General features: G+C 36.5%; 31 protein-coding genes, 4 tRNA genes and 3 rRNA genes (2 of these 38 running past the window's edge). 14 read left to right on the forward strand and 24 right to left on the reverse strand.

Annotation, left to right across the window (positions count from 1 at the left end; genetic code table 11):
- The 3 genes from L0669_RS19690 to L0669_RS19700 form a co-directional block, all read right to left on the reverse strand.
- A protein-coding gene (locus tag L0669_RS19690) for a PRC-barrel domain-containing protein (protein ID WP_263759585.1) crosses the window boundary here: on the reverse strand, positions 1-303 show its 5' portion. Its footprint begins 210 nt before the window's first position; 303 of the gene's 513 nt are visible here — the first part of the coding sequence; it begins with the start codon at positions 301-303; its stop codon lies beyond the left edge, outside the window.
- A 135-nt stretch (positions 304-438) separates the two neighbouring features.
- Entirely contained in the window at positions 439-606 is a 168-nt protein-coding gene (locus tag L0669_RS19695) for a hypothetical protein (protein WP_173972819.1), read from the reverse strand.
- A 213-nt stretch (positions 607-819) separates the two neighbouring features.
- Positions 820-1,278, reverse strand: a complete 459-nt coding sequence (locus L0669_RS19700; protein ID WP_263759586.1) for a PepSY-like domain-containing protein — start codon at positions 1,276-1,278, stop codon at positions 820-822.
- Positions 1,279-1,712: 434 nt separating this feature from the next.
- Between L0669_RS19700 and L0669_RS19705 the strand changes: the two genes are divergently transcribed.
- The 6 genes from L0669_RS19705 (at position 1,713) to L0669_RS19730 (ending at position 9,572) form a co-directional block, all read left to right on the forward strand.
- Complete coding sequence (locus tag L0669_RS19705) at positions 1,713-3,407, forward strand: hypothetical protein (RefSeq protein WP_263759588.1); 1,695 nt, start codon at positions 1,713-1,715, stop codon at positions 3,405-3,407.
- Between the two features lie 259 nt (positions 3,408-3,666).
- Complete coding sequence (locus L0669_RS19710; RefSeq protein WP_263759589.1) at positions 3,667-5,655, forward strand: GAF domain-containing hybrid sensor histidine kinase/response regulator; 1,989 nt, start codon at positions 3,667-3,669, stop codon at positions 5,653-5,655.
- 76 nt (positions 5,656-5,731) lie between these two features.
- The gene (locus tag L0669_RS19715; RefSeq protein WP_173969938.1) at positions 5,732-6,097 is read left to right on the forward strand and encodes a response regulator transcription factor; all 366 of its coding nucleotides are present in this window, start codon (positions 5,732-5,734) and stop codon (positions 6,095-6,097) included.
- Positions 6,097-7,311 carry a YaiO family outer membrane beta-barrel protein gene (locus tag L0669_RS19720; protein ID WP_263759590.1) on the forward strand — a complete coding sequence of 405 codons (1,215 nt, stop codon included), beginning with the start codon at positions 6,097-6,099 and terminating at the stop codon, positions 7,309-7,311. Before L0669_RS19715 ends, L0669_RS19720 begins: the two co-directional genes overlap by 1 nt.
- Before the next feature lies 1 nt (position 7,312).
- On the forward strand, positions 7,313-8,134 hold the full coding sequence (locus L0669_RS19725) for a hypothetical protein (protein ID WP_263759591.1): 822 nt from the start codon (positions 7,313-7,315) through the stop codon (positions 8,132-8,134).
- A 4-nt stretch (positions 8,135-8,138) separates the two neighbouring features.
- Complete coding sequence (locus L0669_RS19730) at positions 8,139-9,572, forward strand: glycosyltransferase family 2 protein (protein ID WP_263759592.1); 1,434 nt, start codon at positions 8,139-8,141, stop codon at positions 9,570-9,572.
- Between the two features lie 152 nt (positions 9,573-9,724).
- Here the strand turns inward: L0669_RS19730 and L0669_RS19735 are convergent, their stop codons facing one another.
- Positions 9,725-11,893 (reverse strand): hypothetical protein, encoded by a 2,169-nt coding sequence (locus L0669_RS19735; RefSeq protein ID WP_263759593.1) that lies wholly within the window; start codon positions 11,891-11,893, stop codon positions 9,725-9,727.
- A gap of 770 nt (positions 11,894-12,663) precedes the next feature.
- On the opposite strand from L0669_RS19735, the gene L0669_RS19740 reads away from it, so the two are divergent.
- Both L0669_RS19740 and L0669_RS19745 read left to right on the forward strand, forming a co-directional pair.
- The gene (locus L0669_RS19740; RefSeq protein ID WP_263759594.1) at positions 12,664-15,975 is read left to right on the forward strand and encodes a SusC/RagA family TonB-linked outer membrane protein; all 3,312 of its coding nucleotides are present in this window, start codon (positions 12,664-12,666) and stop codon (positions 15,973-15,975) included.
- 13 nt (positions 15,976-15,988) lie between these two features.
- Positions 15,989-17,986 carry a RagB/SusD family nutrient uptake outer membrane protein gene (locus tag L0669_RS19745; RefSeq protein ID WP_263759596.1) on the forward strand — a complete coding sequence of 666 codons (1,998 nt, stop codon included), beginning with the start codon at positions 15,989-15,991 and terminating at the stop codon, positions 17,984-17,986.
- 743 nt (positions 17,987-18,729) lie between these two features.
- On the opposite strand, the gene L0669_RS19750 is transcribed toward L0669_RS19745, so the two are convergent.
- From L0669_RS19750 to L0669_RS19780, 7 genes are all read right to left on the reverse strand, one after another.
- Positions 18,730-18,815 (reverse strand) — tRNA-Leu (locus L0669_RS19750).
- A gap of 6 nt (positions 18,816-18,821) precedes the next feature.
- Positions 18,822-18,894, reverse strand: a tRNA-Phe gene (locus L0669_RS19755).
- Positions 18,895-18,966: 72 nt separating this feature from the next.
- Positions 18,967-19,076, reverse strand: a 5S ribosomal RNA gene (rrf, locus tag L0669_RS19760).
- Positions 19,077-19,232: 156 nt separating this feature from the next.
- Positions 19,233-22,116 (reverse strand): 23S ribosomal RNA (locus tag L0669_RS19765).
- Between the two features lie 140 nt (positions 22,117-22,256).
- Positions 22,257-22,330: transfer RNA gene (locus L0669_RS19770), tRNA-Ala, on the reverse strand.
- Between the two features lie 159 nt (positions 22,331-22,489).
- Positions 22,490-22,563 (reverse strand) — tRNA-Ile (locus L0669_RS19775).
- Between the two features lie 124 nt (positions 22,564-22,687).
- Positions 22,688-24,201 (reverse strand): 16S ribosomal RNA (locus tag L0669_RS19780).
- The 16S, 23S and 5S rRNA genes sit together here with 4 tRNA genes alongside, the layout of an rRNA operon.
- A gap of 1,200 nt (positions 24,202-25,401) precedes the next feature.
- On the opposite strand from L0669_RS19780, the gene L0669_RS19785 reads away from it, so the two are divergent.
- Positions 25,402-26,151, forward strand: a complete 750-nt coding sequence (locus L0669_RS19785; protein WP_263759598.1) for a DeoR/GlpR family DNA-binding transcription regulator — start codon at positions 25,402-25,404, stop codon at positions 26,149-26,151.
- A 188-nt stretch (positions 26,152-26,339) separates the two neighbouring features.
- Here L0669_RS19785 and L0669_RS19790 read toward each other — a convergent pair whose 3' ends face one another.
- From L0669_RS19790 to L0669_RS19810, 5 genes are all read right to left on the reverse strand, one after another.
- Positions 26,340-27,521: an MFS transporter gene (locus L0669_RS19790; RefSeq protein WP_263759600.1), complete on the reverse strand. Its 1,182-nt coding sequence runs from the start codon at positions 27,519-27,521 to the stop codon at positions 26,340-26,342.
- A 124-nt stretch (positions 27,522-27,645) separates the two neighbouring features.
- Complete coding sequence (locus L0669_RS19795; protein ID WP_263759601.1) at positions 27,646-28,776, reverse strand: acyltransferase family protein; 1,131 nt, start codon at positions 28,774-28,776, stop codon at positions 27,646-27,648.
- Between the two features lie 31 nt (positions 28,777-28,807).
- The gene (locus L0669_RS19800) at positions 28,808-31,018 is read right to left on the reverse strand and encodes a glycoside hydrolase family 3 C-terminal domain-containing protein (protein WP_263759602.1); all 2,211 of its coding nucleotides are present in this window, start codon (positions 31,016-31,018) and stop codon (positions 28,808-28,810) included.
- 6 nt (positions 31,019-31,024) lie between these two features.
- The gene (gene bglX, locus L0669_RS19805; protein ID WP_263759604.1) at positions 31,025-33,307 is read right to left on the reverse strand and encodes a beta-glucosidase BglX; all 2,283 of its coding nucleotides are present in this window, start codon (positions 33,305-33,307) and stop codon (positions 31,025-31,027) included.
- Between the two features lie 312 nt (positions 33,308-33,619).
- Complete coding sequence (locus L0669_RS19810; RefSeq protein WP_263759605.1) at positions 33,620-35,260, reverse strand: DUF6377 domain-containing protein; 1,641 nt, start codon at positions 35,258-35,260, stop codon at positions 33,620-33,622.
- 379 nt (positions 35,261-35,639) lie between these two features.
- Between L0669_RS19810 and aspT the strand changes: the two genes are divergently transcribed.
- The 5 genes from aspT to L0669_RS19835 are packed head-to-tail and all read left to right on the forward strand — an operon-like array spanning position 35,640 to position 41,627.
- Positions 35,640-37,334, forward strand: coding sequence for an aspartate-alanine antiporter (gene aspT, locus L0669_RS19815; RefSeq protein ID WP_263759606.1), 1,695 nt, complete (start codon positions 35,640-35,642; stop codon positions 37,332-37,334).
- Between the two features lie 33 nt (positions 37,335-37,367).
- Positions 37,368-37,679, forward strand: a complete 312-nt coding sequence (locus tag L0669_RS19820) for a hypothetical protein (protein ID WP_263759607.1) — start codon at positions 37,368-37,370, stop codon at positions 37,677-37,679.
- A gap of 11 nt (positions 37,680-37,690) precedes the next feature.
- On the forward strand, positions 37,691-39,337 hold the full coding sequence (gene aspD, locus L0669_RS19825; RefSeq protein WP_263759608.1) for an aspartate 4-decarboxylase: 1,647 nt from the start codon (positions 37,691-37,693) through the stop codon (positions 39,335-39,337).
- 27 nt (positions 39,338-39,364) lie between these two features.
- Positions 39,365-40,414, forward strand: a complete 1,050-nt coding sequence (locus tag L0669_RS19830; protein ID WP_263759609.1) for a type II asparaginase — start codon at positions 39,365-39,367, stop codon at positions 40,412-40,414.
- A gap of 19 nt (positions 40,415-40,433) precedes the next feature.
- Positions 40,434-41,627 (forward strand): OprO/OprP family phosphate-selective porin, encoded by a 1,194-nt coding sequence (locus L0669_RS19835; protein ID WP_263759610.1) that lies wholly within the window; start codon positions 40,434-40,436, stop codon positions 41,625-41,627.
- A 38-nt stretch (positions 41,628-41,665) separates the two neighbouring features.
- On the opposite strand, the gene rclC is transcribed toward L0669_RS19835, so the two are convergent.
- From rclC to L0669_RS19875, 8 genes are all read right to left on the reverse strand, one after another.
- Positions 41,666-42,238: a reactive chlorine resistance membrane protein RclC gene (gene rclC, locus L0669_RS19840; protein WP_263759612.1), complete on the reverse strand. Its 573-nt coding sequence runs from the start codon at positions 42,236-42,238 to the stop codon at positions 41,666-41,668.
- Between the two features lie 66 nt (positions 42,239-42,304).
- On the reverse strand, positions 42,305-43,150 hold the full coding sequence (locus tag L0669_RS19845) for a helix-turn-helix domain-containing protein (protein WP_263759614.1): 846 nt from the start codon (positions 43,148-43,150) through the stop codon (positions 42,305-42,307).
- Positions 43,151-43,511: 361 nt separating this feature from the next.
- Positions 43,512-44,759, reverse strand: a complete 1,248-nt coding sequence (locus L0669_RS19850; RefSeq protein WP_263759615.1) for a T9SS type B sorting domain-containing protein — start codon at positions 44,757-44,759, stop codon at positions 43,512-43,514.
- Between the two features lie 71 nt (positions 44,760-44,830).
- Positions 44,831-47,236, reverse strand: a complete 2,406-nt coding sequence (locus L0669_RS19855) for a hypothetical protein (RefSeq protein ID WP_263759616.1) — start codon at positions 47,234-47,236, stop codon at positions 44,831-44,833.
- 77 nt (positions 47,237-47,313) lie between these two features.
- Positions 47,314-52,533 (reverse strand): beta strand repeat-containing protein, encoded by a 5,220-nt coding sequence (locus tag L0669_RS19860; protein WP_263759617.1) that lies wholly within the window; start codon positions 52,531-52,533, stop codon positions 47,314-47,316.
- A 553-nt stretch (positions 52,534-53,086) separates the two neighbouring features.
- Positions 53,087-54,310 (reverse strand): T9SS type B sorting domain-containing protein, encoded by a 1,224-nt coding sequence (locus L0669_RS19865; RefSeq protein WP_263759618.1) that lies wholly within the window; start codon positions 54,308-54,310, stop codon positions 53,087-53,089.
- A 116-nt stretch (positions 54,311-54,426) separates the two neighbouring features.
- Complete coding sequence (locus L0669_RS19870; RefSeq protein WP_263759619.1) at positions 54,427-56,823, reverse strand: hypothetical protein; 2,397 nt, start codon at positions 56,821-56,823, stop codon at positions 54,427-54,429.
- Between the two features lie 101 nt (positions 56,824-56,924).
- A protein-coding gene (locus L0669_RS19875) for a hypothetical protein (protein WP_263759620.1) crosses the window boundary here: on the reverse strand, positions 56,925-57,671 show its 3' portion. The gene runs 4,860 nt beyond the window's last position; 747 of the gene's 5,607 nt are visible here — the last part of the coding sequence; its start codon lies off the right edge, out of view — the gene reads right to left on this strand; its stop codon occupies positions 56,925-56,927.

Raw genomic sequence — 57,671 nt, forward strand, 5'->3', positions numbered from 1 at the left:
AACTGCTCCAATGGGAATTATAACATGACTGTCTCCGTCTTTATAAATAAACTCCTTTCTGTTCTCTTTTGCTATAACGTCATGGATTTCATTACGACTGTCTTCAATTAATACTTTATCTGCTTTAACATCCAGATAAACAACACGCTTCATATCTTTATTGACCCAAAGATTATCAATGGTACCTATAGTACGGTTCTCAGCATCTACTATTTTCCATCCTCGTACGTCAGAATAGTTTGAAGCAACTTTATAATCAGAAAGTTCATCTAATCTATATAAATTTCTATCTTTATTTTCCATATGTTTTTTTTAATATTATAAATTCTTTTCCGTTAGCGTGGCTTTAGGAAAATTTTAAATTTAAGTCTGCCTTTACTTCTGTAACAAATTTTATCAGGTATTCAAAAGCTATTTTGTTTCCTGTTGATTGCTTAATTAATTTGTTGTGTTGTCAGTGCTGGTAGTATTTTCAATTTGCGTACTATTATCAGTTTGCGTTTCATTATCTCTCAAAAAGATATAATATACAATTGCTGAGATTAATAGAACAACTACAATCCATGGCCATACAGGCTTTTTTTTCTCAATTTTAATTTCTGCCATAACTTATTTTTTTTTGATTGTAAATTAGTTTTTATTCACTAATAAAGGTACAAATGAGATATCTCTAAAAAGTATGTAATTTCATCTGGATATTACACAATTCCCAGTATATGAGCTTTTTGAAAATGAGAGGAGATTTATAAATATATGCAGATTCTAAATAAAAAAAGCCCTAATTTTCATTAGGGCTTTTTCTTAGTTTTTATGTTTTTCTTAATAATCAATTCTTATAAAGTTCCCTTGACGATCAAAAACTAGTTCCAGGTTGTTAGAAATTTCTACTTCGACAGTTGTTCTTTCATTATCAATAGAAGTTACAAATTGATTTGGATAATTTGTTGCTACATAGGTTTGTATTTTTTCCGGAATTAATTCAACAGGAATGGCTTGATGATTTCCTTCAATATCAATCCAGTTGCCATCGGCATCAAAATCAATTTCGAAATAATTGCTTAGTTTAACATCATAAATAGATCCGTCGATAGAAACAACCTTTTCCTTTGTTACAAGTACATAATTTGCATCAGGAAAATATTTTTTTACAAATGCATCGGCAGCTTTTGGTAAATCAGTAGCATTAATTAAAGTTTCGTTGTCGTTGTCACTATCACACGATGTTGCGGCTAATAAAAGTGATACAGCTATAAAGCTGCTTAAAATTGTTTTTTTCATAATTGTTTTTAATGAAGATTTTTAAATTTTTGATTCTCTTTTTACTAATTACTTTAAGAAAATCTATCTGATTATTTCTTTGCAAACTTATCAACAAAACAAAAAAGCAAAAGACCAATGTTTTTTTTATTTACAGCAGGATAAGTCTTTTTGTCACAACATTCAAAAACGCAAAAAACTGTTTATTAAACAATTTTAACTTTTGTGTTTTTAAACAATTATCTAAGAAGGAAATACCCAGTTCAACAAAAATGACATATAAACATCCTACTCTTTTTATCAAAATAAAACTAACTTATTAATCTGCTTTAAGATTTATTTTTCCAACCTACCTTAAAATGAAATCTAAACTTATTTAGCCTTTTTCATATTGTTCTGTGGTAGTTTGCTTCTTCCTTTATCAAATATTTTTGTTCGAAACTTTAAAAAAAAATATGAACAAAACATTCTACTTATTTATTGCCAGCCTTATTACATTCACATCATGTTCGAATGATAATGACCTAAGCAAAGACCTGCCAAATAATGCAATCGAGCCTGTTAAGGTGATAAATAAATCCGGATCGGCAGATGGAGTAACCTATAATATTCGAGATCTGGCGATTAATCCTGACTTAACTAAAATTTCTTCTGAAAATGCTACTATAATTAGCTCTGAAACAGAGATGCAAAATGGTAACTTCAAAATTCAGACTTCATCTTCTGCCGTAGCAGAAAAACTTATTGTAGGAAACTTAATTTACTTAACATCAAATAATGATAAAGTATATTTTAGAACAATAACCAGTATTTCAAAAAACAACAATAATTACTTATTGTCAACAACTGATGCTAACATAGGAGATTTGTTTCAAGGTGGTTCTATTGAAATATCGATGAACGTACAGGAAAATGAAAGAGCGCTGAGGTCTAAAAACACTTCTTTGCTAACTGCAAAAGGAAACTATAATAACAGTTTTACTTATGACATTTTCAATCATATCAATGAATATAAAGCAAATGGTTTCACATTAAATCCCAATACATCTATAAATTCAGTTCTTAATATGAAAATAGGATTTGGAAAATCAAAAATACTTCCAAACGAAATAGAAGTCTATTATCAAATCAGTAGCGCAGTAAACCCAAATTTTACATTTTCGGGGGCTGTAAACAAAAAATACTCTTATAATTTAATTGACAATGTTCCTGCAAATCTTTTAGACTTACTAAAGAAAGTTGAAATCGATCTTACGATTCCGGCTGGTGATCTTTTGGGAGATATTCCTGCAAAAATAAGCATTGACGAAATCGCTTTTCCAATTGACGTTGAGGCAACTATATCACAAAACTCACATTTTGCAATCAATTCAAGCGGAATATTCAAAATTGGGTTTGCTTATTATAATAATGTACCAGGGAAAAAAAGCCATTTTATCTATGAAAATACCATTACCAATTCAAAAATTACCGAAGGAGATTTAACAGGAGAAGTAATTTCGGATATGAAAATATCAATCAAACCAAAAATTCAATTGTTAGATTCTAATGTATTGGATGTAAAAGGAAATATTGAATTTGGAATTAACAGCTTCACTCTTGGAAATGGAAGTTTATCTCAACCAGCTGCTTTTACTTCGACTGGAAATTTCTATTCATCAGGAACTTTCTCTTTTGGAGCTTTAGGCTTAACTGTGTATACTACAGAATTATTTAGAGAAAATAAAGAATTGTGGAATATGGGAAATCTTGCTAAAACAATTACTGTCTCTAATTTTAAATCTGTAAAAACTTCTTCATTACCTTGCAGTGGTCTTTATTCTTATGGTTTTGATATTACTTTAGATTATAAATATCTAATTAATGGTAAAGTTCTTTCTGGTGATTTAGAAGTTACTTATGATGTTTATTCAGACATTGGAACTGTATTAGAAACAGCTAAAAAAGTAAAGGTTTCTCCAAAAGACATTACAACAAATAGCTTTAAAATTAACCTTTGTATTCCGTTTAGAAAAATTAATATTTTTAGTATCGCGAAAACAAGTAATATAAAAAACATTACAATTAAGGATGCAAATGGCTATATAGCTACAGGAGTTATTAACCCTGCAACTAATATTGCGTACCCACAAATGACGGTTACAAAATAATACTTTCTAAAAGGTAATTTAAAAAGATTGGCTTAAAAGCCAATCTTTTTTATTTATAAACAAGACACTAAATAAATTATAATGTTTGTCCCGGAAAGAATCATCCTTTTTTTGTTAAATCGACATATCTATTACCAATTAGACTAATTTACTACTCTAATAGAAGAAAGAACAAATCTTTAGGTACATTTGCAGGATTTATTTTTTCATCAAGTTTTACTCGAAAATATTTTATTTTTGCATTTTACGCTCCTATATAATGAATACTCCAGAACAACCTATACCACACAACGAACTACAACGTCTTGCCGCATTAAAACGCTATAATATTCTTGACACTTTGCCAGATACTGCTTTTGATGATGCTACAAAACTCGTTTCTTATATATGTGGTGCGCCCATCGCACATATTTCATTCATCGACGAGAACAGACAATGGTTTAAATCGGAAATTGGAATTGGAGTTTCAGAGGTACCAAGAGAAATTAGCTTTTGCCGATATACTATCATGGAATCGAAGATGGTTGAAATACCGGATACGCATTCGAACGAGCGATTTAAAAATGATCCTAATGTTACAGGAGGTTTTAAGGTGAGATTCTATGCCGGAGTTCCGCTTACGACACCTGACGGATATAACATTGGAACCATTTGCGCTATCGATCATGTTTCAAAAGAACTTAATGACGATCAGCGTAATGCACTTACGATAATAGGTAAACACGTTATCAATCAATTAGAATTAATAACAAAAAATATTGAGCTGGCTGCTCAGAAAAAAATCGCCGATCGTGCCGTATTTGCAAAAGACAGTTTTCTAGCGAATATGAGTCATGAAATTAGAACTCCGCTAAACGCGATTATTGGTTTTACAGATCTTTTGGCACAAACGAGACTTGATACAATTCAGCGTGATTATATAGAAAGTGTTCAAATTGCCGAAGAAAATCTGCTTTTAATTGTAAATGATATTCTGGACCTTTCTAAATTAGAATCGGGACATTTAACAATTGAATCGCAACCTTTCAATTTAAAAAATTCCCTTAAACATATTTATGATTTACTAAAAATTAAGGTGCCTAAAGATGTTGAATTTAATCTTTTTCTGGATGCCGAAATGCCTGAAAACGTAATTGGAGATCAGGGCAGATTAAATCAAATATTAGTAAACCTTACCGGTAATGCCCTTAAATTTACTGAAGATGGTGAAGTAACTATTTCTGTAAAAAAAGTAACTGAAACTGCTGATAATTATTCACTTAAATTCTCGGTTAAAGATACCGGAATTGGTATACCGGCAGAAAAACTTAAAACTATTTTTGAACGATTTACCCAGGCAGAAGAAAGCACTACCAGAAGATTTGGCGGTACAGGACTTGGACTTAATATTGTAAAACAATTAGTCAATCTTCAAAATTCTGAAATTCATGTAAAAAGTAAAGAGGGTCGTGGCTCAGAATTTTTCTTTATTTTAAATTATAAAAAAACAGAACAAATTGAAGCCGAAGAAGAACAGTTGTCAGGCTATAATTTAGGAAAACTAAATATTCTTCTTTGCGAAGATAATGTCCTGAATCAAAAACTGGTACGAAGCGTGATTCATAATTTTGGTTTTGAGCTGGATATTGCTGAAAATGGAGAGGTTGGAATTGATCTTTTATCCAAAAATAAATACGACCTGATATTGATGGATCTTCAAATGCCGGTAAAAGATGGTTATCAGACTACAGAGTACATCAGAAATGAAATGAATTTAAACATTCCGATAATAGCCATGACGGCACATTCTCTTGTGGGCGAACAGGAACTTTGTTTTAATATGGGAATGAATGCTTATGTACCAAAACCTTTTAAGCAGACGGCACTTTTAGAAACTATAAAAACGGTTTTAACCATAGAAAGTAAACCGGTTCAGAAAAGAAAAGTAGATTTGTCTTTCTTAGAAGAAATGTCTTATGGAGATACCGGTTTCAGACAAGAGATGATCAATCTTTTTGTAGAGAAAATTCCAAATGAAGCCGATCAGTTACAAAAAGCATTTCATGACAATGATACCAATACGGTGAGAGATCTTGCGCACAATATGAAATCAAGTATTGACATTTTTATGCTAAAAGATCTTAGTAACTATTTAACTATTATCGAAGAAGAAGCCAAATTGGGACAATTTAATGCTGAAACCGCAGATAAAATAAATATTTTTCATTGTGAAATCACAGAAGTCGTTAAAATCTTAAAGGAAGTATGATAAAAGAGAAGTATGCCTTAATTTTGTAATAATAGCAGTTGCTAAAAGTAGTTACCCCAAAGACAAAATTTAAGCCATGAGAATAATTTTATCCGAAGATAATGAAATCCTACGCAAATCATTATCATTTTTCTTAGAGTCTAAAGGATTTACTGTTGATCAGTTTTCTGACGGAAAAGACGCACTCGATGCCATTGAAGCAAATAGTTACGACCTGATCCTTACAGATATCAATATGCCCGGCAAAAGCGGAATGGAAATTACGCAATATGTAAGGGAAAGTCTTGGTTCTGATATTCCAATAATTATATTTACTTCGTCGGGCGTAGAACAAACCGAACTCGATTCTTTTGACATTGGTGCAAACGAATTTATGGCTAAACCTGTTAGTCCGGCTGTGCTTTTAGTGAGAATTAATAAATTACTAAAAACACGACTTTAATGAAATTTCTATACTACTCCATTTTCTTATTTTTAATTTCCTCGAGTGTTATAGCGCAGGAAATTAATCTTGACTCGGCTTTATCTGAGGTAAAACGTGAAGTCGAAAAAAACAACTACGATAAAGCATTATTGCTTCTGGAGCCTTTGCAAACCAAGTTTCCTGAGAATGAAGATATAAAAATTTATAAAGGCCGAATTTACAGCTGGAAAAAAGAGTATGCTTCGGCAATAAAAATATTGTCTCCAATGGCAGACAGAACCAGTCCTAATCCCGATGCTTTATTGGCTATTATTAATGTCTATTTTTGGTCAGAACAATTTGAAACCTGTATTGCGTATTGCGATAAATATCTTGCAATAGATTCCAATTCTTCGGATGTTGCGTTAATCAAAATTAAATCGCTCGAAAAATTAAATCGTGATAAAGAGGCATTAGAACTGGTAGAAAAATTACCTATAACCGACAATAGTACGCAGGCCATTACAGGATTGCGAACACTTATTGGCCAAAAGGCAAAAAATGCAATAGCCGCTTCTTATCTTAATATCTCAACCTCTAATCCTGGTCAGTCGCCTTTACATTATGGCTATATCGAATATTCGCATAAATTTAGCAAATCGGCTCTTGTGGGACGTGCAAATATAGGTTATGCCAACAATGATACACAAATGATGTTTGAGGCAGATTATTATCAGACCTTCAAAAAAAGAGATTATTTATATGTTAATGCTAGTTTTTCGACCGGAGAAACCATATTTCCCGTGGCAAAAGTTGGTGCCGAATATTATTTTAAACCCGGTAAAAGATTCGATTATGCTCTGGGTGCCAGATTTATGCATTTTGAAACCGATGACGTAACATTACTTACAGGACAAATTGCCTATAAAACAGGTTCGTATACGCTGGCATATCGTCCTTATTACGATACTTCAAACGAATTGCTTTCTCATGTTTTAAGTATTCAGCATACAAACGACGAAAAAGAAAGTCTTATACGATTAGAATTGCAATATGGTAACGTTCCTTATTTGTATCTTTATAATAATGCAACTGAACCTTTAAAAGCGTATAGAGTTGGTTTGCAATACCAGCATCGTTTTGGTAATTCCTTTTTTGTGCGACCGGTTTTTCTTTATGAATATGAAGAATATTTGCCAAACGAATACAGAAATAGATTTAATGTTCAGGTAATTGTAACGAAACGTTTCTAATATGCTACAAATCAGGAAATTTTTTAATAATGATGCCTGGTTAGAACATTTTCTAATTCTGTGCATTAGCCTGTTTATTATTTCGGCGGTGATCTTGTACGTCATGATTATCAGAAGCCGAAGTAATAATATCAAGAAAGAAAAGCTCAGAATAGTATACAGTTCATTAATTGAAAAATTAATGTTTTCGATTGTTTTTCAAGACCTTACTTTTTCTGCTATTAAAGAAGACAAAGATTATAAAATACTTTCCAGAAATGCTTTTTCGAGAGAAGTAACTATGGAATCTATTATCGATCTCCACAAAAATTACGATGGAGTTTATTCGCAGAAATTAGAACAGTTTTATAAAGAATCCGGCTTGATAAACGACTCGCTTAAACGTCTTAAAAGTTTAAAATGGGAGATAAAATGCAAAGGTATCACGGAGCTTGCAGAAATGAATGTTACCGAAACTTTTGACAGCATCATAACGATATCAAAATCGAGAAACAAAACTTTAAAAATTACAGCACTCAATGCCGCCATTAAACTTGGCGGGACAAAAGGTATTGTACATCTTACTGAATATCCTTTCCCAATAGATGAATGGATGCAGATTAATATTATAAATGCTTTTAAAAAACACGATGTTGGCGACACAAAAGGAGTTGAACTATTACTCGAATCGCAAAATACAACAGTAATTTCACTTGGTTTAAAACTGATTAAAGAACTTAGACTTACACAAAAAATTTCGTATGTAGCACAATTGGTAAACAATGGTACCAATACACAAGTAAAATATGAGGCGCAAAACGTATTGCAGACTTTAACAATATAAGCAAATGACTTTTTTTAATAACGAATTAACGGCGTTTTCTGAAGTATATCTCATGCTTATACTTGCTTATGCGATATTCATCATGTCGTCTTATCTTATATTAGCTCATCTTTCGACAAGAGAATTGAGAGAATATCTTAAAAAAAATAGTTTTGTAGATTATAATGTGCTTTTAACAAGTGAATTTGCGCCGAGTCTTTCCCTGATTGCTCCTGCTTATAATGAAGGTTTTACAATTAAGGAAAATGTAAAATCGTTACTTTCATTAAATTATAATAATTATCAGGTGATTGTTGTAAATGACGGAAGTAAAGATAATTCTATGGAAATCCTCATTAGTACTTATGATCTTGTACTAACTGAACGTGCGATTCATCAACAAATAGAAACAAAAAAAATAAAAGGAATTTACACTTCTAGAAATGCTGCTTTCAAAAAACTAATTGTCGTAGACAAAGAAAATGGCGGTAAAGCCGATGCTTTGAACGTGGGATTAAATATTGCTCAAAATCCGTATGTAGTTTGTATTGATGTAGATTGTATTCTTGACAAAGACTCATTGCTTAAACTAGCAAAACCCTTTCTTGAATCACATGAAAAACGTATAATTGCTACAGGCGGCGTTGTCAGAATAGCCAATCAGTGCGTGATCAAAAACGGACGTTTGGTCGAAGTAAATATTCCGGATGTTATGATTCCAAGAATACAGGTGTTAGAATATCTGAGAGCTTTTCTTTTAGGAAGAATGGCCTGGAGCAGACTTGACGGCTTATTACTTATTAGCGGAGCTTTCGGTGCATTTGACAGAGAAATTGCTTTACTGGCAGGTGGCTATAGCACAAAAACTGTAGGCGAAGACATGGAATTGGTGGTGCGAATGCGTCGCTACATGCTTGAAAACGATTTGCCTTACGGAGTGAGTTATATTCCTGATCCGCTTTGCTGGACAGAAGCGCCTGAAGATTTCAATATTTTCAAAAAACAGCGCAGCCGTTGGATGAGAGGAACTATTGAAACTCTTAGTCTTCATAAAAAAATGTTCCTGAATCCAAAATATAAACTTTTAGGAATGCTAAGCGTACCGTATTGGACATTCTTTGAGTTTCTGGCTCCTGCAATAGAATTTACCGGACTTTTGATTACCGTTATATTTATCATATTTGGTTTATTGAGTTGGTATTTCTTTTTTTTACTTTTATTGTTTGTGTACTTTTTCGCTGTTTTATTTTCAGTCATCGCATTGTACAGCGAAGAACGTACCTATCATAAATATCCAAAACAAGCTGATTTTTTTAAGCTGTTACTGGCTGCTTTCATAGAACCATTATATTTTCATCCTTTAACCATTTATGCTGCTTTAATTGGTTATAAAGAAAATCTTATGGGAACCAAAGGCTGGGGCGAAATGACCAGAAAAGGTTTTACTCAGAAACCGTAATCTAAATTGAAAAAAAATCATTTAAGTTTTTAATTATCATTTTCCTGACAAGACAATCAAACAATAGATATTATAAAAAAAACCTGAAGATCAATTCATCTTCAGGTTTTCTTATTTAAGATATTTTCTAATAAAAATATATGCTGCTTTTACTACTTATCCATACTAATGTATGCCGGATATGATTCAGCATTAGGCAAATTAAATTCTTCGTCATAAGGTGGTATCCCTACACCGTTATTGTATAATGCTACACGTTTTACCCCAGTTGCTGTGCTTCCACCCGTTCCGTTAATCACATTTAAAATATTACCCGGACCCGCAAAACGAGTGATACACATTTTTTCGAGTTTCACATTTGGGGTATTAGGTACTTCAAAGCCATTTTTCTTGTTTACAATGCCGTTATTTCCTGTAAAAACCGCATAAGAACCCATTCCAATCGTATGATGTTCTTTTACTGTATTCGCCACCTTAAATGCTGCATAACCATCAACTTTACCTCCCTGACTGCTCCAGCTTGCTTGATTGGGAGCATCATAAGGCGGTTCATTTTGAAAGAAATAAGTTCTACCGCGTTCTCCTAACCATAACACTTCATATTCCTGATAATGCTCGACAAATAAAGCATAAAGTGTAACATCATCGCCCGTAACAATAAGACCGTTTTTACATCTGTCTCTTACCCAACGAGCCTCTCCGCCTTTTTGCGAACCATGATCAGCACGCCATAACCAAAAATGATCGCCTACTACATTGTTACTGTTAATTTGCATAGAAGCTTGTATCTGAATATTTTTTGACTGAACTCCACCTACTCTGCAAGTAATATCCGAAAGCAAAATAGGATCGTTTGTATGGTCTGCATTTGCCCCTTCGTTACCAATTCTAACCTGATACGTTGTACTATTAAAAGAATCCATCAAAAGTCCCGCAATGATAATCCCGTCCTTGTCATCAGCATAAATACATCCCCAGCTATTTTTCTCTGTAGGTTCAAGCGTAACCGAAGCTATACCCGCACCTAAAAGTATAGCATCTTTTCTATTCACCTGAATAGGAGCATTCAGTGCGTAATGTCCTGGTGTGAAAAATATATTTTTGCCTGCTTTTAATGCATTATTGATTTCTACATCAGTATCACCTTCTTTGGCAACATACCAGTCTGTAAGCAAATCCTGAATTTTTCCTTTCCCGATATCTGTAGACGACCACGAAACTCCTACTCTATCCTTTTGCCATGCCGGAACAAATACTTTGTATTCGCCGTCTCCATCCACAAATAAGAAAGGCTTTTCTCTGATAATAGGCGTAGTAGAAATTGGAGAATTTGCATCATCAGCCTTTGGAGGATTTACACAACCTTGCCAAACCATATTATAAGAACCTCCCATAGATGCTGAACCAACAGGAAATATGGCATTTCTGGTATACCATTGTTGCTGCCCGCCCCAATTAGGTCTGGTCGATGTATAATGAGTATCGGCAATAAAACCACCACTTCCCCAAAAATTAGTGCCTCCAATATCAGATATATATTTTGAAGTACTTTCAATCAGCATTCTTCTCGCACTCGTCGATTGAGAAACTGTCCAGCCAAAATCCCGCATGACTTCAACATTTTCTACAGAACGCCAAAACGTACACGTAGCATTTGCTCCACCTGAAAGATGAGGCCTTGTAAAGATAGCACCCAACTTAACATCTGATGGTACTTTACCCAAACCTCCAATATGAGAATAAAACCCTAATTCAATTGCATTCGCTTCTTTCGACGACGCAGAACCTGACCCGCCAGCATCGTAAGTTTCTCCCTTTATATTTGCTTTAAAATAATAAGCCTGACGTTTGGTAGTCCATTCACCATTTGATCCTCCAAGACCAATACTTGGAAACTGCGAATTAATATCGTTTCTAGCCGTTTCTGCCTTTTCGTACTTTCTGTCGTAGAAATACATATTACTGCCAAAAATTTGATTTTCAAGCGAAATTAGTATGGTTATATCGTTACGGGTAATTTTATAGTAGTTCTCATATTTATCTTTATTAGGTTTACTATCTGTAAATGTCAATTTAGAAGTAGACCCCACCGATACAAAATCTGATGCTAACCTGCTCCCTCCTCTCGTAATGATATAATTTCCTGAAGAGCCAAATGCCGGCCATGTTAATACGATATTATGTTTCTTTTTGTTGTAAACAATTTTGCCTTCTATTTTATGCTCCAGTTTTTTTTCACCGGAAAAATACGATGGTACAAAACTGCATAGAATCAACATAAACGCACATGATGTAAATATTGAGATTATTTTTCTGTTCATAATACTATTCTTTGTTAATGATTTTTACTGCTTTTTATGATCTAGGAATTTCGAAGATAATAAATAATCCTAAAATCTATATTGAGCGATAAATGGCTATTTCAACCTGAAAATGCCAATACTTCCATCTATCACATAAAAAATATGAGATTATTTTTACGGACAAATACAATTCATCTTTATGGTTAATATAAATATTCTATACATAGCTCTACAACGAAATTTGTTTTTACCTGCCATTGTCTCATTAAAAATATAATAGATTCTTATAAATTTTCGAATCAATTATATTAATTCCTTAATAACTAAAACTTAGTTATTCAATTATAAAACAACAACTTAAACACATTTCCTTTCATAAACTTCTTTTTATTATTTGAAAGGATCAATAGTGAATTAAATAATATACAGCGACGTCAATTTTTTAGTAAGATCAATATGTATCGCAATTATTCAGCATTACATTTTTAATAATTTCAGTTTTATTTTTTTTCGATATCTATTATTTCATTAACGTCATTTTTTTAAGACAAAAACGCATCTAAATTCAGAAAAAAGATTTTAGTATACCCAAAAACGTATTTTATTACTCCTCGCTAAAACCAATATTATTCAATTTTGCACGGTAAATCACCAATCGATATTTACCAGTTCATGGTGATTTTTTCAAACTAACTAATTAATTAACCAATTACCAACCACAAATGACAAATTCTATTAGGATTAAAAAAAGTCCTAATTGCGTATCTGGATTTAATTTGAAAAAGAAAATGATGCTGTTTTGTGTCCTGCTTTCTTTATCTCAAGTTGATGGATACGCTGTTAGTTCTAAGCGTACAACAACGTCTCAAAATGTACAACAGCAAAAAAGCATTACCGGACAGGTTAATGACGAAAATGGTTTACCGCTCCCAGGTGTAACCATATTAGAAAAAGGAACTAAAAATGCCGTTTTAACAGATTTTGACGGAAAATTTAGTTTAAAAACAGAAAATGAAAATGCCATATTAGTATTCTCTTTTCTGGGTTATACAAATACTGAAGTATCCATAAAAGGAAAAGCTGCGGTAAATGTAAAAATGCAAAAAGCTACAACTTCATTAGACGAGGTAGTTGTAGTGGGATACGGTAAAATGAAAAAAAAGGATTTAACGGGAGCAATTGTTCAGGTAGCACCTGAAAGACTGGCCAACCAAAACCCACAAACCGTTCAGGATATATTAAGAGGTACTCCCGGATTAAATGTAGGTTATGATCCTTCGGCAAAAGGAGGAGGAAGAATGCAAATTCGTGGACAAGGTTCTGTTTATGATCCTAGAAAAGAGGGCGTACATAGTTCACCGCTTATCATTTTAGACGGAATGCAATTCTATGGTGAACTTTCAGAAATTAACCCTGATGATATTGGCCAGATCGATATTTTAAAAGATGCATCGGCAGCATCTGTATATGGTGCGAAAGCAGCAGCCGGGGTTATTATTATTTCGACTAAAAAAGGTAAAACCGGCAAGCCTATGGTTAGTTTTACTACCAATACAACGATTAGTAATAAAAGTGCCTATCGTGGTGTATATTCTCCGGAGGGATATTTAAAATATCGTGAAGATTGGGAAACGGCTCAAACTTATGGCATTAATACAGCAACCGGACAATACGAAGCATGGATAGCAGGAACTACTGCTAATGGTAAACCGGGGTATTTTTCAAATCCTAACGATTTAAGCAAATGGGGTATTACCGAAGCACAATGGTTAGCCTATCAGCCGCCTTTACAAACCAACGGAAAAAGCTCAAAAGAAGTATGGGGAGCACGTTTGGGATTGAATTTTGATCCTTCATTAATGGCTAATTTCCTGGCAGATAAAACACATGATTGGAGCAATAGTTCTTTTAGAACAGGAATTAATCACGATTATAATTTGAGTATTTCCGGAGCAAGCGACAAGGTAAATTATTACATGTCTTTTGGTTACTTAAATTCAGAAGGAGCTATTGTAGGTAATGATTATAAATCAGTACGTTCTAATATGAAAATTGATGCTAAAATTACCAGCTGGCTTGACGTTGGAGCAAACGTTAATTTTCAGGATCGTTCAGATGGAGATATTACTCCCTCTCTGGATACACGTTCCGGTTTTAATAATATGATGAGAACCAGCCCGTTTGGAACCTTTAAAGATGCAAATGGCAACTATGAAAGACAACCGATGGGAAAAAATGTTTCCGGGCAAAATTATAACTATTACTACGAACGTCAATATATAGAGAAAGAAACGGGATATACAATATTGAATAGTATTTTCAATGCAAAGGTAACATTACCTTTAGGTATTACTTATTCGTTTAACATCTCTCCTCGTTATCAATTTTATCATGATCGTTATTTCAGGTCAACACAAAATCCAAACTGGCCAGCAGCTACTACTGGAGCTGTTAGAAATAACTCCACGAATTTTGATTACAACCTGAATAATACATTGACCTGGGATTATACAATTGCTGAAAAACACCACATCATAGCAACTTTTGTTCAGGAAGCTGAAGAACGTCGTTACTGGTCAGATGGAATGAATGCCTATAATATTCAGCCTTCAGATGCTTTAGGGTTTCACAATGTTGCTACTGCAACATTGGCGAATAGCGAGCTTAGATCAAAAGACACGCATGAAACAGCAGATGGATTGATGGCAAGACTTTTCTATTCCTTTGACAATCGTTACATGCTTACAGCAACTATTCGTCGTGATGGATATTCGGCATTTGGTGATTCAAATCCTTATGCAACTTTCCCTTCTTTTGGAGTGGCATGGAACTTTAAAAATGAAAGCTGGTTCAATTGGGCTCCAATGTCTACTGGTAAATTACGTTTATCGTGGGGTGAAAATGGAAACAGATCGCTTGATGATCCGTACATTTCTTTGGCAAACTTAATAAATACCGGAACGATGGGGTATTTAGATTCTTCAGGAAAAGCGCTTGAAATGAAATATTTATCGCTTGATCGTATGGCAAATCGAAATTTCGTATGGGAAAAAACTGCTTCAACAAATATTGGTCTTGACTTAGGTTTTTTACAAGATCGCATTACAGCTAATATAGATGTTTACAGAAAGAATACTCACCAAATGATTATGAGTCAGGCATTACCTAATTTTACAGGATTTGCATTAATTGCAACCAATTTAGGGGAAGTACAAAATCAAGGTTTTGAGGTGAGCATTAATACCGTTAACATGAAAAAGCCAAATTTTGAATGGCGTACTACATTAGGAATATCCTATAACGAAAATAAAATTCTTTCATTATACGGCAACATGGTAGATGTTAAAGATGCCAGCGGTAATGTAGTTGGAAAAAAAGAAGGTGACGATTCGGCTAATGGATGGTTTATAGGCCGACCAATTTCTCAAATTTGGGATTACAGAATAACTGGAATCTGGCAGAAAGACGAGTGGAAAGAAGCTCAAAAATACGGGCAGCGTCCCGGAGATCCAAAAGTAGCCAATAGTTATACTGCAGACGATGTAGATGCGGTAGGCCCAGATGGTGTTACTTATAAAAAAGCCGTTTATAACGAAAAAGACAAACAGTTTTTAGGGACTTCAAGTCCTCCTGTACAGTGGTCATTGCGTAATGATTTTAAAATTTATAAAAATTGGGACTTAGGTATCAGTATGTATTCTTATATGGGGCACAAATCATTGGATTCAAATTATATGAACACTTTCAACGATTCGAGTTTGTACAAATTCAATTTCAACCCTTATGTAAATCCGTATTGGACACTTGATAACCCAACCAACGATTGGGCACGTCTTGATGCTAAAGGACCTGCGGGAACTCCTGTCGCACCAGGAAAATTGTATGATCGCAGTTTTATTCGTCTGGACAATATTTCACTTGCCTATACACTTCCAAGAGATCTTTTAGACCGCGTACATATTAAAAGTATCAAAATTTATGCTTCAGTTCAAAATGTAGCAACATGGTCTGCTTCTAAAGAATGGAAATACTATGGAGATCCGGAAACAGGAGGATTGGCTACAAGACAATTTAATTTAGGTTTTAATTTCCAACTATAACAATTACCCAACAATGAAAAGATATATAAAAAATAAAATGACAATACTGGTACCTTTTGTAGCATTGGCAGTGTTGTCTGGTTCTTGTTCGAAAGATTTTCTCGATGCAGATCCACTTTCGGTTTATCAACCTGAAACTACATTTAATACAGAAGCTGGACTACAGGCGACTTTAGCATTATGTGATAAACAGCTGCGTAATAATTATATTCATTATAATCCTGCGGGAGTAAGTGTGCCTATTGGTACAGAGTATCTTTTCTCTGATATGGCACAATATGGAAAAACAGATACCGGCAGTAATATTGCCGACTATGCTGCTACTATTGTTCCTACCGGAACTTACCAAAGGGATGTAGGTGAGTCAATTTATCTTGGTTTTTACTGGACTGAAGCTTATACAGGTATTAAAAATGCTAATACTGTATTATCGTATATTGGGAATGTAAAAACTTTATCAGAAGAAGTTAAAAATAAATTTATCGGACAGGCTTATTTTCACAGAGCTTACCGCTATCTTAACTTAGTTTATCAATTTGGAGATATTCCATTGATTACAACAATATTGACTGTCCCTAAACAAAGCTACTATTCTACAAAAAAAGAAGCTATCATTGAAATGATTACAGCCGATATGGAGAAAGCGGTACAATTTGTACCGGAGCAGTCAAAAATAGGATATGTGGGTATGGTTAGTAAAGGAGCGTGCCGTCAGTTACTAATTAAATGTTACTTAGCATCTGGCAGATTTGCTGATGCTGAAGCACAAGCTAATATCTTAATCAATCAATCAGGTTATTCCTTGGTACAAAACACTTTAGGTATTTTTGATCCGGGTGGAAATCCTACGACATGGCCTATTACCAGAAATGTAATCTGGGATTTGCACAGACCTGAAAACAAAGTAATTTCTGCAAATACCGAAGCTATCCTGGTAGCACCAAATGGAGGAGCACAATCATTCTTAACATTTGCTTCCATGAGAATTTTTGGACCTAACTGGAACGATGCCAATTTAATTACTCCTGATGGTAAAACAGCGGCACCACGTTTTCCATCGAATGATAAAAATTATAATGCAAAATATGATTATCAAAGAGCAATAGGGCGTGGTATTGGTACCATCAGCGGTTCTTATTATTCTCAGCATCCTATGTGGGTTGTAAACCATATCGAAGATAAGGTCGACCTAAGACACAACAGCACAGTTGGAAATTGGGTGAATATGGAAGACCTAAAATATGCTCCCGGTACCGGTGGAAGTGCTACATGGGCTGGGCAAAATTTCACAATGAAAGACGCATCTGGTAAGTTGTTAGCACAAGATTCTATTCGCGATTGGTTTGATTTCCCTCATTATAAAATCTTTTATCATGATGTTGTCGCCGAAGGTAATCCTGCAGCAAATGATTTTCAGGGAGCTAGTGCCGGATCTAGTGCACACCTATACATTTATCGTTTAGCCGAAACCTATTTATTACGTGCAGAAGCTCGTTTTTATCAAGGTAACACCGCTGGAGCTGCTCAGGATGTAAATGTCGTGAGAGCGAGAGCAAAAGCTTCACAAATGTATACTACAGTAACTATTGGTGATATTTGTGCAGAAAGAGGAAGAGAACTTTATCTGGAAGAATGGAGAAATGTAGAGTTAAAACGTATTTCGCACTGTTTAGCTCTTAGCGGAAAACCTGATGAATGGGGCCAAACTTACAGTAAAGACAATTGGGACAAACAATCAGGAACAGATGCAGTAGGTGGAAGTTATTGGTACCAGCGTATTGTACATTACACCCTTTACAATAAATATCCAGCAGGTATTTCCCTTAAACCAGGTGTAAAGTTTTATACAATGGACAAACGTAATAATTACTGGCCAATACCATATAGATTGGCTATCGAGCCAAATATCAAGGGCCAGTTAAGTCAAAACTATGGCTATGATGGTTACAATCCAGGCGTTAAAATCTGGGATAAATGGCAAGACGCCGTTGCAGACGAAAGTAAAATTTAAATTTATTGGCTTTATTAAGCTAAAAAATAAATAATAATCTGCGTTTTCCAGAAGTTTATAATTTACATTATAAAACTCCATAACAAAAGAACATTACTTCTTCAGTTATGGAGTTTTTTTATTTCGCAAATATTAAAAATAAAGCAAAGAAAAAGTCTTCTAGATATCAGAAGTCATCTAAAACAAAAAGCACGCGCTACGCATTATAAAAACACTATAAGCAAGTAAACACAATATCACCTCAAAAGTTTCTGCAGAAATAGAAAATGATTAAGTATTCAAACAAATAAAAACACTCTCTCATTTCTTTTTCAAAAAATACTCCACCCCTTTTAGAAAATTTAATATGTCAACTTTTTGAATTTGGGCGTTTCCCTCCGGGCCGGGCTGTCCGCTAAATCTTTTGCGAGAGAGGTTTTAGGGTTTGGCTTTGCCGGAAGTTTAGTGTATCGCAAAAGGATACCGCTTCCATCCCTAACGCAACCAAGTACTTCAATAAATTCGAATATAGGTTTTAAGATAATAAAACCAAATTCCAGGTAAAAACTAAAAAAAAAAAACCACAGAGCAATCACGCAACTTTGCGAACTTTAGAATGCAGAAAAACCATTCAAAAAAGATCCTTTGCGATCTTTGCGGTAAAAACAGTTCAATCTGATTGTTTAAAATAAAGTGAGATCAAAATCCTTCATTTAAGTGCAAAAAAAAACTCCAATTAGCAATTAGCCAATTGAAGTTTTTAGTACTCAGAGCGGGACTTGAACCCGCACGAACATTGCTGTTCACTGGATTTTAAGTCCAGCGTGTCTACCAATTTCACCATCCGAGCATGATGTGGTACCTCCAGGGATCGAACCAGGGACACATGGATTTTCAGTCCATTGCTCTACCATCTGAGCTAAGGTACCTTATTTGCTTAAACCAGTAAGCAAAAAGTTAGAATAAAAAACCCCGTTTGGTTAGAAACAGGGTTTTCAAAAGAAAGGCGACGACATACTCTCCCACATAACTGCAGTACCATCTGCGCAGGCGGGCTTAACTACTCTGTTCGGGATGGGAAGAGGTGAGCCCCGCCGCAATAACCACCTTAAGGTCGTTGTTACTTGAGGTAACTTTTTTAATTAAGAATTGATAATTCACAATTCATAATTAAAAACAATATCTTAACATACTGAGATAAAGAAAAGTACTTTTATTTACTATTTTAGAAAGTTTCTTCCTCCAAGTTGCCCTGGAGGAAAAGGGTGTACATAAGCTTACGGATTATTAGTACTACTCGACTATGACATTACTGCCTTTACATCTATAGCCTATCAACGTGGTCATCTTCCACGATCCTTAAAAGAAATCTCATCTTGTGGTGGGTTTCGCGCTTATATGCTTTCAGCGCTTATCCCTTCCAAACGTAGCTACTCTGCGGTGCCCCTGGCGGGACAACAGATACACTAGAGGTTTGTCCAATTCGGTCCTCTCGTACTAGAATCAGATCCACTCAAATTTCTAACGCCCACAGTAGATAGAGACCGAACTGTCTCACGACGTTCTGAACCCAGCTCGCGTGCCACTTTAATGGGCGAACAGCCCAACCCTTGGGACCTTCTCCAGCCCCAGGATGTGACGAGCCGACATCGAGGTGCCAAACCCCCCCGTCGATATGAGCTCTTGGGGGAGATCAGCCTGTTATCCCCGGCGTACCTTTTATCCTTTGAGCGATGGCCCTTCCATGCGGAACCACCGGATCACTATGCTCTACTTTCGTACCTGATCGACCTGTATGTCTCTCAGTCAAGCTCCCTTATGCCATTGCACTCTACGCACGGTTACCAAGCGTACTGAGGGAACCTTTAGAAGCCTCCGTTACTCTTTTGGAGGCGACCACCCCAGTCAAACTACCCACCAAGCAATGTCCCCCGCAAAACGGGGTTAGGCCTCAGATAAACAAAGGGTTGTATTTCAACAATGACTCCACAACGCCTGGCGACGCCACTTCACAGTCTCCAACCTATCCTACACATCATTTATCCAAGGTCAATACTAAGCTATAGTAAAGGTGCACAGGGTCTTTTCGTCCCACTGCGGGTAAACGGCATCTTCACCGTTACTACAATTTCACCGAGCTCATGGCTGAGACAGTGTCCAGATCGTTACACCATTCGTGCAGGTCGGAACTTACCCGACAAGGAATTTCGCTACCTTAGGACCGTTATAGTTACGGCCGCCGTTTACTGGGGCTTCAATTCAATGCTTCTCCGAAGATAACATCTCCTCTTAACCTTCCAGCACCGGGCAGGTGTCAGGCCCTATACTTCATCTTACGATTTTGCAGAGCCCTGTGTTTTTGATAAACAGTCGCCTGGACCTCTTCACTGCGGCCCTGATTGCTCAGGGCGACCTTTCTCCCGAAGTTACAGGTCTATTTTGCCTAATTCCTTAGCCATGAATCTCTCGAGCACCTTAGGATTCTCTCCTCAACTACCTGTGTCGGTTTACGGTACTGGTACTAATTACCTGAAGTTTAGAGGTTTTTCTTGGAAGCCCTTAGGCGCACTATCTCTTTGTCCGAAGACTCCGAGTACTATCGTATTTCCCCAAGACGCGTGGATTTGCCTGCGCATCTTATAGGTAGGTACTTCAACGAACTATTCCGTCAGTTCGCGGCGCTTTCATCACTCCGTCACCCCATCACAGTAATTAGTAGTACGGGAATATTAACCCGTTAGCCATCGACTGTCCCTTTCGGGTTCGCCTTAGGACCAGACTAACCCACAGCTGATTAGCATAGCTGTGGAAACCTTAGTTTTTCGGTGTGCGGGTTTCTCGCCCGCATTATCGTTACTTATGCCTACATTTTCTTTTCTAACCAGTCCAGCATACCTTACGATACACCTTCAACCCTGTTAGAATGCTCCCCTACCACTTACAGTAAACTGCAAATCCATAGCTTCGGTAATATACTTATGCCCGATTATTATCCATGCTCGTCCGCTCGACTAGTGAGCTGTTACGCACTCTTTAAATGAATGGCTGCTTCCAAGCCAACATCCTAGCTGTCTGGGCAGACAAACCTCGTTCTTTCAACTTAGTATATATTTGGGGACCTTAGCTGATGGTCTGGGTTCTTTCCCTCTCGGACTTGGACCTTAGCACCCAAGCCCTCACTGCTGTGAAACATTATATAGCATTCGGAGTTTGTCAGGAATTGGTAGGCGGTGAAGCCCCCGCATCCAATCAGTAGCTCTACCTCTATATAACTTTATGCACAGCGCTGCACCTAAATGCATTTCGGGGAGTACGAGCTATTTCCGAGTTTGATTGGCCTTTCACCCCTACCCACAGGTCATCCGAAGACTTTTCAACGTCAACCGGTTCGGACCTCCACTGTGTGTTACCACAGCTTCATCCTGCCCATGGGTAGATCACACGGTTTCGCGTCTAACACTACTGACTAAAGCGCCCTATTCAGACTCGCTTTCGCTACGGATCCGTGGCTTAACCACTTAACCTTGCCAGCAACGTTAACTCGTAGGCTCATTATGCAAAAGGCACGCCGTCACCCCACGAAAGGGCTCCGACCGCTTGTAAGCGTATGGTTTCAGGATCTATTTCACTCCGTTATTCACGGTTCTTTTCACCTTTCCCTCACGGTACTGGTTCACTATCGGTCTCTCAGGAGTATTTAGCCTTAGCGGATGGTCCCGCCAAATTCAGACAGGGTTTCACGTGCCCCGCCCTACTCAGGATACCACTATCTATTATACTCGTTACCCATACGGGGCTATCACCCTCTATGGCGTCACTTTCCAGTAACTTCCGGTTCCTTGTACATAAAATATCGTGGTCCTACAACCCCAACATTGCCGTAACAACATTGGTTTGGGCTAATCCGCGTTCGCTCGCCACTACTTACGGAATCACTTTTGTTTTCTTCTCCTCCGCCTACTTAGATGTTTCAGTTCAGCGGGTTTGCCCACCTATCGGTGTACTATGTCTTCAACATAGTGGGTTGCCCCATTCAGGTATCTACGGATCAATCGGTGTGTGCCCGTCCCCGTAGCTTTTCGCAGCTTATCACGCCTTTCATCGCCTCTGAGAGCCAAGGCATCCCCCATACGCCCTTATTTTGCTTATTGTACCAATCATAAAATTAATTATGACCGTTTTTTTTGTTTCTTATTATTCGTATCTCTACTATAACAAAAAACGCTTTCTACTTTTTATTATTTTCTTATCTCAATATGTCAATGAACTTTTATTCGCCTGGGCGAATCAGTGGAGAATAACGGAGTCGAACCGTTGACCTCCTGCGTGCAAGGCAGGCGCTCTAGCCAGCTGAGCTAATCCCCCATTTTAATTAAAAATTAAAAATCGTGAATTAAAAATTATGAACTTTTGATCCTAAATCTTTCAACTTCTAAAATTTCCTTTTTCTAAGCACACAGTCTTTTTAATTTATTTGTTTCTTATAATTTACAATTCATAATTTATAATTAACAATTTAAAAAGTAGTCCCGGGCAGACTCGAACTGCCGACCCCTACATTATCAGTGTAGTACTCTAACCAGCTGAGCTACGAGACTCTGTTTTACTTAAAATTTATTATTTGAACTAACAGCAAGAGTAATTGAATCTATCGATTCAGAACTTTCTAAATGAACATCTTTTTTCCTCAGCGTGCATTACTGCTAACACTTGAGGCTCTAGAAAGGAGGTGTTCCAGCCGCACCTTCCGGTACGGCTACCTTGTTACGACTTAGCCCTAGTTACCAGTTTTACCCTAGGCAGCTCCTTGCGGTCACCGACTTCAGGCACCCCCAGCTTCCATGGCTTGACGGGCGGTGTGTACAAGGCCCGGGAACGTATTCACCGGATCATGGCTGATATCCGATTACTAGCGATTCCAGCTTCACGGAGTCGAGTTGCAGACTCCGATCCGAACTGTGACCGGTTTTATAGATTCGCTCCTGGTCGCCCAGTGGCTGCTCTCTGTACCGGCCATTGTAGCACGTGTGTAGCCCAAGGCGTAAGGGCCGTGATGATTTGACGTCATCCCCACCTTCCTCACAGTTTGCACTGGCAGTCTTGTTAGAGTTCCCGACATGACTCGCTGGCAACTAACAACAGGGGTTGCGCTCGTTATAGGACTTAACCTGACACCTCACGGCACGAGCTGACGACAACCATGCAGCACCTTGTAAATTGTCTTGCGAAAGATCTGTTTCCAAACCGGTCAATCTACATTTAAGCCTTGGTAAGGTTCCTCGCGTATCATCGAATTAAACCACATGCTCCACCGCTTGTGCGGGCCCCCGTCAATTCCTTTGAGTTTCATTCTTGCGAACGTACTCCCCAGGTGGGATACTTATCACTTTCGCTTAGCCACTGAAATTGCTTCCAACAGCTAGTATCCATCGTTTACGGCGTGGACTACCAGGGTATCTAATCCTGTTCGCTACCCACGCTTTCGTCCATCAGCGTCAATCCATTAGTAGTAACCTGCCTTCGCAATTGGTATTCCATGTAATCTCTAAGCATTTCACCGCTACACTACATATTCTAGTTACTTCCTAATAATTCAAGTCTAACAGTATCAATGGCCGTTCCACCGTTGAGCGATGGGCTTTCACCACTGACTTATTAAACCGCCTACGGACCCTTTAAACCCAATGATTCCGGATAACGCTTGGATCCTCCGTATTACCGCGGCTGCTGGCACGGAGTTAGCCGATCCTTATTCTTACGATACCGTCAAGCTCCGACACGTCGGAGTGTTTCTTCTCGTATAAAAGCAGTTTACAATCCATAGGACCGTCATCCTGCACGCGGCATGGCTGGATCAGGCTTGCGCCCATTGTCCAATATTCCTCACTGCTGCCTCCCGTAGGAGTCTGGTCCGTGTCTCAGTACCAGTGTGGGGGATCTCCCTCTCAGGACCCCTACCCATCGTAGCCTTGGTAAGCCGTTACCTTACCAACTAGCTAATGGGACGCATGCTCATCTTTTACCGTTGTGACTTTAATAGTGGTTTCATGCGAAACTGCTATACTATGAGGTATTAATCCAAATTTCTCTGGGCTATCCCTCTGTAAAAGGTAGATTGCATACGCGTTACGCACCCGTGCGCCGGTCTCTAGCCCCGAAGAACTATACCCCTCGACTTGCATGTGTTAAGCCTGCCGCTAGCGTTCATCCTGAGCCAGGATCAAACTCTTCATCGTATATTTTAATATTATATTGCGATGTTATCTATCGGTTCTTTTCAAATCTCTCGATTCCATTACTCTTATTCTTTTGTTTTAACATCTCTGTTAAAACGGCTGTCAATTCAATATGTCTACGAACGTGTATTTCTTTTCTTTTCGCTTGTTTCTCAAAGCGCGTGCAAAAGTAGAAAACTTATTTCTAACTGGCAAATGTTTTTTGAAGTTTTTTTTAAGAAAATTTCTTTTCTTTTTCTTTCTAAAACCTTACCAATTTATCAATGAACTTTCCGTGTTTTGCGGGGTGCAAACTTAAAACTTTCTTTCTTTACCCACAAGCTTTTTTTAATCTTTTTTCGAAAATAAATTTTCGTTTTGATTGCTTTTGCCTGTCAGTATTTCAGTGAACGTTTATCGTTGTTGCGGGTGCAAAAGTAGCGCCTTTATTTACATTTACAAGCCTTTTTATTATATAATTTCAATGTTTTTCGAAACTTTCTCTTAACACTCTGATAACATCAAGTTTAGCTTTTCTTCTTTTTTAGACTTTCTAAGATTTTTCTTAACCGCATTGCTCTTTTCATAATAGGCGTGGATTGAAAACTCCTGTTTTTACAGACTTCGCAGGTTTTTATATTGTTTGATGATTACTTGGTAACAGGGAATTTAATGGTTTTGGAACAGTTTGCCACGAAGATATTAAATCACAAAGCTCCTTTTACTGCGTTTTTTAATCTCGCAATCCCGATGGCTATCGGAAGCAGAGGTGCTAAGTTTTACTTTTGGGACTGGTAAGTCGCAACGTTTCTCTTTATACATATAGATATCTTCTTATGAAAACCTATGCCCTAGCCCTGATAGAAGAGGAAATCCTTTTGTGCCGGCGTTCGGCACAAAAGATTGGAACGGATAGCAGGAAATAGCTCCTGATCCTTAAAACTAAATTTCAAATTTTTAAAATTCCAAATTCCAAAACTGAAATCGCTTTAGCTGTTCGCTATTACTCAAGCTCAGATTCTAAAACTTAAAGGCTTCGACTTAGATATATTACTCGTATATATAAGGTATAGAAAACAAATGTGAAAGGTTTTGAAAATTTGTCGGGTTGTATAAAGGTTTATAGCCATTATTTGTATTTACCACTTCCCTTTCTATAAAATATATCTTTGGGTAAAAAATGTATCTTTGCAGTCCTATTATATATATATATTATCTTTTATGCTGAAAGAAGAACGTTTTGCAAAGATTCTGGAAATACTCTCGAAAGATGGCAGGGTACAATTTGATACTATGGCAATGGTATTGGAAGTCTCTGAAGACACGATTCGCAGGGACATTGAAGCGCTACATAATAACGGACTGCTTTCGAAGGTTCGCGGGGGTGCTATACCGGTAACTAAAAATCCTTTGAGTTTTGTTGACAGAGCGGCTTATGTAACAGGTAAAAAAGAGGTTATTGCTTTGAAGGCGCAGCAGTTTATTGAGGATGGCCAGACTATCTTTATGGATGGTGGTACTACCAATTGTAGTATTGCAGCAAAACTACCTATTAAATCTAAACTTACTATTGTAACTAATAATACTGCACTTATTCCTGTTTTAGAAAATCATAAAAATATAAAACTGATTCTTTTAGGGGGATTATACAATGCTCAGACTCAAACTACCGAAGGGGCAAAAGCTTGTGATGAAATTAGCACTTATGTGGCAGATAGTTATTTTCTGGGAACTTGCGGAATTGACAGTACGTTTGGCGTAACGGCATCTTTTGCTGGTGATGCGGATGTTAAAACCGCTATGCACAAATTCTCAAAAAAGACTTTCGCTCTTGCTGTAGAAGAAAAGCTGAATACATCGGAGACTTTTAGAATTTGTCCTATGGAGGAAGTAGCTGTACTAATAACGGAACTTGCAAGCACAGACCTTAAATTAAACTCGTACAGAAAGAGCGGTCTTAAAATTATATAACTTACTTATTCTATAAAAAATTACTGCAGATCACAAGATCTGCAGTAATAGGATCAGTAAACCAATTTCAACTTACTAACTAAAGAGAATTGTTGTTTTCTGACGCATTAAAACAAAGTCAATACATACTGTATGTCTATTTATTGAGTTTTGTTTTATCTTCTAAGCATTTAAGTATTTTCAAAGTTTTACACTTTTAATGATTTTTTCTTCGAAGAGAAATTCATTAAGTACAATGGCCCTACCAGAAAAAGCAGAACTGCACATACTATCAATGCTTTTGAAAGGGATGATGCATGGGCGATAAATCCGATTCCTGCTGGTCCTAAAAGCTGACCTGAATATCCCATTGTAGTTATAACGGCAACAGCTGTTGCTGTCTTAATGTTTTTAAGTTTTCCTGCTTCATTAAAAAACACGGGAACAATATTGGCAGCGCCACATCCTAAAAGAAAAAATCCCAGCAAAGAAATTGAAACAAGGGGTGACAAAATCCCTAATAAAAGTCCTGCTGATGCTAAAAGCGCTCCTGCGAAAACTACTATCGAGGCATTATAATTTTCGACAATCCTGTCTCCAAACAAGCGCATGCAAGCCATTGCAATTGAAAAAACAGCATAACCCGCTCCAGCCAGGCTTTCGTCTAGTGCTTTATCTTCATGAAGAAAAAGGGCGCTCCAATCGAGCATAGCTCCTTCTACCATAAAAACAATAAAACATAAGAATCCTAAAAATAAAACGCCCTTATTTAGCCATGACCACTTCCATGCCTGAGATTCACTGTGCTTAGCTGGAATATTTACAAATTCTTCGGCAGCACTAAATAAATTACCGTATTGAAGACCGAGAGTTAAAACAACAAGAACTGAAATACAAATAGCGGCTGTGAGTGGCGGTAATCCCATTTTCATTAAAATTCCTAATCCCATCGAACCAAAAAGTCCTCCTACGCTAAAAAGTCCGTGAAGCGATGACATAATAGGTTTGCCATATATGTTTTGCAAGTGAATACCAAAAGCATTCATTGCAACATCTATGGTTCCAATACCTGCTCCAAAAAGCAAAATGGAAAAACTCATCAGTAAAATTCCGTCGAAAAATGCTAAAAGAGGTAATACTAAGGCAATAATTATAGCTGATATCGCAATAATAGTTCTATTGCCAAATTTTTGACTGAGATAACCGCTGATCGGCATCATAATAATAGCTCCTGTTCCTAAAAGTAGTAATAACATCCCTAATGAAGCGTCATCTAAATTTAATCGTGCTTTTGCAAAAGGAACCATAGGCGCCCAGCTCGATAATGCCAGACCGCAAACAAAAAAAATGCTTCGTATTGCCCAAACTGCTTTATTAATTCGTAAACTCATATATTTAATCTTAATTTTTATTTTGCAAATTTATGCAAATTTGCAAAATAAAGCAATATTATTTATGAAATAAAAATAAGCTGCCTCAGAGACAGCTTATCAATTTTATAATAATTTAATTGTTTTAATGATATTTTTTTGACAACCACTTTCTAACCGGGATATCGTATAATTTTAAAGAAACATAGGAAACTACAATACAGAGAATAAAAACTACGGATGCAACTCCAAGCGAATCTTCGAGACTAGCATTGTTTTTGGATACCCATGCATAATATACGTACAGAATTGGAAAGTGTGTGATATAGATTGGATATGATATATCGCCCAAAAAACTACACAAACGTTTCGAAACATCACTTTTAATTCTTCCGCTGGCGCCAATATAAACTACTAGAGGAAATAATAGTATAATAGTAAGGGAATCGTAAATTCCGTTGTACCATAAATTATCAGATCCTCCGACACGTGGAAATGACATAATTGCCACAATAAGAAGGCTACTCCATAAGAATGCATTTTTAATATTTCCTGATTTAAACAATCTGCGAAGCAATATTCCGGCTAAAAAAGGAAAAGCTAATCTGGTAAATCCGATGCGTAATTGTTCCGAATCCAGAGACCAGCCTCCTATTATATCTCCGTGCGGACTGAAAACAGCGAGTTGTATTAATGCAAATGCTGAAATAAGTACTAAAATCCACAATACTGTATTTGATACTTTACGTAATATTAGGGCGTAGAAAATATTGGCTATATATTCAAAAAACAAAGACCATGCTGGACCGTTTAAGGGATACATTTCTGCCCATCCTCTTATGTCTAATGATCCGGGAACTGGTATTAAAAACCAACCCAATACCATTACTACAAGAAGTTTCCAGAAAGGAGTTCCTTCTATTGCTGGAAACATAGTAGAAGCCGCATAGTAAAAACAGACTGCTCCTAATGTCATACCTATTATTATCATAGGATGCAGGCGTATGAGTCGTCTTTTGAAAAATCCGGTGAGAGACATGGTGTTCCATCTGTCATCGTAAGCGTGAGCAATTACAAAACCTGATAGAAGAAAGAAAAAATCGACTGCCAGATAACCGTGATTAATGAGTTGTTTGGTATGATCACCTCCTGAAAAAACCTCTAATATATGAAAGGCGACCACCAAAATTGCGGCTACGCCCCGAAGCCCGTCCAGAATTTCATAGTGTTTTTTAGAATCCTTGAAAACTGCTCCTTGCGAAGAAATAACATTCATTTGTATTTTATTTTTGATTTTAATGATTCTACTATTTTAGACTAAAATTAATTTTAGCTTTGATATCTGCTGATGAAGCTCCTATTATAGCTTGAAAATCTCCAGGTTCTGCAATCCATTGGTGTTCTTTATCATTGAAAAAACTTAATGCTTCTTTATCGATCGTGAAAATCACCGTTTTTTCTTCTCCCACTTTTAGGAACACCTTATCAAAACCTTTAAGCTCTTTTATTGGTCTTGGAAGCGACGATTTAACATCTGAAATATAAAGTTGAACAATCTCAGCTCCATCGCGCTTACCAGTATTTTTTATTTTTAGTGAAAAAGTAATTTTATCGTTTGGAGTGATCTTTGTTTTATCTGCTTTTAAATCGCTGTATTGAAATGAAGTATAACTGAGTCCGTAACCAAAAGGAAAGAGCGGTTTTATTTTTTCTTTCTCATGCCATCTGTAGCCAACAAAAATACTTTCCTTGTAAGTAACCTCATCTCCACCAGGAAAAGCTTTGTAAGCGTGTGCAGCATTATCTTTTAATGCAACAGGAAAAGTAAATGTCAATTTCCCCGATGGATTTACATCACCTAATAATACTGCTGCCAAAGCGCTTCCTGATTCAGAACCCAGAAACCATCCCTGAACAATAGCCGGAACTTCTTTTTCCCAAGGCATTGCTACAGCATTACCAGAAATATTTACATAAACTAAATTTTTATTGACTTTTGCCAACTCACTTATAAGTTCGTTCTGCCCGTATGGAAGTTCTAATTCTTTGCGATCATTACCTTCGCTATCCTGAAAATCACTTTTGTTAAGTCCACCAATAAAAAGTACTACGTCAGCATCTTTTGCAATTTTTAGCGCTTCATTTTTAAGTTCTTCGGCACTACGATTTTCGGTAAGATTTTGTCCGGAAACTACTCCGTTGTAATTTCCGCTGGCATCTCCTACATATCCTCTTGCGTAAATTATCTCGGCTTCAGTACCAATTCTCTTCTGAAGCCCTTGAAGAGGAGAAATCTCATATCTGGCCTTAAGCGAAGAACTTCCTCCTCCTACGGTCATCATTTTGATCGCATTCTCTCCAATAACTGCTATTTTTTTATATTTTTTAATATCCAGAGGTAATAAGGCTTCTTTATTTTTTAAGAGTACAATGCCTTCTTCTGCAATATTACGAGCTGCTGCTGCATGTTCTGCTGTACCAAAAGATCCCCAAGGTCTGTTTCTGTCCATATTGGTTCTAAAAATAAGGCGCAATATGTTTCTGATTTTTTCATCCAATTCTTTAGTCCCCACTTCTCCTGACTTTATCAAATCAAGGTAAGGTTTTGCCATATAATAATTATCGTATGCGTTGCTGGCTCCCCATGTAAGACCATCTGTCCAGGTTCCAAATTCCATGTCAAGACCATTATAAATAGACTCTTTTGTATTGTGAACTCCGCCCCAATCTGCCACTACAGCTCCATCAAACGACCATTCTTTTCTCAGGATATCCTGCAACAAAAAACTATTATGACAACCCTGCAAACCTTTGTATTTATTATACGATCCCATAACCGCCCAAACATTTCCTTTTTGAACAGCGGCTTTAAAAGCAGGAAGATAAATTTCGTAAAGTGCTCGATCGTCTACAATTACATTGACTCCGTGACGATTGGTTTCCTGATTGTTTAGTGCAAAATGTTTCACACAAGCCGCTACTCCATTCGACTGCACTCCTTGTATATAAGGTACGACCATTTCGCCAGCAAGAAAAGGATCTTCGCCCATATACTCAAAATTTCTTCCGTTTAGTGGGCTTCGATAAATATTAATTCCAGGACCCAGAATTACATTTTTGTTTCTGTAACGCGCTTCTTCTCCAAGACTTTTTCCGTACAAAAGTGACATGTTTTTGTTCCAGGTAGCAGATAACGCAGTAAGTGCAGGAAAAGCAATACACGAATCATTTGTCCATTCTGCCTGTTGCCATTCATCCCATTTTACTTCAGGACGAATTCCGTGAGGGCCATCTGTCATCCAGTTTTCAGGAATTCCTAAACGTGGTACTCCCGGTGAACTAAATTTAGACTGCGCATGCACCATCGCAATTTTTTCTTCTAATGTCATTTTCGAAAGCGCATCCTCGATACGTTGTTCTGTAGGTTTTGTATCATCAAGATATATCGGCAAAGTCTTTTGCGCCGAAACATTTAATACGGACAGCATTATAAAAGCCGTAAATAATTTATGTAACATATTTTTTTATTTTAAATTAATAGAAGCGGTCTGTAGATCGTTGCTGCTGCTTCCAATCATGATTTGAAACTCACCCGGCTCACTTACAAAATCGAGTGTGCTGTTGTAGAATTCCAACATTTCCTGAGTGATAACAAACTTTACTGTTTTGGATTCTCCTGCTTTTAAAAAGATTTTATCAAAACCTTTCAATTCTTTTACCGGTCTTGAAATACTGGCTACCATGTCTCTTATGTAGAGCTGCACTGTTTCTGCTCCGTCTTTCGATCCTGTATTTTTTATTACTACAGAAGCTGTTATTGTTTCGTTAGCCGTCATTTCAGTTGCAGTTAGCGTTATAGGGCTGTATTGAAATGTGGTATAACTTAATCCAAAACCAAATGGATACAAGGGTGCATTTTTTTCATCCATATAATTGCTTCTAAATTTTTCAAAGCCTTTATCTGATGCTGGTCTTCCTGTGTTTAAGTGATTGTAATAAAGTGGAATTTGAGCCACGCTTCTCGGGAAAGTCGACACCAGTTTTCCGCTTGGGTTTACATCGCCAAAAACTACATCTCCAATTGCTTTTGCCGCTTCGCTTCCTCCAAACCAAACATTCAAAATAGCAGGCACATTTTCCTGTTCCCAAACCAATGTCATAGGCCTTCCTGCAAATAATACGAGAACAACTGGTTTTCCTGTAGCTAAAAGTTTCTCTAAAACTCTTTTTTGTACAGGTGGAATTCCGATATCTGTACGGCTGCTTGATTCTCCGCTCATTTCAGAAGATTCGCCCATTGCTGCGATAATCACATCTGCTTTTGAAGCTGCATTAAGTGCTTCTTTAATCAATTCTTCTTCTGATCTTTTGTCCCAAGGAATATCTCTACCAAACATTGTGGCATCTTTTTGCATTTTCTCATTATCTAAAAGATTAGAGCCTTTTGCATAAATAATATTGGCTTTGCTGCCTGCAGTTTCGCGCAATCCTTCGACCAAAGTAAGAGGTTTATCCAATTTGGCTGCTACGCTCCAGGTGCCGACCATGTTTGATTTTGTATCGCCCATTGGCCCAACTACAGCAATTGTTTTAGCTTTGGATAAAGGCAAAAGATTTCCTTGATTTTTTAGAAGTACAAAACTTTCAGCAGCTGTTTTTCGTGCCACAGTTCTGTTTTCATTGGTATAAATTTCCTTCTGTGCTCTTTTATCATCACAAAATTTATAAGGATCTTTAAACAATCCTAATCTGTATTTTGCTTCAAGGACACGTCTGCAGGCCTGATCTACTTTTGCAATGTCAACTTTACCTTCTTTAATAGAAGCTGGTATTGTATTAAGAAATCCTTCTGAAACCATATCCATGTCAAGCCCTGCATTCATTGCCAAAGCCGAAGCATCTTTTAAGCTGCCAAGTCCATGATTGACAACTTCACCTACTCCGCCATAATCTGCTACTGTAAATCCTTCAAAACCCCATTGTTTTCTCAGAACATCCGTAAGCAACCATTTATTAGCATGAGCAGGAACGGCATCTACCACATTAAAAGAAGCCATTACACTTGCTACACCTTGCTCTACGGCAGCTTTATACGGATAAAAATATTCGTTGTACATGCGAATATGACTCATATCTGCAGTATTATAATCTCTTCCGGCTTCTCCTGCGCCGTATAATGCAAAATGTTTGACACAAGCCAGAATATTAAATTTTTCCGAAAATGTATTATCTTTTCCCTGGTAGCCTCTTACCATTGCCTTCGCAATTTGTCCACCCAGATAAGTATCTTCTCCGCTTCCTTCAGAAACGCGTCCCCATCTTGGGTCTCTGGCGATATCCACCATAGGACTAAAAGTCCAGCTGATACCATCGGCACTAGCCTCTTTAGCAGCAATTCTTGCCGATTCTTCAATCACCTTCATGTCCCAGGTACAGGCAATTCCCAGAGGTATCGGGAAAATAGTTTCATATCCATGAATGACATCCATACCAAAAAGTAACGGTATTTTTAGTCTGCTTTCTTCAACAGCAATTTTCTGGATTTCTTTGATTTTCTGAACGCCCTTGATATTGAACATTCCGCCCACAAGACCTTTACGAATCTTTGCTGCAATATTTGTATTGCTTCCCAATCCTGTTATAATGTCTCCTTCGCTGGGTAAATTGATTTGTCCTATTTTTTCTTCAAGCGTCATCCTGTTCATGAGACTGCTGACGAACGCATCCATTTTTTGATCTTTTTGCTGCTGGGCATTCATTTGTAATGATGCTGCCAGAAACAATACTGCTGCTAATTGTTTTTTCATATCTATTTATAATTTTATCTGCCTCAGGTTTATTTTTTAAATGAATAAATCCCGATGATGTAAAACTATAACGATATAGTACTCGCGCTGCATTGCAAAAATAAAATGTAGAACAACAAACTAATTAAAACGCTAAAAATCAAACACTTAAACACAAAACAGCATTTTAAAAAGTAGTTCATAGTTGCGAAAAATGTAGCTTAAAAAAGCAATGAAACCTGCCGTAAATACTACATCATTCCCTATACAACTTTAGCTTTCTAATATGATATCCTCATAAAAAACAGGGATTTCTGAAGATCATTATCTCTATTATAACGTATGAGATCTACTACCGGTTTTCTCGAGTTTTTTGGTGAACTCTTCTTTAGAATAAACCGTTTTATTGCGAATTTTAGTTCTGTAATTGTAAATCGTGCTCATAGAAAGCCTTAAAAATGAAGCAATTTTTTCGCTGTCTTTAATACCAAGTCTTTCAAGGGCAAAGATGCGTAGCTCTGTACTTAATATTTCTCCTTCTTTTAGCGTGATTTTTTCTCCTTCGGTAAGCAAAGCATTAAAATCTGAAGTAAATTCAGGATAAAGTTTAATGAAAACAGTATCAAATTTCCTGTATAAATCAACCAATTCCATTTCAATCGTATCATTTGATCTTAAAACATTAGTTAACTCAACGAACTGTTTGTTGACTGCTTTTTTATAAAGTTTCTTTCTGTAATCTTCCATCTTGCTTATATAAGAGGAACAGATATCAAAAAACTGAGCTATATATTCTTCCTTTATATTATTAGATTCGTTAAGCTGGTCATTGAATAGTTTAAGCCGATCATTAACAGACTGAAATTCAGTATTTAATTCCTGAAGGTTTTGAGTTGATGCTGATAGTTCTTTTTTAATTTTAAATAAACGCTTCATTTGGCGATAGATGTAAAAAATTAAAATGATCAAAAAACCACTGAGTACGCTTACCGATAAAATATAAACCTGAAGTTGCTTTTTATTTTTATCTTCTTTTTTCTGGTAGGCAGCATTAATAATCGAATAAAACTCTGACATCATCAAGGTTCTAAATTTTACATTGCAGGCTACAGCATCTTCTAAAGCTGACTTTGCATATTTATAAGCCAGATCAATATTATTATTGTAATAATTGTATATCGCAAGATTTTGTATGGCTCCCTGATCTCTTGTTGCCGTTTCTATATCAGTAATTGCTGCCATTGTATAATAATTTATTCCATCAGTATAATTTTTATTGTGCATACTTATGTTTCCTAAAAGATAGGCGCACATGGCATATTGAGATTTTTTAAGTTCCTGATTGTAGAACAAATCTTCCAGATTTGTTTTTGCCGCGCTATACTCTTTATTATCAATAGAACGCAAAGCTAAATTTACTTTATACTCTGAAGATTGCGGATCTAAAACTGCCAGCAATGAATCTCTGTAGATTCCTATTTGTTCATTGTAATATTTGCTTGGATTGTTTGTGGCGTAGTGTTCAAAAAACTCAATGTAAAATTCTAAATAGGTCTTTTTTTGATTGTCTGAAAGTGTTTTGCCCTGAACTGATTTAAGTAATTTTTCTGATTCCAGAAAACGTCCGCTTGCTGAATATAGATTTGCCAATTGCAGCACGGCATCAGTTTTAAAACTACTATATTTAATTGATTCTGAAAGTTTTACATTCTTAGTAATAAAATATAATGCCGAATCTATTTTATATTTTCTGTATTCTGTGTACAATTTTTGATTCAATGAATACTGAACTTCAAGTGAGTTTTTTCCTTTAAGTGCTTTTCTAATTTTAGAAGTTCTTTTGTCTTTTTGAGAAGAATAATCTGCTTTGTGTTCGATAGCAAAGTCCAATTTAAGGCGTAATGAATCTTTTACATTCGCAAAACAACTTACAGATAAAATAAATAAAACAGAAACTAGACTTTTCTTAAACAAAACAAAATGATTTTAGTTAGTAGTTACTTGCAAATATATGCAAATTTGCAAATTACTAAAATCATTATTTCCTTTTTGATGAGCTGCTTTTAACTTATAAATTCAGTACTTAAAATTCTGCACTTATATCTTAATAAAAATATCGGACTTCCTTTTTTTGTTAAAAATCATAATTTGAAACATTTGCCCCTGTTTTTTTGTTGCAAATTATAACTTGAAACCTGTACATCTTGAAAATATGCGATTATTCTGAGTTTGTAACATATTTTTGAATAAAATAAAAACTTCCGTTTTTCAAGGAGATACAATATCCCCTTACTCTACTCCCGCGATCTTCATCATCAATTATCGACATATAGCAAATTTAAAACAAGCAATTATGGATTGGATTATTACTACCTTAAAAGATTATCCCGAACTAGCCGTTTTTCTCACCTTATCCTTAGGTTATTTTATTGGAAAATTAAAAATTGGCAGCTTTTCTTTAGGAACCGTAACCAGCGTTTTGCTCGTGGGAGTCTTAGTTGGACAATTAGACATTGTAATTTCTCCAAATGTAAAATCGGTCTTTTTTCTCATGTTTCTATTTGCTGTTGGATATAGTGTAGGTCCTCAGTTTTTTGGAGGTTTAAAGAAAGACGGGCTTCCGCAAATGTTTTACGCCGCAATAGTATGTGTGCTGTGTTTAATATTTCCCTACTTAATAGGCAAAATTATGGGGTACGATATGGGCCTAACTGCTGGTATGCTCGCGGGTTCTCAAACTATTTCGGCTGTTATTGGCGTAGCTTCAGATACCATAAATCAATTGGGAATTCCTGCCGATCAAAAAACAGCGCTCATAAACAAAATTCCGGTCGCGTATGCGGTTACTTATATATTTGGAACAGCGGGATCAGCCTGGTTATTGGCTTCTTTAGGTCCTAAATTATTAGGTGGAAATTTGGTCGAAAAAGCCAAAGAACTTGAAATTCAGCTAGGTGGAGATGCTATTGGAGACGACCCAAGTATCGCATCTGCTTATGACAGGGTTATTTATAATGCTTATCAAATTTCGGCACTTTCGTATGCCTGTAATAAAACAGTTGCCGAAGTTGAAGCGGAACTTGAAAACAAAGGCAGACGCTTGTTTATACAACGCATTCGAAAAGGAAAAGAAATTTTAGAAGCTTCTCCAAATACAATAATTAAAGAGAATGATATTATCGCTTTGGGCGGAAGACGAGAGTTTATGATGAACTACGTTGCCGTAAATGAAAAAGAGGTTTTAGACATTGAGCTTCTTAACTTTCCTGTAGAAGTATTAAGTATACTTATTGTAAAGAAAGAAGTAACAAACAAAACCCTTAACGATTTAAGACACATCAAATTTATGCACGGTGTTGTGGTTCGATCCTTAAAAAGATCAGGAATTCAAATGCCAATACTCCCAAATACGATTTTAAATAAGGGAGATATGATTGAACTTATTGGTATTAAAAAAGATGTAGATCAGGCAGCTGAACATATTGGCTATCCTGACCGACCTACCAATTCTACCGATATGGCATTTGTTGGTTTAGGAATTGTGCTTGGTGGTTTATTTGGTGCCTTGAGTATTAAAGTTGGCGGAGTTCCTATAAGTTTAAGTACAAGCGGCGGAGCATTAATATCAGGTTTATTTTTTGGCTGGTTAAGAGGTCAGCATCCTACTTTTGGCCGTATTCCGGAGCCTGCTTTATGGGTCATGAATAATGTTGGATTAAACATTTTTATAGCCGTAGTAGGTATTACAGCAGGGCCAAGTTTTATTGTTGGGTTTCAGGAAGCCGGCTGGGGATTATTTATCGCCGGAGCTGCGGCAACTGCTATTCCGTTAATTCTCGCACTTCTTATCGGAAGGTATATTTTCAAATTCCATCCTATTATAACCTTAGGCTGTGCAGCCGGGGCACGAACTACAACCGCTGCTTTAGGAGCATTACAAGATGCTGTAAAAAGTAAAACTCCTGCCTTGGGTTATACTGTAACCTATGCAGTAGGAAACACGCTTCTTATTATCTGGGGAGTCGTCATCATATTAATCATGAGTTAAACGTATTTTTTAAAATCTATAAACATCTAAGTTATGGCAATCGATATTTCTAAAATAAAAACATCACGAGAGGTCGAAAAAACACTTCAAACTCTTAGTCCATTTGAAATTAAGAATGAATTGATTCATCTGGCAGACGAAAGCGCACTTAAATCAACCGCAATTACCCTTAATGCCGGAAGGGGAAATCCAAACTGGATCGCAACCGTTCCCAGAGAAGCTTTTTTTCTTTTCGGGCAATTTGCTTTAGAAGAATGCCGTAATGTTTTTGAAGAACAAGGTATAATGGCCGGAATTGTACAAAATAAAAACGGTGTTGCTTCTCGTTTTGAAACAAATCTATAAACATCTAAGTTATGGCAATCGATATTTCTAAAATAAAAACATCACGAGAGGTCGAAAAAACACTTCAAACTCTTAGTCCATTTGAAATTAAGAATGAATTGATTCATCTGGCAGACGAAAGCGCACTTAAATCAACCGCAATTACCCTTAATGCCGGAAGGGGAAATCCAAACTGGATCGCAACCGTTCCCAGAGAAGCTTTTTTTCTTTTCGGGCAATTTGCTTTAGAAGAATGCCGTAATGTTTTTGAAGAACAAGGTATAATGGCCGGAATTGTACAAAATAAAAACGGTGTTGCTTCTCGTTTTGAAACATTTCTGTCCCAACATAAAGATGCACCCGGTGCCGTACTTTTAGAAAAAACGTATCATTACGGAGTAGACAAACATGATTTTGATGGTGATGCCTGGATTCGCGAATGGATAGAAGCCGTAATTGGATTTAATTATCCTGTTCCGGATCGTATGTTAAGCCAAATAGAAATTGTGGTTCACGATTATTTGGTACAGGAAATGTGCGGTATTGGAAACGACAAAGGCAAATACGATATTTTTGCTGTTGAAGGAGGAACCGCCGCAATGTGCTATATTTTTGATTCCTTCATGCAAAATCACCTTACAGAACGCGGGGATAAAATAGCGCTCCTTACTCCTACTTTTACACCTTACATCGAAATTCCGCAGTTAGAGCGCTACAAATTTGATGTGGTTTACGTTGAAGCCAGCGGTGTTGGTGAAAATGGATTTCATACCTGGCAATATCCAAATTCTGAATTAGACAAACTAAAAGATCCGGCTGTTAAAGTGGCTTTTGTGGTCAATCCGAGTAATCCGCCCTCTTCTGCAATGAGCACAGAAACTTTAAATTATATAGCCGATATCGTAAAAAATCACAATCCAGAATTGATGATTATTACAGATGATGTTTATGGTACTTTCATTGATAATTTCAGATCCTTAATGGCCATTATTCCTCATAATACCATTACTGTTTACTCGTTCTCCAAATATTTTGGATGCACGGGATGGAGATTAGGAACCATCGCTATTCATCAGGATAATATTTTCGATAAAAAAATAGCCAATCTGAGTGCTGCTCATAAAAAAGAACTGCACGACCGTTACTCAACTTTGACTTTAGAACCTGAAAAAATCAAATTTATAGACCGACTTGTAGCTGATAGCCGCCAAGTGGCTTTAAATCACACGGCCGGATTATCGCTGCCGCAGCAATTTCAGATGATGTTGTTCTCTGCATTTTGTCTATTAGATACTCAGGATGTTTACAAAACCCTTACACAATCTATTATTCGCAAACGTCTCAGTTTATTGTGGGAAGGATTAGAAGTGCCTATTCTCGAAGATCCAATGCGTGCCGGATATTATTCTGAAATTGATATTATGGTTGCCGCAAAACATTTTTATGGAGAAGATTTTGCCCATTGGATGAAAACCAATTTTGAACCTGTTGATGTTCTATTCCGCCTGGCCGAAAAAACAGCAATTGTACTTTTAAACGGTGGTGGTTTTGCCGGACCGGAATGGAGTATCAGAGTTTCGCTTGCCAATCTTCCAACGGACAGTTATTTAATACTGGGGAAAAATATTCGCAAAATTCTAATGGAATACGTAACCAGCTGGGAAAATTCAACAAAATAAACTTTTATAAATAAAAACATTTCATCTATGAAAACCTTATTTACCTTACTATTATCCGTTTTATTAACAACAGGAGTTTATGCGCAAAAACTGCCAAGAATAAAAATATTGGCAACCGGAGGAACAATTGCCGGAAAAGGAGCTTCTGCAGACCGCGCGGCTTATACTGCTGGAGAATTACCAATTAAAGATTTAATTGGCGCCGTTCCAGGAATCGAAAAAGTAGCAGACATTACAGGAGAACAAATTTCGAATGTTGGAAGCCAGGATATGAGCGTTGATATTTGGATCAAACTGAATAAAAGAATCAATGAGATTTATAAAAATAATGAAGCTGATGGTATCGTAATCACCCACGGTACGGATACTCAGGAAGAAACTGCTTATTTTTTATCGTTAACGGTAAGATACGACAAACCGGTCGTGATTACAGGTTCTATGCGTCCGGCCACCGCCATAAGTGCCGACGGACCAAAGAATTTATATGACGCCGTAACTTTAGCAGCTTCTAAACAAGCGGCCAACAGCGGTGTATTACTTGTATTTAATGAATATATTTTTACAGGAAGAAGCGCTGTAAAAACGAGCACAACACATTTAAATGCTTTTTCTGCACCAAACAGCGGGCCGATTGGACAGGTTTACGACGGAAAAATCCAGATGTATGAAAGTCCGTTAAGAAAATCGAATAAAAATACTCCGTTTGACATTACGGGCTTAACCAAATTACCTGAAGTTGCTGTTGTGGAATTGTATGCAGATACTCCTGCAACTGCAATAAATGCTTATGTTGCCTCAGGTGTAAAAGGCATTGTTACAGGAGGTTTGGGCAACGGAAATCTAAATAAAATAAACTCTGATGCTGTTGTAAATGCCATTAAAAAAGGTATTGTAGTAGCCAGGGCTTCAAGAGTGCCATCCGGAAGAGTTACTTTATTTGATGAAACCGATGATAAAAAACTGGGCACTATTGTAGCCGATGATTTGATTCCGCAAAAGGCGAGAATTTTATTAATGCTGGGACTTACCAAAACCACTGATAGTAAAACATTACAAGAATATTTCTTTGAGTATTAAATAATCTTAATTGTAAATTATGCGTGTATTAACTTCAATATTTTTAGGTCTTTTTCTAGTTACCAATGCATATTCGCAGCAGGACAAACAAACGGATACCATATTAAATCATCAAACGCCTTTAATAACCGCAAACAAGGTTGACTTACTTAATAATGTTGACGTTATTTTCAACACTCAGTTGGGTTTCAACAGCAATTTTGAAGACGGAAATTATACGGGTAGTAAATTTGAAGTTAACCAGTTTAGATTGGAAGTAAAAGGAAAAGTATACAAAGACAAAGTGTTTTTCAGGTTCAGAGACCGTTATACTAAAGATACTGAAGTTCAGTCAACAGACAATATGAGCAGTTCTACTGATTTGGCCTTTATTGGCTATAAAATATCGGGCAGAACGAGTATTGCGATAGGAAAAATGACAGCAAATTGGGGCGGTTATGAATTTGATATGAACCCAATTGACATTTATCAGTACAATGATATTGTCGACAATTCTGATAACTTTTTAACGGGTGTTCAATTGAACTGGAAACTGAATACGAATCATAATTTTTCATGTCAGGTTTTAAATTCCCGCACTAAAAGTTTTACTGAAATTTATCAAAATGTACCCGATATAGAAGAAGCCAAATTTCCTGCTGCGTACGTAGGAAACTGGAACGGAAGTTTTTTAGACGGAAAATTTAAAACGATTTACAGTTTTAGTATTTTTCAGGAAGCGACCAAAAACGGAAGACCTGTTAATATGTATTACACCGCTTTAGGAAATCAGTTTAGAACTAAAAAATGGCTTTTTCAATATGATTTTAAATGGAGCAGCGAAGATTTAGATCGTACCGGAGTGGTGAGTTCTATAATTCCGGATACGGTTATGGATCATGCGGCAGAGAATGTATATTATATCGAACACTGGCTAAGAACAGTTTATTCTCTTAATGAACAATGGAAAATTACAGCGATTGGAATGGTAAGTACGGCTTCCTGGAAAGATATTCCGGTACCAAATGTAAGCTCTAACCGAATTCGTACTGCCTGGGGCGTTATCCCGACTGTAGAATTTTATCCTATCAAAAATTTTAACTTGAAGTTTTTTGCCACTTATGTAGCCCGGTTCTACAATTACAGCGATTACGCCAAAACTGATTTGGGGCAATCGAACAATAATACGGGAAGAATTATGATTGGTATCATTTCTCCGTTAGTAGTTTTGTAATTCGTTTAAAACTACTAACGGGAATATTTACAACTGTTTTATAGCTTTTTATATTCTAAAAGTTTCTTAGCAGAATCTGAAGCTATCAGTAAACCTCCAGCCATCATAATGATATCTTTTATAACCAATCGGCCTGCACCGGACAGGTACGGAAAACCATGTTGCGGCGTTGGCATATCGCCTCCTAAATTAGGCACCCAGACTTCTGGCGTTGTAATTAAAAAGGAAAGTGTAACGAATGCCATACCAGCGGTAAGCAAGCCACCAATTAAGCCAATACGGTTATTGAAAATACCAAATAGGTTTAGAAAACCAATAATTACGATTACACTTCCTAAAGCATACGAAAAGCTATACGTTCCGTTTTGGGTATTCCAGTTGATATTTTTTTCTACAACTTCACCTTCTTTGTTTTTATAATCCTTGTATTCTTCGGGATTATTGTAAAAGAAACTCATGAGAGGGCTATTGGCTACAAAAGGAACAATTCCGTCTGCTTCATATTGAAAAGCTTTAAGTCCTCCAATCCATACCATTACGATAAAAATGGCGATTCGCATGAAATTGAAAAATTGACCTTGTAAATTTGCTATGATTTTTAGTGTTTTCATCTGTTTAATTATTTTCAGACAAAATTAAGGAGACACTATTCTCGCAACAATGGACAAATGTGGAGTTTATCTGGACAAATCTGCCACGATGGATATTCCAACATTTTCGCGAAAAGCGGTAGGCGAAATCCCGACATGTTTTTTAAAGTAACGGCTGAAATAATTCTCATCGTCAAAATTTAATTCTGAGGCAATTTCTTTCATGCTTTTATAACTAAGATGAATAAGCTTTTTAGATTCCAATATCACTCTCTCCTGAATTAATTCTGAAGGAGTTTTTAAAAAATGCTGTTTGCAGATCTTCGAAAAATTATTTGGCGAAATTCCCATTTGCGAAGCATAAAAAGAAGGCTGTCTTTCGGTATGAAAATGATTCTCGAGTAATGTTTTGAATTTCATTAACGGATGGTGGGCATTCTTTTCGTCGTAAACAATAACTTGCTGTGATTTAATTTTACTGCACAATGCCAAAATCAATTGCAAATAAGTTTTTACAACAGCATCGGCATAACTGGAAGTATCTTCTACCTCAACAATGAGTTTTCCTAAAATATAATCTATCTCAGCATACTCTTCGGGTTTTAAATTGATAAAGGTTTGCTCGTATATATTATTAAATAAAAGTCCGTTGCAGGCTACTTCTTTTTTATGATATTCGATACAATAAAAATCACCATGAAATTGTAATCTCTTGACTTTTAGCGCTTCTTCTGTTTTAAACTGAATAATTTGATAAGGCGTTGAAAACAATGCGATTTTACCATCAAAAGAATATTCGGCTAAATCGACACTTACTTTTCCGCTTCCTTCCAAAAGAAAGATATTATAAAAAGGAGAACCGCCACACTGATTGATCTCATTCGTATCACATTCCTGAACAGAACAGCTCTGCTTCTTTTGTTGTTCTTTCATTATCAAATTAATTTAAGCTCTGCCTTTATAAAAAAGCAGTACTTCAAATATACTTAAAGTACTGCTTTTTTATCAAAATCTATCTTTACAAAAAGTAGAGATTATTTTCAAAATGCTCCGGAGGAGCAAAATATTTATAGCAATGAATCCTAAAAAGATCTAAAGCTCCATCGGAGCGAAATATCTATCTGTTGCAAATATATCGCCCCCGCTGGGGCTCTGTACATTAGAGAATCAATTAGACTATACATATTTTGCTCCTCTGGAGCATTTATCTAAAAACGGTTTATTAATTATAACGAATGAATTTATCTGTCTTTTTATTAATTGAAATAAAAACCGTTTCCAGCTATTTCAAATTTTATTTATCATTACTAATATAGAGATATCCCGTTTTCTCAATAGGTTGAGTGCCTTTGGTATATTTTAAAACATAAAAATACGTTCCGGCAGGAAGTCCTTCTCCCCTCTTTACAGTTCCTCGTCCGTCAGAATATCCTTTGAACATTACATCACTTTCATTGTAAGAGGCAGCATCAAATACTTTTACACCCCAGCGATTGTATATTTCTACCCTGTTTTCCGGATATTGATTGATTCCTTTAATATAAAAGCTGTCATTAAGTCCGTCGCCATTAGGAGATATAGCATTATAAATAATTAAATCTGAATCCGGAATATCTGCTTTTTTTACCATCGCAATTGTAAAAAGTCCGTAACCACCCACTTGTGTTGTAATGAGTTTAGAATAATTGGCACCAGTAACAAGATCGGTTGTAACACCGCCTTCATTGACCCATTTTTTGGCTGTATCGTCCCACCGAACTATACCTAATTGCGTATCGGGTTTCTCTTCAAAAAAAGAAGCGGGCGTTGTGTTGGTATCGAGAGTAAGACTTAACACAATTTTTTCTGAACCCTGATCCTGGGTTAAATCCCAATATTCAACCTCATCAATAGTTATAATAGTATCGTCTTTACTCGTATACGGATGTTGATTTCCTGCATTTTGCAAAAAATACTGGGTTGTATAAACATTATTTACATTTGCTCCTTTCTCATGATAAGAAGGCCTGAAATAAAACTGATCTCCAACAGGAAATTCAAAATCAAGATTCCCTTTATTTTCTACTTTTCCATCCACAAAACTCAAATTACTGGCATCGGTATGAAAAGCATTTTGGTCAAAAATCATTTTTCCATTATAAGTATCGGCATCTACTATTCCTTTTTTAAATTCGGCATTTTTACCAATTTCAATAATCGTATTGAGCTGAAAAGGAACTAATCCTGAGGTATTCTCGAAAACAATATTCTGAAAATGTGCAATTTCAGTACCCGAAATAAGTTGCTGCTGTGTGCCGATAAAAAAAGTTTTTCCGTTACTTGCGTTACTATACGTGACTAATCCGTCGTTATTAAAATTGGCATAAGCCATAAAACTACCGTCTATCAATACATCGCCGCTTGACTTATTATCAAAACTAAACAAGGTCGAAAGCTGCGTATTGGGTGCAACCGATAAATCTCCTGTATTGACAGTCTGCCCTGCAATTTTACCCATAAATAATAAGGATAGAAAAATTGCTATTCTATATATCTTCATCATAATCTAGCATTTAAACTTTAGATAATACAGATCTCTTTCTAACAATAAAGAGATCTGTATTTAATTTCTATTTAAGGAAGAACATAACTCGAGTTAATGTTATCCTGTACATATTTAATAGCCCACGCCATAGTATTCGCATACATAATACTATTGTAAACCGTAACTCCAGAATCATACGCTTTTGGTAACGGCTGTCCTGTACTGGCAAATTTTGCAGGCCATGTTGTGGTAGATGTATTAGATACTTGTCCCGCAGTCCAGCCAGAATCTCCTACATATATATACCCCAAAGTATTATGTTTAAACGAGAATATTCTGGTCGCGTTTCCGTTTTGAGTTGCAAGACTCGTTACGTTTGCCGGAAGACCGGTCACATAATACGAATTGTTTACATCGCTGCCCAGATTAAATCCGGTAATGGTTCCGAAAGGCCCTTGAAGAACAGGATCTGAAACACTTAAAACAGGATTTACATAGGTTGTTCCTGTTCCCGAAACTACCGCCGTTGTTGAACCGCAAATAGTATTAATTAAATTGGCCGTTCCCGCCGCATCATTTTCCTGTGAATGAATTACTACTCCTTTTTTATTCTGAACAAAATCATTTAAGATGGCAATAGAAGCCGCGTTTGGCAGATAATTGTATCCAATTACTATGATATCAATATTATTGGTATTGATTAAGTTTTTCAATGTAGTGCCCTGATTGGTTCCTCCATTTATAATGGTAATACCTTGTACCTGAAATGTTCCCGTAGCACTGAAATTTGCTGTTGATGCCAATATCGCTCTAGAAGCATCTCCTGTTCCGGCAGTTCCTGGCTGATACATTCCGTCTCCCATTCCTAATACTTTCATCGTACGGAAAACAAACGTTATGCTTTTATTACAAGCTGTACCTCCATTGGTACTATTAGCGGTTATGGCATAAGAAAAAGTTCCTCCCGAAGTTGGAGTTCCTGTTGCGGTCATGATTACATTTTGAGCTCCAACAGCACTAAAAGTTCCTGTTGCCGAAAAGCTGATTCCGTTTACGGTATTGGTTGTAATGCTATAAGCCCCTACATAAGTGACATTTACTGGAACTGTCATTGTATTTGCTGCTGCCATTGCGATACCTGGTGCATAATTACCAGCTGTTGTAATTCCGGCACAATTTGTAGTATAGGTTACAGGCTGTGGTGCTATTGTTACATTTAATGTACATGTTGCAGCTGCACCTGGAGTTCCGGAAACTGTTAGTGCTGCTGTTCCCGAAGCTGTTGGTGTTCCGGAACCTATTAAGGTTACATTTTGTGCTCCTAAAGTAGATAAAGTAATCAGCCCGGATGTAAAGGTAATTCCGTTTGCGGTTGTGGTGGTAATAGTTGTTTTTCCGGTTGCTGTTACATTTATGGGTAATGTAATGGTATTGAGCGCCGTTAAAGGAATATCCTGCAAGTAAACTCCGTTTTGTGTTGCCGTACCGCAATTAATCGTATAAGCTACTGCTTGTACCGTAATTGGAATACCTGTACAGGAAGCTGTTCCCTGTGTAGTGGCATTAGAAACCAGATTAAAATTATTGATGCCTGATGCTTCCGGCGTTCCTGTGCCTAAAAGCTCAACGGTTTGATTTGGAGTTAAACTTGTAAATGTTCCCGTGCCGCTAAAAGAATATCCGTTTACGGTATTGGTATTCATACTCCAAAATCCTAAAACAGTTGGACTTACACTAACTGTAATTTTATTGGTGGATGTTAGAGGGATTCCAATGTAATAACTTCCAAGCGGGTTTATAACACCACAATTTACAATAAAATCAACATCGGCAGGAGTTATAGGAATATGCGGAATACAAGTGCTTGCTTTTCCGTTTAGATTAATGGTAACAGGATCTCCCGGATCCGGACTTACTGTACCATTTTTTGGTGTTCCTGTCGCTGGCAAATTCAAAGTATAAGTTCCCGCAGTTGGAAAAGTGCCGCTTGTTCCAAAATAATATCCATTGGTTGTAGTGGCCGAAACCGTATACACTCCCGGTTGTGTAACAGTAACCGGAACTGTGAGATAATTGGAGGCAATTAAAACTTGTCCGCTTTTATAGGTTCCAAAAGCTTGTACTTCGCTACATTGTGCTGTAGCAATTTCAAATACCGCAGGTGGCAGTGTACCACAGATACTCAGCCATATATTCTGAATCTGGCTCCAATAATCAAAACATCCTGTTGTGGTATTATAGATTAATAAACCGTCTGTAAGATTAGCAGGTGGGATTGCGTCGCGTTGTGCGGTGGTTAATCGCGAAGTCAGCATTCCTTTATTGTTACTTTCTAATTCGAAAATCGCTCCCGGCTTTGCTTTTTCAGGGCCGGTACTGACTGTTCCGTCTTTTATTTTAGTATTGTTTACCTGAGCCGTAAGAGAATAAAGACTGAACAAAATAAAGAATACTGCAAAGATATTTTTTTGGATTTTATATAATGTTACTTTCATAATCGTAGTATTTAAGTCTGTAATAATATTAGTTGTCACTCTTGGTTTTAGAATTTTCTAAAACTTGATAAATGGCATTAATTATTCTTTTCTGCTATTAGTTTTTCCAGTTTTTCAAGACGTAAATTCATTGCTTTTGAAGCTTCTTTCAATTCTTTTATTTCTTTGTCTTTTGCTTCAATCTCTTTGTTTTGCTCTATAATGTGCAAATAGATTTCTTCTGTTTTTTCTAATAACTGAATCGATAATTCAGACATATTAAATGCGTACCCTACTTTTGTTTTTTCGAGTCTGTTAATAGGCGTTATTCCCGGAAGGTGATTGTACTTTTTGATGTAATCTTCAATTTCGGGCAGACGTTTAAATTTATAATCGGTCTTAATTTCAGATTTTCCATTAAAATAATCCTCAAATACATAATCGGCATAATAAGTATTCACCGTCGATATGGCACCGTTGACTCTTAGTTTTTCGTTTGGTGCTCCGGATGCAGTTGTATACCCAATTCCTACCCATCCGTTGGTATAAATATCCTCAGTATTTAGTGTAGCTCCCATATGAGTTGTTGTACTAAACCAAGGTTCTTTTACCGCTGCTCCTAAATCCAGTTGTGTTACTACTTTGTCTTCGTTTGTATAATCTAAAGTTCCTGTTGTCGCATTTACTTCTAAAGTGGTTAATGTTTCCGATTCTCCAATTAAATCAACCATTTTAAACTCAGAAGCATTTCCTTTTTCATCACTATAAATTAAAGAATGATTGGCTCCGTCGTATACTAAAGATGTCAGGGTTTCTACTCCTTTTACCAAAACCGATAAATCAATAGGATTTGGTGTACTTGCTTCATCAGTATAAGTAAGTGTATGTACATCAAACAACTGCCCGAATGGATCTGTTACCTGTGTTACCACATCTTTTAAAGAAGTAATGGTTTCTTTAACCTCAACAGGAGTACCTCCGGCTTCATTGACATAAGTTGCAATGGTGTTTCCTGTCGTTACAACGGGAGTTATTGTCGTTACGGTTTCAGCTGCTTTAATTGCCGGAGTCAAGTTTAAAGCAGTACTTGCTACTCCATTTACAGATGTGTTTAAATTAGCTCCCGTAAGCGATGTTGTATTACTGTTTACGAGATTAACTGCTGTTCCTGTTACTCCGTTTACTGTTGTAGTTAAACTATTTATTAATAAACTATTTGATACTGTTGTGGCGGGAATTAAGGAACTAGGTGTTACCGTTCTAAAAACGCCGGACGCATCTGCAACCACAATATTATCAGTTCCTGATACACTTGGTTGTAAACCTTCGGCACGAATAGGATCAACACCTGTTACGGGTTTAATGTGTAAGGTGTTTTCTGGTGCATCGGTACCAATACCCACATTTACAGCATCGGCGCCTGTACCTCCTAGAACTAAACTATTGCTTGTGGCCACTTTTGCATTATATCCAATAGCGGTTGCATTGCTTACATTTAATCCTAAAGTACTTAAATTAGCACTAGCGCCAAGAAAGGTGTTATTTGAGGCTTCTGTATTATTACCTCCAGCTCCATAACCAAATGCTGTATTTCTACCTCCAAGCGTATTTCCTGAAAGTGATGCATAACCTGCAGAGGTATTAAAATTTCCGGTCGTATTATTAGTTAGTGCTAAATGCCCGGCTGCTGTATTTTCTCCTCCCGTAGTATTATTGTATAAAGCATTTTCACCAATTGCCGAATTATAAAATCCGGATGTATTGCTGAAAAGTGAATATCTTCCAATTGAAGTATTTCCCGCTCCTGTAGAAGCAATATTTAAAGCAAACACACCAAAAGAAGTATTGTTTCGATTTAGCAAACCTGCAGGATCATTATCTCTTTTAAAAACTAAATCTTTATCATCTGTTGTACCAATAAAATTAATAGTATCATCAGTGTTGCTATTCCCAAATATATGCCAGTCATTTTGGTTTAACTCATCAGGCTTAATTGTTCTGATAACCCCGCCGCCCGGATCTGTAACCAAAATTTCATCCATTGGCATACCGTGCATCAAACCGGTAATAGCTAAAGTATTGGCAAAGTCTGTGACTATTGTGGTTGGAGCAACAAGAGTTCCTCCCAATTGTACGTTGCCATTTGCGGTGGTTAATCCGTTATCAGCAGCTATTAATACCGGAACAGCCGGAGTTGAAGCAACGCCGTTTACAGTTGAAACAAGATTTCCATTTACTGCAGTTAAAGTATTTGTGGTTGCAGCGGTTAATGTGGTTGGAGTTAATAAAGCACCTCCATCAGTTCCAACAGTGATGATGTTTCCCGGATTAGTACTGATAACATTGGCATCAGAAGTAAAACCATCTTCATTAAGAAACGATATAATTCCGGATCCCGGATCCTGACTTTGTTTTGTAACACTCTGTTGAATTTCTACCGGAACACCACCAGCTTCATTGGTATAAGTTGCAATAACACTGCCTAAATTTACAATTGGAGTAATTGTCGTAATAGTTTCACTAGCTTTAATTGCCGGAGCTAAATCTAGTGCTGTACTCGCCACTCCGTTTACGGTTGTTGTTAAAGTTGAGCCTGTTAATGAAGTTGCATTGCTATTAATAATAGGAGCTCCTGAACTTGTTACACCATTTACTGTAACGGTCGCTGTATTTATTGCCGATGCATTCGAAACACCACTAACGGCATTCGATGTTGAAGCAACTCCATTAACAGTAGAAGTCAATGTATTTCCTGCCAAACCTAAAGTATTGGTGGTTGCTGCCGTAATAGCCGGAGCCAAATCAAGTGCTGTACTTGCCACTCCGTTTACTGTTGTGGTTAAATTTGTTCCTGTTAAAGAAGTCGCGTTACTATTAATAATTGGCACCGTAGTTCCTGTCACTCCATTTACTGTTGTGCTTAAATTATTAACGGCACTGGTATTAGAAACGCTTGTTGCTGCTGCTAATGTTGTTGGAGTCAATAAAGCACCGCCATCAGTTCCAACTGTAATTATATTTCCCGGATTCGTACTGATAACATTTGCATCGTTTGAGATACCATCTTCATTAAAAAATGATATAATTCCCGTTCCCGGATCCTGAGTTTGTTTTGTAACACTTTGTTGAATTTCAACGGGAGTTCCGCCCGCTTCGTTGGTATAAGTGGCAATGATATTGCCTGAATTAATAATTGGAGTTATTGTGGTGATCGTTTCATTTGCTTTGATTGTTGCTGCATTCAAAAATCCACCGCCATCTGTTCCTGCCGTAATAACATTTCCCGGATTAGTACTTATTACCTGAGAAGTTGTTGGTGTCGCAGCTTCGTTAGTATACGTTATGGTTCCGGTTGCTAAATCCTGTACTAATGTTGTTACAGTTTCATTGGCTTTAATAGCCGGAGCTAAATCTAAAGCTGTACTGGCTACACCATTTACAGTGGTTGTTAAACTTGCTCCTGTTAAGGATGTTTCATTACTATTGATAATCGGAGCACCTGTACTCGTGATACCATTTACGGTTACTGTCGAAGTATTCACTGCCGAAGCATTCGAAACACCGCTTACTGCAGCTGATGTTGAAGCTATTCCATTTACAGTAGAGGTTAAAGTATTGCCTGTTAAACCTAAAGTATTCGTAGTACCCGCTGCAATTGCCGGAGTCAAATCTAAAGCTGTACTTACTACACCGTTTACTGTTGTTGTTAAACTTGCTCCTGTTAATGAAGTTTCATTACTATTAATTATGGGAGCGCCTGTACTCGTGATACCGTTTACGGTTACTGTCGAAATATTCACTGCCGAAGCATTCGAAACACCGCTTACCGCATCAGATGATGCTGGTACTCCATTTACGGTAGAGGTTAACGTATTTCCCGATAAGGTTAAAGTATTATCTGTATCTATTGTAATAATCTGAGTCAGATCTAATGGTGTACTCGCCACTCCGTTAACGGTAGTTGTTAATTTTCCTGCGGTTAATGATGTTTCGTTACTGTTAATAATAGGCACAGCAGTTCCTGTTATACCGTTTACTGTAGTACTCAAATTATTTACGGCAGATGTATTCGAAACTGTTGTTGCGTTTGCAATTGCAGTTGGAGTCAGTAAACTTCCGCCATCTGAACCAACGGATAAAATATTCCCCGCATCTGTACTTGTAACTTGCGATGTTGTGGCAGTTCCGGCTTCATTGGTATAGGTAATGACACCTGTTGCCGGATTTTGAGTTTGGGTGGTTATTGTTTCTGCATCTCCAACAAGATCTACCAAATTAATTACGGTTGGAGTACCGCTTTCTCCATTATAGGTTAATGTTTTTGCAACAGGATCGTAAACCAATGTCGTTTTGGTTTCGATATTGCTTACTAATTCCAGTAAATTAATGGTATTAAGATTCTCATCTTCGTCTTTATAGGTTAAAGTATTCGCTGCTTTATCATATACCAAAGTTGTTAGTGTTTCGGTGTTTTTAATAATGTTGGTCAGTTCCGTAATAAAAGCAGGATTGTTTAAAATTACTGCGGAGTTGTTCACTACATCTCCCACTACATCAATTTTGGTTGAAGTGGCATTTTCACTTGTGTACGTATATTGGCCATTATTCGCCGGATCTTTATCTAGTGTCGTAATGGTTTCATTCGCTTTTACAATGGTGCTAATATCTACGATTTGGGTATTTCCAGAATTATCTACATACGTAAACTGATTGGTAGTAGAGTCAAAAGAGACATTGCCTTCTGTTTTATTTACAATATCCTGAATAATATTAGTGACCGCCGGATTGTTTACAATAGTGCTGAAATTAGTTGTTACATCTCCAACAACATCAATATTTACGGCTGTTCCGGCTTCATTAGTATACGTATAAGAGCCTCCTCCATTATTGATAAGTGATGTTACCGTTTCATTGGCTTTTACAATAGCGCCTATATCTATATTTTGTGTATTTCCCGAAGCATCGATATAAGTAAATTGCTGATTATTTGGATTATAAATAACCATTCCTGGATTTGCTGCTATTTCTGTTGAAATAACAATTCGATTCCATTTGCTATTATACCAATAGTAATATCCTGGTTTAATATCTGAAATTGTTGCCGTATTAAATACCAATAAGCTGTTGACATTACCATTTGTAATGGTCGTAGCATCTGTCGAACCTGTTAAACTAATTTTAGGAATTAATACACCTTTATCAGCGGCAACCACTTCTAACTGAGAAGAAGCATTAGGCATTGGTGTTCCAATACCAACCTGAGAATAAGCTGCATAACTACCTAAAAATAAAAATAAGGAGAGTAATTTATTCTTCATAAGTTTAATTATTAGGGTTATCAAACAATTTATTATAACAGAAATAAAAAATCCCGGGGCAGGATATCTGAGGCAGATAAGAAATGCTTTTAAGGCAATATCAAAAAACAGAAGTAAAAGGCTTAGATACTTAAGTAGGATAGTAAAAACTCAATAAATACGGGCGCATAACTACATGTCGTAAACAAACATGTATAAAATAGTGATGGCTTAAAGGAGGTAAGCAGGTCTAAGAAGAACCTTAATTTAATTGGCTTGAATAAAGATATTTAGAACAGATCAGGAACTAAACAATTTGTAAAAACAATTTTCTTTATTTAAAAAGAATGGTAAATATAGCTAATTTTAAAACACTAACAATCAAATTTTTACATTATTATTATTAATAAAAAACTTATAATTAATTAAAGTCTCAAAATTATATTTCCTGACTTTAGATTTCATCGGCTTAACTTGAATGTTCTGAAGATTATAATTACAACTAAAAAATGCCGTTGCTTTGATACGAGATCTTAGCAACGGCATTAGTTCATTATATTAAACTTGAAAAAGCTTAGTCATTATTAATATATAAATAACCTACTTTGTCTTTATATCCATTGGATGTTTTAAATTTTAGTACATAAAAATAGGTTCCGGTTGGCAATCCTTCCGATTTATTTACTGTAACTCTGCCTTCAGAGATTCCTCTAAACCAATTTCCATTTACTCCATAATTAGAGGTTTCAAATACTTTTACTCCGTAGCGATTGTATATTTGTAAAGAATTATCCGAGAACTTTTCTAATCCGGTAATATTAAAATAGTCATTTAATCCGTCTCCATTTGGCGATACAGCATTATAAACTACAACATCATCAACGGTTGCAATTCTAACTTTCCCCAGTGTAAAAATCCCGGATTTATTAATTGCTGCGGTTACGGTTTCATTTTGATTATCAACCGCCGAAGTATAAAATTTCCACTTTGATTCGGCATCGTCCCAACTTACAATTGCCAGTGAATAATCTGAATCTTCTTTTGTCAATTCGGTTGGTGTTGTAGCGTTATTCCAACTTAATGATAAAACCACATCTACGGTAGATTGATTGCTTTCGAACTCCCAATATTCATTAGCATTAATTAATGTAATCAGATCATCCTTTTGTGTATGAGGATATAAATTATTGGAGTTTTCAAGCACATATTTACTCTTAAAGAAATTGTTAGACGAGCCAATTTGACTGATTGAAGCTGGTCTGAAATAACCTCCAGATCCTATCGGAAATTCAAATTCGTAATTGCCATTGCGCTCTACAAAACCATCAACATAACTCTCATTGCTTGCATTGTCTGGCCTTGCATCTGATTCAAAAATAAAACTTCCTCCTGAATTAGTATTCGAAATTATTCCTTTATTAAAATCAGAAACTCCATAAACACTAATCATTCCGGATAATAAAAATGCGGGCTGAGCCATTCTGTTTTCAAAACGTACATTGTTGAATTCGCTTAACTCATTACCTGAAATAATTTGAGCTTTTTCTAAACCTTTAAAATGTGTTAATCCTGATGTTTCTTTTGGACTAAAAGTGACTAATCCGTCATTGTTATAATTCGAATAAACAATAAATTGCCCATCATTAATAAAATCTCCTGTTGGTCTGTTATCAAAATCTCCTACTGTCGCAAATTCAGTTTTTGAGAGGACTGCTATTGCTCCCGTATTCACTGTTTGTGCGCTGATTTTACCAATAAACAATACTGATAAAACTATTTTAATATAAATTCTGGTCATCTTTTTTATTTAAAATGTTACCTCCAAAGCATTAATACTTCTTTTCAATTTAATGCTTACTTATAAAAAACACCTCAATTATTATATTGATAAAAGAGGTGTTTTTGTGTTTCTAATTAGGGAATCATGTAACTAGAATTAACATTTTCCTGAGCATATTTAATAGCCCATGCCATTGTATTCGCATACATAATACTGTTATAAACCGTAACGCCTCCCATATATGGTTTTGATTGCGGAATACCTGTTGTTGTGATTCTCGCAGGCCAAATGTCTGTAGCTGTATTTGATGACGTTCCTGCCGTCCAGCCAGAATCTCCAATGTACATGTATCCTAAGGTGTTATGTCTGAAAGAGAATATTCTGCTTGCATTTCCGTTTTGGGTTGCCAATGTGGTTACATTAGCCGGTACATTGGTTACATAATAAGAGTTGTTTACGTCAGCTCCGGCATTAAGTCCTTTTATGTTTCCAAAAGGACCGTCTAAAACAGGATCTGAAACATTTAAAAGAGGATTTGTATTAGTCGTTCCTGTTCCTGAAACTGATACTGATGAACCACAAACTGCATTAATTAAATCGGCTGTGCTGCCTGTATTATTTTCCTGAGAATGTATTAAAACTCCTTTTTTATTTTTAACAAAATCATTCAAAACTGCGATTGAAGCTGCATTTGGCGTATGATTATATCCTAAAACTATAATATCAATATTGTTCGTATTAATTAAGTTTCTTAATGCTGTTCCTTCATTATAAGCTCCGTTAATAATTTGTATGTTTTGAATTTGTACTGTACCAGTAGGACCAAAATTTGCTGTAGAAGCTAATATTGCTCGTGAAGCTTCTGCTGTACCTGCACTACCCGGCTGATACATTCCTCCTCCTAATCCTAAAACTTTCATGGTACGGAAAACAAATGATATGTTTTTATTACAAGCCGAACCTCCATTGGTACTATTTGCTGTTACCGCATAGTTAAATGAACCGCCTGACAATGGCGTTCCTGTAGCAGTCATTACCACATTTTGTGCTCCCGTTGTAGCAAATGTTCCTGAAGCTGAGAAACTGATTCCGTTTACTGTATCTGTATTTATTGTGTATGCTCCCACATAACTCACGTTTACAGGAACTGTCATTGTATTTGTTCCAGACATTGCTATTCCTGGGGCATACGTTCCGCTTGTTGTAATACCTGAACAATTTGTGGTATAAGCTACAGGTTGTCCTGCAATCGTAACTTTTAGCGTACAAGTTCCTGTAAATCCAGGTGTTCCGGATACAATAAAATCTGTAATTCCTCCGGAAACCGGTTTTCCTGAACCTAAAAGGGTTACAGTTTGTTCTCCAAGAGTCGATAGATTTATTAATCCTGAAGTAAATGAAATTCCGTTTGCTGTTGTGCTTGTAATTGTTGTCTGACCTGTCGCTGTAACATTAATTGGTAAGGTAATAGTATTACCAGCGATTAAAGTAACATCCTGCATATAGGTTCCGTTTTGTATTGCATTTGCGCAATTTACAGTATAGCCAACAGGCGCTACCGTAACCGGAATACCTGAACAAGAAGCTCCCGCAACTGTAGTTGCATTTGAGGAAAGATTAAAATTATTTATTCCCGAAGCTGTTGGCGTTCCTGTTCCTAACAATTCTATGGTTTGGGTACCTGTTGTTGTAAACGTACCTGTTGCACTAAATGAATAACCGTTTACTGTATTGGTTTTCATGCTCCAAAAACCAGTATTGGTAACGTTTACACTTACTGTTAACTTGTTTGATACATTAAGCGGAATTCCTACAAAATAAGATCCTTCGGCATTTATACCAGCACATGATATTGCAAAATCAACATTGGCTTTCTCTACAAAAATGTGAGGTGTACAAGCTGCATCTTTTCCATTTAATGAAATCTCTACTGCATCCCCGACATTTCCGACATCATAACCATTATTAGGCGTACCAACTCCAGGCAAGTTTAAGACATAAGTACCTGCATTAGGAAAAGTTCCGCTGGTATTAAAATAATAACCGTTAGTTGTTGTTGCCGATACTGTATAAGTTCCCGGTTGTGTTACCGTTACCGGAATTGTCAGGTAATTGGCTAATGTTAGTGTTTCTCCTTGTTTGAAAACTCCATTTGCTTTTACCAGATTACATTGTGCTGTAGAAATATCAAAAACTGCCGGTGGCGGCGTACCGCAGATACTTAACCATACACTTTGTGCTTTGCTCCAATAATCAAAACATCCTGTTGTGGTATTAAATATCAATAATCCATCCGTTAAATTTGCAGCGGAAATTGCATCTCTTTGTGCCGTTGTAAGCCTCGAGGTAAGCATTCCTTTATTGGTACTTTCCAATTCAAAAAGAGCTCCCGGAACCGCTTTTTCTGCTCCGCTGCTTACTGAACCGTCTTTTATTTTTGTACTTTCTAACTGAGCAAAAACTGAGCAACTTAGTAAACTGAATACCATTGCAAAAGCAATCTTTCGTATTTTATGTATTCCTATTTTCATAATTTAATGTTTAAGTATGAGAATTACATTAGTCGAAGTAAAGGCATTTAGCATTATACTAAATACCTTATTTACCTCTTTACTAACTCTAATCTGTTTCTTTAATTAACTTTTTCTGCAATAAATTTTTCTAATTTTTCTAAACGTTCATTCATTGAGTCTGAAGCTTCTTTTAAATCTTTAATCATTTTATCTTTTGCTTCAATTTCTTTACTTTGAAGTTCATTTATTTTATTTTGCTCAATAATATGCAAGTAAATCTCTTCGGTTTTTTCTAGTAATTGTATGGATAGTTCAGACATATTAAACGAATAACCTTCTTTTGTTTTTTCTAATTCATTAATTGGAGTTATACCCGGAAGGTGTTTGTTCTTTTTAATGAATTCTTCAATTTCCGCCAATTGTTTAAATTTATAATCGGCTTTAATTGGAGAGTAACCCTGGAAATAATCTTCAAATACATAATCGGCATAGAAACTATTTACTGTAGTAATACTTCCGTTTACTCGTAGTTTTTCATTAGGAGCCTTTGATGGTTCTGTGTATCCAATTCCTACCCAACCATTTGTATATATGTCCTCTGTATTTAATGTCGCTCCTACTTTAGTCTGTGAACTAAACCATGGCTCTTTTACTGCATTACTTAGGTCAATACTTTTTACAACCTTGCTTTCATTCCTATAATCCAGAGTTCCAGTCGCTGAGTTTACTTCTAAGGTTGTTATTGTTTCTGCATCTCCAACCAAATCAACCAATTTAAATTCGGATGCAATTCCTTTTTCATCATTATAAATTAAAGAGTGTTCTGCTCCATCATAAGTTAATGAGGTAAGTGTTTCTGTACCTTT

Origin of the sequence: Flavobacterium bizetiae (assembly GCF_024271895.1) — a bacterium.
GTDB lineage: Bacteria > Bacteroidota > Bacteroidia > Flavobacteriales > Flavobacteriaceae > Flavobacterium > Flavobacterium bizetiae.

Bases quoted from the DNA above. Each gene is read 5' to 3' on its own strand.
- L0669_RS19695 (WP_173972819.1), bottom strand. From the start codon at position 606: ATGGCAGAAATTAAAATTGAGAAAAAAAAGCCTGTATGGCCATGGATT.
- L0669_RS19700 (WP_263759586.1), bottom strand. From the start codon at position 1,278: ATGAAAAAAACAATTTTAAGCAGCTTTATAGCTGTATCACTTTTATTA.
- L0669_RS19705 (WP_263759588.1), top strand. From the start codon at position 1,713: ATGAACAAAACATTCTACTTATTTATTGCCAGCCTTATTACATTCACA.
- L0669_RS19710 (WP_263759589.1), top strand. From the start codon at position 3,667: ATGAATACTCCAGAACAACCTATACCACACAACGAACTACAACGTCTT.
- L0669_RS19715 (WP_173969938.1), top strand. From the start codon at position 5,732: ATGAGAATAATTTTATCCGAAGATAATGAAATCCTACGCAAATCATTA.
- L0669_RS19720 (WP_263759590.1), top strand. From the start codon at position 6,097: ATGAAATTTCTATACTACTCCATTTTCTTATTTTTAATTTCCTCGAGT.
- L0669_RS19725 (WP_263759591.1), top strand. From the start codon at position 7,313: ATGCTACAAATCAGGAAATTTTTTAATAATGATGCCTGGTTAGAACAT.
- L0669_RS19730 (WP_263759592.1), top strand. From the start codon at position 8,139: ATGACTTTTTTTAATAACGAATTAACGGCGTTTTCTGAAGTATATCTC.
- L0669_RS19735 (WP_263759593.1), bottom strand. From the start codon at position 11,893: ATGAACAGAAAAATAATCTCAATATTTACATCATGTGCGTTTATGTTG.
- L0669_RS19740 (WP_263759594.1), top strand. From the start codon at position 12,664: ATGATGCTGTTTTGTGTCCTGCTTTCTTTATCTCAAGTTGATGGATAC.
- L0669_RS19745 (WP_263759596.1), top strand. From the start codon at position 15,989: ATGAAAAGATATATAAAAAATAAAATGACAATACTGGTACCTTTTGTA.
- L0669_RS19785 (WP_263759598.1), top strand. From the start codon at position 25,402: ATGCTGAAAGAAGAACGTTTTGCAAAGATTCTGGAAATACTCTCGAAA.
- L0669_RS19790 (WP_263759600.1), bottom strand. From the start codon at position 27,521: ATGAGTTTACGAATTAATAAAGCAGTTTGGGCAATACGAAGCATTTTT.
- L0669_RS19795 (WP_263759601.1), bottom strand. From the start codon at position 28,776: ATGAATGTTATTTCTTCGCAAGGAGCAGTTTTCAAGGATTCTAAAAAA.
- L0669_RS19800 (WP_263759602.1), bottom strand. From the start codon at position 31,018: ATGTTACATAAATTATTTACGGCTTTTATAATGCTGTCCGTATTAAAT.
- bglX (WP_263759604.1), bottom strand. From the start codon at position 33,307: ATGAAAAAACAATTAGCAGCAGTATTGTTTCTGGCAGCATCATTACAA.
- aspT (WP_263759606.1), top strand. From the start codon at position 35,640: ATGGATTGGATTATTACTACCTTAAAAGATTATCCCGAACTAGCCGTT.
- L0669_RS19820 (WP_263759607.1), top strand. From the start codon at position 37,368: ATGGCAATCGATATTTCTAAAATAAAAACATCACGAGAGGTCGAAAAA.
- aspD (WP_263759608.1), top strand. From the start codon at position 37,691: ATGGCAATCGATATTTCTAAAATAAAAACATCACGAGAGGTCGAAAAA.
- L0669_RS19830 (WP_263759609.1), top strand. From the start codon at position 39,365: ATGAAAACCTTATTTACCTTACTATTATCCGTTTTATTAACAACAGGA.
- L0669_RS19835 (WP_263759610.1), top strand. From the start codon at position 40,434: ATGCGTGTATTAACTTCAATATTTTTAGGTCTTTTTCTAGTTACCAAT.
- rclC (WP_263759612.1), bottom strand. From the start codon at position 42,238: ATGAAAACACTAAAAATCATAGCAAATTTACAAGGTCAATTTTTCAAT.
- L0669_RS19845 (WP_263759614.1), bottom strand. From the start codon at position 43,150: ATGAAAGAACAACAAAAGAAGCAGAGCTGTTCTGTTCAGGAATGTGAT.
- L0669_RS19850 (WP_263759615.1), bottom strand. From the start codon at position 44,759: ATGATGAAGATATATAGAATAGCAATTTTTCTATCCTTATTATTTATG.
- L0669_RS19855 (WP_263759616.1), bottom strand. From the start codon at position 47,236: ATGAAAGTAACATTATATAAAATCCAAAAAAATATCTTTGCAGTATTC.
- L0669_RS19860 (WP_263759617.1), bottom strand. From the start codon at position 52,533: ATGAAGAATAAATTACTCTCCTTATTTTTATTTTTAGGTAGTTATGCA.
- L0669_RS19865 (WP_263759618.1), bottom strand. From the start codon at position 54,310: ATGACCAGAATTTATATTAAAATAGTTTTATCAGTATTGTTTATTGGT.
- L0669_RS19870 (WP_263759619.1), bottom strand. From the start codon at position 56,823: ATGAAAATAGGAATACATAAAATACGAAAGATTGCTTTTGCAATGGTA.